Source organism: Spirochaeta thermophila DSM 6578, assembly GCF_000184345.1.
GTDB classification, from domain to species: domain Bacteria; phylum Spirochaetota; class Spirochaetia; order Winmispirales; family Winmispiraceae; genus Winmispira; species Winmispira thermophila.
This window is the reverse complement of sequence record NC_017583.1, coordinates 576,716-631,334: the sequence shown is the minus strand read 5'-3', so window position 1 is coordinate 631,334 and position 54,619 is coordinate 576,716. Positions and strand designations below refer to the sequence as shown.

Here is a 54,619-nt window from a genome sequence, read left to right as displayed (position 1 = left end):
GAAGAAGGCGCACCTCCACCTCCCGGACCCCCCCCAGGGTACCGGCAAACACGACGAGGGCCACCGTGACCACCGAGACGAACAGACTCACTCCCAGTTTCTGCACACTCCTCATACCACCACCTGGGCTCCCCCTTCAACATCGGCAGGAACACACCGGATACTTACCCCTTCAAAACATAGCCCTCCCCCACAGCCATGTCAAAGCCGGGACGAAAAAAAGGGGCCCTCCGGCCCCCGAATACACCCTTGATCAGCCACACTATTCCTGAACAGCAGATTCCTCTTCCTTGGAGCCCGACTCGGCCTTCTTTTCCTCACGCTTTTTCTTCTCGGGCTTCGCTTCCACCTTCCGCTCCACCAGCTCGAGGATCACCACGCTGGCGGCATCTCCCCTCCGCTCCCCGAGCTTCAAGACCCGGGTATACCCTCCCGGACGGGAGACGAAGCGCGGGGCGATATCCGTGAACAACTTGGCGAGCACCGCCTTGTCCTGTACGAAACGCGCCACCATACGCCTGTTGTGCACCGAGTCCACCTTGGCTCTGGTGATGAGCCGTTCGGCATACCGCCTCACCTCCTTGGCCTTCACCTCGGTGGTCCTGATCCGCTCGTGGCGGAAGAGGGAAGTCACCATATTCCGTATAAGGGCCTTCCTGTGAGACGACTTACGACCAAGCCTGTTGAAGCTAATCCTGTGTTTCATCGTTCTCCTCTTCCTCTGTAGTCGACTCGCTCTCCTGGCTCTCGGGCAGCCGCACACGCTCCAGGGCCGCCTTATATGCAGAGGGGTCCCTCATACCAAGGGAGAGGTTCCACTCCTTGAGCTTCTCCTTTATCTCGAGAAGAGACTTCTTCCCGAAGTTGCGCGTCTTGGAGAGCTCCTCCTCACTCTTTGACACCAGATCTCCGATCGTCCGGATATTCGCATTCTTGAGGCAATTGCTCGACCTCACCGAGAGCTCGAGCTCCTCGATCGGGGTCTCGAGGAGCCTCCGGATCTGTTCCTCTTCGTGATCGAGCTGACGGACGTGGGAGATCGCATCCTCATCGAAGTTGATGAAGACCGTGAAGTGCTCCTTCGCCAGCTTCGCCGCTTCGCCCAGCGCATCCTCCGGCGAGATGGACCCGTCGGTCCAGACCTCCAGAATGAGCTTGTCGTAATCCGACCTGTGGCCCACACGCGTGTTCTCCACATTGAAACGCACACGCTGCACCGGCGAGTAGAGCGCATCGAGCGGGATCGTACCCACGACCTCGATATAGTTCTTCTGGACCTCGGCCGGTACGTATCCGCGTCCGAGATCCACCTGCATCTCCATCTCGAAGTGTGCATCCTCCATGAGGGTCATCACCCTGAAGTCCTTGTTCATCACCTCGAGCTGATCCACCTCGAAGTCCGCCCCGGTGACCTCCTTCGGGCCCTTGAACTCCACCATCACCGTCTTCTGCTCCATCTCGTCAGGCAACTGGACCCTCAGGAGCTTGAGGTTGGCGAGCAACTCCAGGGTATCCTCCACCACACCCGGAATCTGCTCGTACTCGCTCGAGAGCACGTGGGCCGCGCCCTGGTCGTCGTACCACGTGATACGCACCGCGGAGATCGCATATCCCTGTATCGATGAGAGGAGTATCCGCCGGAGTGTGTTCCCGATGGTCACCCCGTACCCCCTCTCGAAAGGATACGCGGCGAACTTGCCGTAATGGGTGTTCGTATCGAGATGCTCCACCGTGATACTCGTGGGCAGCACAAATCCCTTAAGGAGGTTCTTACGTGCCATTCACACTCCTTACTTAGAATACAACTCGACGATGAGGTTCTCCTTGATATCGGCGAGGTCGGTGATATCGCTTCTCATCGGGATCATCTTCACGGTACCCACAAGATTGTCGGGATCCACCTCCAACCAGGCCATCACTCCCGACCGCGTGTATTCCTTGAGGCTCTCCTTGAAAACGAGGAGCTTCTTGCTCTTCTCTCGAATCTCCACCCTGTCACCCTCGCGGACGATATACGAGGGGATGTTCACCTTTCTCCCGTTCACCAGCACATGCCCGTGGTCCACGATCTGTCGGGCCTGTTTCCTCGAGGAGGCGAAGTGCATCCGGTACACGATGTTGTCGAGCCTCCGCTCCAGGAGGATGATGAGGTTGTCACCGGTCCTCCCCGGCATCTTCTCCGCCATGTGGAAGAACCGCCGGAACTGGGCCTCACTCATGTTGTAGAGTCTCTTGAGCTTCTGCTTCTCCCGGAGCTGAATCGCATAGTTGGAAGGTTTCCTCATGCGGGCATACTGAGCCTTCCCTGGTTTGGGCCGGTTCTTCGTCATCGCACACTTCGGTGTATAGCATCGCTCTCCCTTGAGGAAGAGCTTACGTCCTTCCGCCCTGCACAATCTGCACTGTGGTCCGATGTAGCGTCCCATACACGTTCTCCCTTATACCCTTCGTGCCTTCCGAGGTCTGCACCCGTTGTGTGGAATGGGTGTGATGTCGTGGAGCGACCTTACTCTCACGCCGAGCGCATCGATGGCCCGGATCGCAGCCTCCCGCCCCACACCGGGCCCCTTGACGTAGACATGCGCTTCCTGGAGTCCGTGATCCATGGCCTTTTTCACCGCGGTCTCGGCGGTCACCTGAGCCGCGTAAGGCGTGGACTTCTTGGCACCCCTGAACCCGAGGGCCCCAGCGCTCGCCCACGAGACACAGTTCCCGTTCATATCGGTCACCGTGATGATCGTATTATTGAACGTCGCCTGGATGTACACCTTTCCTTCGTGAACGGTCCGCTTTTCCTTTTTCTTGGCCAAAGCTCACCCCCATCACTTCTTCTTGTTGGCCACGGTCTTCCGCTTTCCTTTGCGGGTCCGTGCATTGGTACGGGTACGCTGCCCCCGTACGGGCAGACCTCTTCTGTGCCGCAAGCCGCGGTAACAGCCTATGTCCATGAGGCGCTTGATGTTGAGCGCCACTTGCGTCCTGAGTCGTCCCTCGACGGTGTACTCGTTCTCGATCACCTGCCTGAGCTTCTGCACCTGATCCGACGTGAGTTCGCTCACCTTGGTCTCATAGGGGATGCCGGTTCTCTCGCAGATCTTCCTTGCAGACGATCGACCGATCCCATAGATATAGGTGAGGGCTATCTGGATCTGTTTGTTCGGCAGATCGACTCCCGCTATACGAGCCATTGGGCCTCCTTACCTCTGCCTCTGCTTGTGTTTGGGGTTTTCACAGATCACGCGGACCACCCCTCGCCGCTTTATGATCTTGCACTTCTCACACATCTTCTTTACGCTCACTCGCACTTTCATGACACACTCTCCTACAGGTTTCTCGCGCGGAGCTTACCGCGCCGCACGAGCCCATCCTGATGATGCATCTTGAGGTGTCCCTCTATCTGGGACATCGTATCCAGGTCCACTCCCACCATGATGAGGAGCGACGTGCCGCCCATCAGGTAGGCAAGCCTCGACGGAAAATGAAACACCTGCTGCACGAGCGTGGGGATGATGGCGATGAACGCCAGAAACAGTGCACCCGGAAGGATAATCCTATTGAGGATGTTTGTAAAGTACTCCTCGAGCTTCTCCGCCCGCACGCCCGGCACCGACCCTCCGTGCTCACGGATATTCTTCGCCAGTTCCATGGGATTGAGGGTCACCTGGGTGTAGAAATAGGCGAAGAAGATGATGAGGAGGGTGTAGAACACGAGGTACCATACGCCTCCCGGCCTGAGCCAGTAGGCCACATCGGCCAACCATCCCACCCTCGTCCCAAGCATCTGGGCGATCTGGAGAGGAAAGAGGAGCACCGAGGAAGCGAAGATCACGGGGATCACCCCCGAGGGATTGAGCTTCATGGGGATATAGGTGTTCTGGACACCATACACCCTCCTGCCCACCACCCGCTTTGCGTAGTGCACGGGAATCTTCCGCTGGCCCTGCTGCTCGTAGATCACCAGTATGATCACCGCGACGAACAGCACCAGCACGAGGAGGGCCACCACGGGATTCAATTCACCCAACTGTATCTGTTCGACGAGCTGGATGAAGGCCTGCGGAAGCCTCGCCACGATCCCCGCAAAGATGATGAGGGAGATACCGTTCCCGATCCCCCGCTGGTTCACCTGCTCACCGAGCCACATGAGGAACAGACTCCCCGTCGTCACGGTGAGCATGCCGAGCAACACGAACGAAAGCTTGGGAAGCACCACTGCATCGGGGATGGCGTCCGCATACTGGGCCACGATGAACGACTGGATGAGACTCACCAGCACCGTCCCGTACCGGGTGTACCGCTGGATCTTCTTCCTTCCACCCTCCTCCTCCGCGATGGCCTTGAGTGAGGGAAACATCACGAGAAGGAGCTGCATGATGATGCTCGCCGTGATGTAGGGCATCACGCCGAGCATGAAGATGGAAAAGTTCTTGAACGCTCCACCGGCGAAGAAGTCGATGTAGTCGGTTATCGAAGTGAGACCTTCGGTCTGCTGCTGGAGATAATACTGCTTGAGTGCGGTGATGTTGATCCCGGGGATGGGAAGCGCGGCCCCTATCCTGAACACAATGAGGACTGTCAGCGTGAAGAGGACACGCTTCCTGAGCTCGGGTATCCTGAACACCTGCGAAATCGGATTACTGGCCATTGTTCTCCACCTGCGAGGGGGTTACGAGTACGACCTTTCCGCCCGCGCTCTCGATCTGGAGCTTGGCGCTCGCGGAGATCGCCGGCACTTCCACCGTGAGCTTCTTCGTGATACGGCCGTTCCCCAGTATCTTCACGCTCTCCACCGACCGTCTGATGATCCTCTTCTGCTTCAAGGTTTCCAGGTTCACGACCTCGTTGTCGTTGAACTTCTCGTTGAGGATCTCCAGATTCAAGACCACGTATTCCTTCCGGAACGCCCCGTTGTTGAACCCACGTCGAGGAAGGCGCCTGTAGAGGGGCATCTGTCCACCTTCAAACCCGGGTCTCACGCCTCCCCCGGAGCGGGCGTTCTGCCCCTTGTGCCCCTTGCCGGAGGTCTTGCCCTTCCCGGATCCGGGACCCCGCCCCACTCGCCTGGATGGCTTCGCTGCTCCGGTCGGTACGATAATCTCCTTTGCGCTCATCCCTCTATCTCCTCAATCTGAACAAGGTGTGCGACCTTTCTGATCATGCCTTCGATGGAAGGAGTAAGCTCCTTCTCCACCACCGCGTTGAGCTTGCGCAGGCCCAGCGCAGCCACGGTCTTGCGCTGATCCGGCTTCTTACCGATCGTACTCCGGACCAGTTTGATCCTCACCTTCTTTGCCTTCTTCGCCATGACTAGCTCCAGATCTCCGAAAGACTCTTACCCCGGTTCCTCGCCACCTGACCGGGGACGAGCAGGCTCTGAAGTCCCCTGAAGACCGCCTGCACCACGTTCGTACTGTTCCTCGATCCCATCACCTTGGTGAGCACATCACTGTATCCCGCCGCCTCCAGCACGGCACGCACAGGCCCACCCGCGATCACTCCGGTACCTGGAGCAGCGGGCTTGAGGAGCACCCTCGTGCTCTTGAACTTCACCTGTATCTCATGGGGAAGCGTACCGTGCTGCATGGGCACGGTCACCATGCTCTGTTTCGCCTTCTGGATGCTCTTCCTGATCGCCTCGGTCACATCGTTCGCCTTCCCGTAGCCGTACCCCACCGACCCCTTTCCGTCCCCCACGACGCTCAGCGCGGTGAACGAGAAGCGCCGTCCACCCTTCACCACCTTCGACACACGGTTGAGACTGACCAACGTTTCGATAAACTCTCTATCCTGATCCATGATTCCTCCTAGAACTCCAGACCGGCTTTCCGGGCACCGTCCGCTATCGCCTTCACGATACCGTGATAGGGATACCCGTTTCTATCGAAGGCGATCGTCTTGATCCCTTTCTCGAGTGCACGTTTCCCGATCACCTCACCCAGTTTCTCCGCGTCGGCCACACACTTCCTGAGCGACGAGAGATCCTTCTCGAGGGTGGAAGCCGCGACGAGGGTGTGCCCCTTCGAGTCGTCGATTACCTGCACGTAGAGGTGTCTGTTGCTCTTGAAGACCGTCATACGGGGTCGCTCAGGAGTACCGTAGACGTTCTTCCGCACCCTCAGCTTTCTCTTGAGTCGCTTTCTCCGTTTCTCCTTGATGAGCTTTTCCGTTTTCATACGCCTACCACCTACTTCACTCCAGCTTTCCCGACCTTGCGGCGGACCATCTCGTTCTCGTATCTGATTCCCTTGCCCTTGTAGGGCTCCACCGGCCGGAGGGAACGGATTTCTGCGGCCACCTTACCCACCAGGGCCTTGTCGATCCCGGAGACCCTGATACGAGTATTCTCCTCGACGGTGACCGTGACCCCCTCAGGGACGAGATACTCGATCGGCATGGAAAAGCCGAGGGAGAGGACCACGACATTCCCCCTCACCTCGGCACGGTAACCGATCCCGTTGATGAGGAGGACCTTCTCGAATCCCTCGGAGACGCCCTTCACCATATTGTGGATGAGCTGTCTATAGAGCCCATGAAAGGAACGGGCCTTCTTGGTATCGTTCTTCCGCTCCACCCTGCATACACCATCTTCCACTTTCACCTCTACCTCGGGGCGATACTCCATCGAGAGCGCGCCCTTCGGGCCTTTCACCTCGACCCGCCTCTCCTCGGAGTCCACCTGCACCTGTACACCCTGAGGGATGACCACAGGCAATCGACCCAGCCTGGACATACCTAGCCTCCTACCAGATTGAACATATCAGCTCGCCACCGACCCTGCGCTCCCGCGCCTTCTTATCGGTGATGACACCCTCGGAGGTGGACACGATGAGCGTTCCATACCCGTTCTTTATACGAGGCATCTCCTTGTAGCCGGAATAGATGCGTCGTCCCGGCTTGGAGATCCTGGAGAGCTCATGGATCACGGGCCTCTGCTGCTCATCGTACTTCAAGAAGATCCTGATGAAGGGCTTCTCACTCACCACGACCTTTTTGAAGTTCTTGATGTACCCCTCGTTCTTGAGGATCTTGATGATCTCGAGCTTGAGCTTCGAGGGCACGATATCCACCTTCTCATGCCGCGCCAGCGAGGCATTTCTGATCTTCGTCAGCATATCTGCAATGGGATCCGATACGCTCATACCCCTCTCCTACCAGCTTGATTTCGTCACACCAGGGATAAGTCCCTCGCTCGCGAGCTTCCTGAAGCACACCCTGCACATCTCAAAATCCCTCATATACCCGCGAGGTCGGCCGCAGATCTTGCATCTGTTATGCTTTCTCACCCTGTACTTGGGTTCGCGCTGCGACTTGATAATCAATGCTTTACGAGCCATATCTCTCCCCTCAGGACGCCTTTCTGAACGGCATTCCAAGTTTTTGAAGGAGGCTGAAGGCCTCTCTATCGGTCTTCGCGGTGGTCACGATGGTCACATTGAACCCCGTGACGCGTTCCACCGAATCATAGTCGATCTCCGGGAATATGATCTGTTCCGTGATACCCAGAGAGTAATTCCCATGCCCGTCGAAGGAGTTGGGATTGAGGCCTCTGAAGTCCTTGATCCGGGGAATCGCCACATGGATGAGACGATAAAGGAACTCATACATGTGGAGCCCACGAAGCGTCACCATGGCCCCCACCTCCATCCCTTTCCGCACCTTGAAGCCCGCGATGGACTTCCGAGCCTTTCTCTTGATCGCCCGTTGTCCGGCGATGAGCGTGAGCTCCTCCACCGCCAGGTCGAGCAGGCGCTTGTTCTGGATCGCCTCCCCCACACCCATGCTGAGCACGATCTTCTCCAGTCGGGGGACCTGCATGACATTCCCGTATCCCATCTCTTCCATGAGCTCCTGCTTCACCCGTTCCTCATACAGCGTCTTCAGAATGGGAACCTTTACCTCTGCCATCACACCACTTCTCCAGTTCGTTTTGCGTATCTTACCTTCTTCCCGTCGACGAACTTATAGCCGAGACGGGTGGGTTTTCCATCCTTCGCGAGATACATCACGTTGGAAATATGGATGGGGGCTTCCACCTCGACGAACCCACCGGGCTCGTTCGCACTCCGCCTGCGCACGGCCTTCTTCACCAGATTCACCCCCTCCACCACGACTCGTCCCCGCTCCCGATCCACACTCAATATGCGGCCGGTCTTCCCCTTGTCCTTCCCGGCGATCACCATCACGGGATCGTTCTTCTTCAGCTTGTACTTCACGGCAGTCTTCTTCCTCTGTATCGCCATGCGACGACCTCCTACACCACTTCAGGGGCGAGCGAGAGGATCTTCATGAACTCGGCGTTCTCCCTGAGCTCTCGCGCCACAGGACCGAACACCCGTCGGCCCCTCGGATTGTTGTGGTTGTCCACGATGACACAGGCGTTGTCATCGAAACGGATATATGTCCCGTCCGGACGACGCACTTCCTTCTTCGTGCGCACCACCACCGCCCGCTGGACAGTACCCTTCTTCACCGGAGCATCGGGGAGCGCCTCCTTCACGGAGACCACGATGAGGTCTCCCAGGGTGGCATACTTCTTCCTCGTACCGCCGAGCACCTTGATACACTGCACCTTCTTGGCACCACTGTTGTCTGCCACGTTGAGATACGTTTGCACCTGGATCATACCTCACCCCCGTCTCTCTACTGAGCTCTTTCCACGATCTCAAGGAGCCGCCACCGTTTCTCCTTGCTGATGGGGCGGGACTCGACCACCCGGACGATATCACCCACTCGGGCCTCGTTGAGCTCATCGTGGGCTTTGACCTTCTTGGTCCGGGTCACGTATTTCTTGTACAGAGGATGGAGCTTCCTCCTTCGCACCGCCACAACGATCGTCTTGTCCATCTTATCGGAGACCACCTCACCGACAAGAATCCGCTTCCCCTCTGTTCTTATTGGCTTCTTCACGTTACCTTCCACAGCAGTCTCCTTCGGCGTCATACCTTCCTACGCCTCTCTGTGATTATGAATGAGGAAATTGAGTCTCGCTATGTTCCGACGTATCGTACGCACCTCGAGCGGATTGTCAAGGTGTCCCACCACCTTCTGGAAGCGAAGCTCCTGGTAACGCTTCACGAGTTCCTCCCGCTTCGCGAGAAGCTCCCTGTAGCTCAGATCCTTAAAGCTATTCCTCATGGCCCTCACTCCGCATGCAATCGTTCTACGATCTTGGTCTTGATGGGAAGCTTCGTCCCCGCAAGGCGGAGAGCCTCCATGGCGAGGTCCCTGTCAACCCCTGCGACCTCGAAAAGGACTCTTCCTTTCTGCACCACGGCGACCCAGGCCTCAGGACTCCCCTTCCCCTTACCCATACGGGTTTCGGCGGGCTTCTTCGTGTAAGGCTTGTCGGGGAAGATCCGGATCCACACCTTTCCTCCACGGCGGATCTTCCTCGTGAGCGCCACACGGGCGGCCTCGATCTGACGGCTCGTGACCCACTCGGGCTCAAGAGCCATGAGACCGAACTCACCGAAGGCCACGGTATTCCCCCGGGAGGCCTTCCGCCTGAGCGTCCTCACCTGACGCTGCTGCTTCCTATATTTGACCCTCTTGGGACTCAGCATAGCTAACTCCTTCTCCTGGAGCGATTTTCACGACGGGGCGTCACGATGGTCCCCGCATCCTGTTTCACCGCCTTACCGAAGGTCTCGCCATGGAAGATCCACACCTTGACCCCTATCACGCCGTAGGTGGTTCGTGCCTCGGCAAATCCGTAGTCGATGTCGGCCCGCAGGGTATGAAGCGGGACCCTCCCCGCCATCTGCACCTCCGAGCGCGCGATCTCGGCTCCTCCCAGACGCCCCGACACCCGCACCTTGATGCCCTGTACCCCGGCCTTCATGGCATTGGCCACGGCGAGCTTCATCACCCGCCTGAAAGAGGCTCGATGTTCGAGTTGGCCGGCGATGTTCTGAGCCACCACCTGCGCATGGGCCTCCGGGCGCTTTATCTCCTTTATCTTAATCTGGAGCTTCTTCGAGACCATCTTCTGCAACTCGGCCCCGATGCGCTCTATCGTCGCCCCCTTCGCACCTATGAGGACACCGGGCCTCGGCGTGTGGACCACCAGCATGACACGCTGCGGATGTCGTATGATCTCCACATCGCCCACGTTCGCCGCCTTCGCCTCGGGGAGAGCGAGAAGACGCTTCCTGAGGAGAAGGTCCTCATGGAGGACTTTGGCATAATCCTTGAGATCCACGAACCACTTCGATTTCCACGTCTTGTTGATACCCAGTCTCAGTCCGTAAGGATTGACTTTCTGGCCCACGGTCTGCCCCCATTATCCTTTTTGTGGTAGCTCATCCACCACGACGGTGATGTGACTCATCCGCTTGAGGAGGATGTCGGCCCTCCCATGGCTCCGCGGCCACAGCCGCTTGAGACGAGGTCCGTCGTCCACCCTGAGCTCCTTCACGTAGAGCATGTCTTCGTCGAGGTTCTTGTTGAGATAGAGCGCGTTCGCCGCCGCCGAGTCGATCACCTTCTTGATCAACCTGGCCCCTTTCTGGGGCATGTGCTCCAGGATGGCAACCGCCTCGGGATAACGCTTCCCCCGTACGAGGTCAGCCACGGGTCTCACCTTCTTGGGAGACACGAGCAGGTATCGCGCCCGAGCCCTGTATCCTGACATCTCTTTCATACCTTCCACCCGTTACTTCGAAGCCTTTTTATCGGAACCCGCATGCCCCCGAAAGATCCGCGTAGGGGCAAACTCTCCCAGCTTGTGACCGACGAGATCCTCGGTGATGTACACCGGAACCCAGGTCTTCCCGTTGTACACGGAGATCGTCAAACCCACCATCTCAGGAATGATGGTAGACGCCCGCGAGAAGGTCTTGATCATCCGCTTCTCGCCGCCCTTTGCCATGGCGAGCACCTTCTTGTAGAGGCTCTTTTCGACGTAGGGTCCCTTCTTTACTGATCGTGCCACAGCCCGCTCCTATTTCCTTCGTTTTACAATGAACTTGTCGGAAGGCTTCCGCCTCCTGCGGGTCTTGTACCCCTTGGTCGGGACACCGGTGGGGGACACGGGATGTCGCCCACCCTTGCTCCGCCCCTCACCTCCACCATGGGGGTGATCAACGGGGTTCATGGCGGTGCCCCTCACCTTCGGCCTGCGCCCGAGCCACCTCGCCCGGCCGGCCTTCCCCAGCACCACGTTCATGTGGTCCTCGTTCCCGACCTCCCCCACCGTGGCATAGCACTTCTTGAAGACCATCCGCATCTCACCGGAGGGGAGCTTGAGGGTCACGTAATCCCCCTCCTTCGCCATCACCACGGCCCCTGTCCCGGCGGAACGGACCATCTGTCCGCCCTTGCCCGGATAGAGCTCCACGTTGTGGACCGCGGTACCCAACGGAATCCTCTCGAGAGGGAGGGCATTTCCCACCGCTATCGGCGCATCCTCGCCGCTCTGGACCACCGCCCCCCGCTCGATACCCTTTGGAGCGAGGATGTACCGCTTCTCTCCGTCGGCATACGCCACCAGACAGATGACAGCACTCCGGTTGGGGTCATACTCGATGGTCTTCACCACACCCGGAACACCATGCTTGTCCCTTTTGAAGTCGATGATCCGATAGAGCCTCTTGTGCCGTCCACCCCTCCGCCTGACAGACACCCTCCCCCCGGCGCCACGTCCCGCCTTGAACGGGAGCCCTTCGACCAGCGACTTCTCGGGCTCGACCTTGTCGAGGGCACTGAAATCGAGGCTCGTCTTGAATCTCAATCCCGGCGTTATCGGTTTGTACTGCTTGAGTGCCACACCGCCCTCCTGTCTCACGCGGACTCAAAGATATCGATGCTCTGCCCGGGAGGAAGCGTGATGACCGCCTTCTTCCAGGAGGAGGTCCTCCCCGGCTGTCTGCGCATCCTCTTCGGCTTGCCCTTCACCCTGACCACATTGCACGCGACAGGCTCCACCGAAAAGAGCTCCCTGATGGCCTGCTTTATCTCGAGCTTATTGGCCCGCGCATCCACCCTGAACACGTACTTGTTCTCCTTCTCCCTGAGGAGATTGGCCTTCTCGGTGAGCACGGGCGCAATAATCACCTCATGCGGATCCATACCTCGTCTCCTATCGATCCAAAAAGGTATTGAGTTTCACGGCTGCGGATTCCTGGACCAGCACCTGATCCGCATAGAACACATCGTGAACCCTGAGCTTGTCGTACGTATGGACGAGAAGCCACGGGATGTTCCTGCCGGCGCGTTTCGTGAGCGCACTCTCTTCCCCGATGACGAGCAACACCCGCCGCCCCTCCGGATTGAGGGCCTGAAGGGCCTTCACCATGTCCTTCGTCTTCCCGGATTCCACGACGAAATCCTCGACGACCCTGAACGCATTCTCCCTCAGCTTGAGACTGAGAACAGACCTATAGGCGAGCCGCTTCACCTTCCTCGGGAGCTTGTACCCGTACTCCCGCGGCTTGGGCCCGAAGACCACGCCACCCCCGACCCAAAGGGGGGAACGCCGCTCTCCCGCCCTCGCCCGCCCCGTCCCTTTCTGGCGCCAGGGCTTCCGACCGCTGCCGGACACCTCGGCCCTCGTCTTGGTGGAGGCGGTCCCCACGCGCATATTCGCCAGCTCGTTCCTGATCGCGTGATAGATGCTCCCGTGGCTCACCTCACAAGCGAACACCCTGTCGTTGAGTTCTATCGTCTTTATGGGCTCGCCCTTGAGCGAATACACCTGCGTTTCCATCGACAAACCTCGCTATCGCTTCTTTTTCGCCCGGGTGACGATCACCACCCCTTTCCTCGGACCGGGCACCGCCCCCTCGACAAGGAGACACCCACGCTCCTTGTCGACCTCCACGATCCGCAGGTTCTGCACACAGACCTGCACACCGCCCATCCTTCCGGCCATCTTCGTACCCTTGAGCACCTTGGCGGGATAGGTGGCTTGACCCGTGGAACCATGGGCCCTATGAAACTTGGAACCGTGCGACGCCGGACCGCCGCTGAACCCGTGCCTCTTCATCACCCCCTGATAGCCCTTACCCTTCGAGAGCCCGCGGACATCCACGAAGCGCACCCCCTCGAAGATCTCCACCCCTATCTCGTCGCCCGGCTTGTAGTCACCCTCGAAATCCCTGATCTCGCGGAGCACCTTCTTGGGCTCGAGCCCCCGCTTCTGGAACTGACCGAGATAGGGCTTCACAGCCCTCGATGCCTTGAGGGGGAAGGCCCCAAGGACGAGCGCCCGGTAACCGTGTCGCTCGGGTGTGCGCACATCGACCACGGTATTCTTCTCCACCTTGATCACCGTCACCGGGACCACGTATCCATTGGCGTCAAACACCTGGGTCATCCCCAGCTTCCTACCGATTACTCCCACCATGGCTCCACTCTCACTGCTTGATCTCGACATCCACCCCTGCCGGCAACTCAAGCTTCATGAGCGCATCCATGACCGCCGGGGTGGGATTGAGGATATCGACGAGCCGCTTATGGATCCTCATCTCGAACTGCTCCCGCGACTCCTTGTTCACATGAGGCGAACGAAGAACCGTATACTTACGAATGTGCGTAGGAAGGGGCACCGGACCGGAAACCTTCGCCCCCGCCTTCTGAGCCGCCTGCACGATCGCCTGGGCACTCTGATCCACGAGTTCCGTATCGAACCCTTTCAACCTGACTCGAATCTTCTCGCCTGCCATCGTTCCTCCAAAATGCGAGCCTTACCGCCTTCCGGCAGTAAGGCCCGCTGCCTCTTCGTCTCGTTACTCAAGGACCTCGATCACCTGCCCGCTCGCAACGGTGCGCCCTCCCTCACGAATGGCGAACCTGAGCCCCTTGTCCATGGCAACGGGGGTGATGAGCTCGACGGTGATCTCGGCATTGTCACCGGGCATCACCATCTGCTTGTCGTCCGGGAGGTAGACCGAACCGGTCACATCGGTGGTCCTGAAATAGAACTGTGGCCTGTACCCGGAGAAGAAGGGAGTATGACGCCCACCCTCCTCCTTGGTGAGACAGTAGATCGCAGCCTTGAACTTCTTGTGCGGGGTGATGGAACCGGGCTTCGCGAGCACCTGGCCACGCTCCACCTCGTCCTTGTCGATACCCCTGAGGAGACACCCGACGTTGTCGCCGGCCTGCCCCTCATCGAGGATCTTGTTGAACATCTCCACACTGGTGACGACGGTCTTCCTGGTCTCGCCGAAGCCCACGATCTCGACCTCGTCACCGGGCCGGATCACACCCTGATCGATACGGCCGGTGACCACAGTACCACGACCCTGGATGGAGAAGACATCCTCGATCGACATGAGGAAGGGCTTGTCCACCGCCCTCTGCGGGAGCGGAATGTACTCGTCCATCGTCTCGAGGAGCTCCTTGATGCAGGCAGTGGCCTCCGGATCGTCTGGGTTGGTCATCGCCTTGTAGGCGGAACCCTTGATGATCGGCGTATCGTCACCGGGGAACTCGTACTTGTTGAGGAGCTCCCTGATGTCCATCTCCACGAGCTCGATGAGCTCGGGATCGTCGACGAGGTCGGTCTTGTTGAGGAACACCACGATCGCAGGCACGCCCACCTGCCGGGCGAGGAGCACGTGCTCCCTGGTCTGCGCCATCACGCCGTCGTCGGCCGCCACCACGAGGATCGCACCGTCCATCTGGGCTGCACCGGTGATCATGTTCTTGATATAGTCGGCGTGCCCCGGACAGTCCACGTGCGCATAGTGGCGCTTGTCGGTCTGATACTCGATGTGCCGGGCATTGATGGTGATACCTCGAGCCTTCTCCTCCGGCGCGTTGTCGATGTCGTCATAACTGAAGGCCTTGGTACCGTAGTTACGCGCACAGTACTGAGAGATGGCCGCAGTGAGCGTGGTCTTACCATGGTCGACGTGGCCGATGGTTCCGACGTTTATATGCGGCTTCGTCCTTTCAAACTTCTCCTTCGCCATTCCGTTCCTCCTGAAAAAATCTGATTACATACACACTATCTCATCTGCACCTGCAGATGGCGCATGCTACGAGGGGTGTATTGTAGTGAGGGGTTTCCCCTTTGTCAAGCGGGATAGACAAAGAACCAAGAGAAAACCACCTCACCGCCCCTCATTCGCCTTCCTCGAAGGCCGACGGCCGCGAAGGCAGGCGGTCGGTTTGGCCATCTCCGATAAACCTACCAGAGAAGAGCCGTCACCCTACCATCTATAGTGAGCAAAGGCCTTGTTGGCCTCCGCCATCCTGTGCGTATCCTCTCGCTTCTTGAAAGCGACACCGGTGGAATTGTACGCATCCAGGAGTTCGTCGGCAAGCCGGTATTCCATCGGCTTGCCCTCTCTTCCCCTGGCGGCATCGATGATCCAGCGCATCGCGAGGGCTTCGCGTCGGGTCTCGCGGACCTCCACGGGAACCTGGTAGGTCGCACCACCCACACGGCGGGAACGAACCTCGACCACCGGCTTCACGTTGTCCACCGCCCTGAGAAACACCTCGAGCCCCGGCTTTCCAGTACGCTCCTCCAGGATCCCAATCGCCTTGTACACGACACTCATGGCGATGGACTTCTTCCCATCCCACATGAGGCGATTGATGAACTTCATCACCTCGCGACTGTTATACTTGGGATCCGGCATGATGTGCCGGGCGATCGCCTTCTTTCTCCTGGACATCGCGCTCTCCTTACGCCTTGGGCCGCTTGGCCCCGTACTTCGACCGACCCCGTCGCCGATCCTCAACCCCCAGGGCATCCTTGGCACCACGGATGATGTGATAACGGACACCGGGGAGGTCCTTCACACGTCCACCCCTCACGAGCACCACCGAGTGCTCCTGAAGGTTGTGCCCTATCCCCGGGATGTACGCGGTCACCTCGATCCCGTTCGAGAGACGGACACGAGCGACCTTACGGAGGGCCGAGTTCGGCTTCTTCGGCGTCACCGTCATCACACGGGTGCATACCCCCCGCTTCTGCGGGCACGACTGAAGCGCCGGAGACTTGCTCTTGTTCTTCGCCTTCTTCCTTCCGAACCGGATAAGCTGATTTATCGTAGGCATATCCGCTCTCTCTCCTTACTCATACTCCCTGAGGGTAGCAGGACTCTACCAGCTCAGGGGCAAAATGTCAAGTCTAGATCTCGAGGGTCTCCTCCTCCTGGGATCGTGCCTCGAGCAACTCCCTCACCTTGAGGTCGAGATCCTGTTTGTGTTCGTCGTAGAGCTTGATCTCTCGATACCGCTGGACCCCCGTACCTGCGGGAATGAGGTGCCCGATGATCACGTTCTCCTTGAGCCCTCGCAGATAGTCCACCGATCCTGCGATCGCGGCATTGGTGAGCACCCTGGTGGTCTCCTGGAAGGAGGCCGCAGCGATGAAGGAATCGATGCTGAGGGAAGCCTTGGTGATACCGAGGAGCAGAGGCCGCGCCACGGCGGGTTGTCCGCCCTGCCGTCGCACACGCTCGTTCTCCTCGAAGAACTCCCGCCTGTCGACCTGTTGGCCGTAGATGAACTTGGTGTCTCCCACCTCGACGATCTCCACCTTCTTCATCATCTGCCTGATGATGATGGCGATGTGCTTGTCGTTGATCTCCACCCCCTGAAGTCGGTACACCTCCTGTATCTCGTTGAGGAGGAAGGCCTGAAGTGCGTTCTCCCCCAGAATCCGGAGGACCTCGTGGGGGCTCACGGGGCCCTCACAGAGTTTCTCGCCCGCCTCCACGTGGTCGCCTTCCCGGACGAGGAGGTGGCGTCCCATAGGGATGAGGTGCTTGTATTCCCGACCGAACTCGTCCTCCACCACGATCACCCGCTTGCCCTTCACGATACCATGGAAGTGCACCGTGCCGCTCACCTGAGCGAGGACCGCGGCGTTCTTGGGTTTGCGGGCCTCGAAGAGCTCACCCACCCGGGGCAGACCACCGGTGATGTCCATGGTTCGGACGCTCTCCCTGAGCATCCGCGCGAGGGTACGACCAGCGGTGATGCGCTCCCCGTCTTCCACGTTCACATAGGCACCGCCCGGGAGATAGTACACGCCGAGTTCGTTGCCCTCGTCGTCCTCTATCACGATCCTGGGCTGGAGACGTTCGAGCTGGTGCTCGGTGATCTTCTTCTCTATCTTCCCGGTATCCTCGTTCACCTCCTCCCGGAGGGTCGTGCCCAGTACCATGTCGTGGTACTTCACCACACCGCTCTGTTCCGCGATGATGGGCTCACTGAAGGGGTCGAAGACCGCGATGGTCTCTCCCACATCGAGCACGTCGCCCGGATGGACGAAGATCTCCGATCCGTTTCTGATCTCCACCGACTGTTCCTGGGCCACGAGGAGGAGCTTGTCCCCCTTCAGGCGGACGATGGCGTTGTGGCCGGAGGAGATCTCCTCACCCGATGCACGCCTGAGGAGGGGCTGCCCCGTCATCACCTTCTGATCATTCTCTACGAGCACCTCGTCCTTCTCGTCGAGGGCGTGCGTCTCGAGGATCCTCCGGGCCTTCACTTTCCCGCGACGGGTGAAGAGGCGTATACCCGTCTCCAGCTCCACGACATTGCCCTCCAGTGATTCCACGAGCACCGGGTACTTGAGATACACGCGGTTCTCCTCCACCACCCTGGTGGCAGTACCCCCGATGTGGAAGGTACGCATGGTGAGCTGGGTACCCGGCTGGCCGATCGACTGCGCAGCGACGATACCCACCGCTTCCCCGATCTCCACGAGGCGGTTGGTCGCCAGGTTACGGCCGTAACACTTCTGGCACACACCGTGCCGTGCCTCACAGGTGAGCACGCTCCGCACCCGCACCGCCTCTATACCGGCCTCCTCGATCTCACGCGCCTTCTCGTCGGTGATCTCCTGGTCCACGTCCACGATGATCTCGCCGGTGATGGGATGCTTCACCCGTTCGATGGTGAACCGTCCCTTGATCCTGTCGGCCAGGTTCTCCACGATCTCCTCACCGTCCTTGAGGGCGCGCATCTCGATCCCGTTGATGGTACCGCAGTCCTCTTCGTTCACCACCACGTCCTGGGCGATATCCACGAGCCGTCTCGTGAGATAGCCGGCGTCCGCGGTCTTGAGGGCCGTGTCGGCGAGTCCCTTACGCGCACCGTTCGTGGAGATGAAGTACTCGATCACCGAGAGCCCTTCCTTGAAGTTCGCCCTGATGGGCAGCTCGATGATCTCTCCCGACGGCTTCGCCATGAGACCGCGCATCGCCGCAAGCTGCCTGATCTGGCTCCGGCTTCCACGGGCCCCCGAGTGGGCCATCATGTAGAGCGGGTTGAACCCATCGCGATCCTCCCTGAGGACCTTCATCATCACGTTGGTGAGGTCTTCGTTCGTCTTGCTCCACACCTCGATCACGCGGTTGTATCGTTCCTCGTTCGTGATGTGCCCTGAGAGGTACTGCTCCTGGATGGCGGCGACCTTCTGGTTCGCCTCCTCTATCATCGCCTTCTTGTCCTCGGGAACCACCACATCGGCCAGCGAGAAGGTGGTACCGGAGAGGGTCGCATACTTGAAGCCCACCTCCTTCATCGCGTCGAGGAGGCGGACGGCAACCCCCCGTCCCTTCTCCTGGTACACGCGCCCCACGAACTGCCTGAGCTCCTTGTCGGTGAACACCTGGTTCACGAACTCCAACTCGGGCGGGAGGGCCTGGTTGAAGATCACCCGGCCCGCGCTGGTCTCCACGAACGCCCCGTTGTGGGGGGCCTTGGAGACGCGCACCTTCACCAGGGCGTGGTAGTCCACCGCCCCGCACTCGGCCGCGTACACGAGCTCGTCCTCCGAGGCGAAGTAGCGCCCCTCACCCTTGGCCCCCTTCTTCACCTGGGTGAGATAGTAGATACCGAGAACCATGTCTTGTGAGGGGAATACGATGGGTTTGCCGTTCGCGGGATTGAGGAGGTTCCGCGAGGAGAGCATGAGGGTCCAGCACTCGGTCTGGGCGGCCTGGGTGAGCGGCACGTGCACCGCCATCTGGTCCCCGTCGAAGTCCGCGTTGTAGGCGTGGCACACGAGGGGATGGAGCTTGATCGCCTTCCCCTCCACGAGCACCGGCTCGAAGGCCTGAATCCCCAGTCGATGGAGTGTGGGTGCACGGTTGAGGAGCACGGGGTGCTCCTGGATCACCTCGTCGAGCACGGCCCAGACCTCGTCGGCCTCCTGCTCCACGAGGGTCTTGGCCCGTTTGATGTTGTAGACCACTTCGCGTTCCACGAGCTTGCGCATGATGAAGGGCTTGAAGAGCTCAAGGGCCATCTTCACAGGCAGTCCGCACTGGTGCATCTTGAGCTCGGGCCCCACCACGATGACCGAACGACCGGAGTAGTCGACCCGCTTTCCGAGGAGGTTCTGGCGGAATCGGCCCTGCTTGCCCCGAAGGATGTCCGAGAGCGACTTGAGGGGCCGATTGGAAGCGCCTTTCACCGCCCTCCGCTTCTTCGAGTTGTCGAACAGGGCATCCACCGCCTCCTGGAGCATGCGCTTCTCGTTCCGGATGATGATATCCGGAGCATTGAGGGCCATGAGGCGTTTGAGTCTGTTGTTGCGGTTGATGACCCTTCGGTAGAGGTCGTTGAGATCCGACGTGGCGAACCTTCCGCCGTCGAGCTGCACCATGGGTCTGAGCTCGGGTGGGATCACCGGGATCACGTCGAGGATCATCCATTCCGGGCGGTTGCCGGAGTCCCTGAATTGCTCCACGAGCTCGAGACGCTTGAGGAGGCGCTTGTCCGCCTTGGGTCCCTTCTCCAGCATCTTGGCCCGCAGCTCGCCGGCGAGGGCATCCAGGTCCAGGTTCTTGAGCAGGGTACGGATCGCCTCGGCCCCTATCCCCGCGGTGAACGACATGCCGTACCGCTCGCGGGCCTCCAGGTACTCCTCCTCGGTGAGGAGCTCCATCTTCTTGAGATCGGTGTCACCCGGATCGATCACGATGTACTGCTCGTAGTAGAGCACCGACCGGAGGGCCGAGACACTCAGGTCGAGCAGGAGGCCCATGCGGGAGGGCACGGAGCGGTAGAACCAGATATGGGAGACAGGGGCGGCGAGCTCGATGTGCCCCATCCGCTCCCTCCTCACCTTGAAGTGGGTCACCTCGACGCCGCATCGGTCACAGACCACCCCCTTGTATCGGATGGACTTGAATTTCCCACAGTAACACTCCCACTCCTTGGTGGTACCGAAGATCCGCTCACAGAAAAGGCCATCGCGCTCCGGCCTGAGGGTGCGGTAGTTGATGGTCTCCGGCTTCTTCACCTCCCCGTAACTGCGAGCCCTGATGAGCTCGGGGGAAGCGAGCATTATCCTGATTGCAGCAAACTCCTGCATGTTCTTCATGCCCGGGCCTCCTAGAATTTTTCACCCTGACGGGTGAGGAGTTCTTCGTCCCGCTCGGTGAGCGGAACGGGCTTGCCCTTCGTGTCCTGCACCGTGATATCGAGGGCAAGGCCTCTCAGCTCCTGGACGAGCACATTGAAGGACTCCGGGATCCCCGGAGAGGTCGAGGGCTCGCCCTTGACGATGCTCTCGTAGATCTTGGTGCGTCCTTCCATGTCGTCGGACTTTATGGTGAGCAGCTCCTGGAGGGTATTCGCCGCGCCGTAGGCCTCCAGAGCCCATACCTCCATCTCCCCGAGACGCTGGCCGCCGAACTGGGCCTTTCCTCCGAGCGGCTGCTGCGTCACGAGGGAGTAAGGACCGGTGGAACGGGCGTGCATCTTGTCGTCCACCAGGTGGTTGAGCTTGAGCATGTACATGTAGCCCACCATCACCGGCTGATGGAAGGCCTCCCCCGTTCTTCCGTCGTACAGGGTGGTCTTGGAGGTCTCGGGGAGACCCGCCTCCCTCAGCTTCTCCTCGATCATCTCGGGACTCGCCGATTCGAAGACCGGCGTGGCGTACCACTCGTCGAGGGCCACGGCAGCCCATCCCAACTCGGTCTCGAGTATCTGGCCCAGGTTCATTCGGGAGGGCACGCCCAGGGGATTGAGGCAGATGTCCACCGGGGTGCCGTCCGCGAGGAAGGGCATGTCCTCCTCCGGGAGGACCCGGGAGATGACCCCCTTGTTCCCGTGACGTCCCGCCATCTTGTCGCCTTCCTGGAGCTTCCTCTTGGAGGCCACGAGGACCTTCACCACCTCCTCCACTCCCGGAGGAAGTTCGTCACCCTCGGACCTGCGGAGGCGCTGCACGTCGATCACGGTCCCCTCGGCGCCGTGCGGCACCCTGAGTGAGGTGTCCCGCACATCCTTGGCCTTTTCTCCGAAAATCGAATTGAGGAGCTTGAATTCGGGCGTGAGCTCGGCGTCTGACTTCGGAGTGATCTTTCCCACCAGGATCGAACCCGACTTCACCTTGGCCCCGATCCTCACGATTCCCTCTTCATCGAGGTGCTCGAGGTGTTTCTCGCTCACGTTCGGGATGTCACGGGTGATCTTCTCCGGCCCCAGCTTCGTCTCCCGCACCTCTATCGAGAACTCCTTGATATGTATGGAGGTGAACACATCCTGCTTGAGGAGTCGCTCCGAGATGAGAATGGCGTCCTCGAAGTTGTACCCGTACCAGGGGACGAAGGCCACGAGCACGTTCCGTCCCAGGGCGAGCTCGCCCTTGAACGTGGAGGGTCCGTCCGCGAGCACGTCCCCCTTCTCCACCCGCTGCCCCTTGTTCACGATGGGCCGTTGGTTGAAGCACGTATCCTGGTTGGTCCGCTGGTACTTCTGGAGGAAGTAGATGTCCCGCTCCCTCTCGTCGGTGACCCCGTCCGGCTTGATCACCACCTTGGTGGAGGAGACGTATTCCACCACCCCGGCACGCCTGGCCTTCACCACCACACCGGAGTCGTAGGCGCACCGTCGCTCCATGCCGGTCCCCACCCTGGGGGGCTCCGGAAAGATGAGGGGCACGGCCTGGCGCTGCATGTTCGACCCCATGAGGGCCCGGTTCGCGTCGTCATGCTCGAGGAAGGGGATGAGCGAGGCCGATGCGGACACGGTCTGCCGCGGCGAGACATCCATGTACTGGATCGTCTCGGGCGGCCGGGTGGTATAGTCGCCCCCCTTCCTCACCGAGACCTGATCTGTGAGGAACCGGCCCTCCTCGTCGATGGGCGCATTCGCCTGGGCGATGAAATACTTCTCCTCGTCCATGGCCGTGAGGTACTCGATCTCGTTCGTGACGCGGCCGTCCTTCACCTTCCGGTAGGGGGCCTCGAGGAATCCGTACTCGTTCACCCGCGCGTAGAGTGCGAGCGAGAGGATGAGCCCGATGTTCGGCCCTTCCGGTGTCTCGATGGGACACATCCTCCCGTAGTGGGTGTAGTGTACGTCCCGCACCTCGAATCCCGCCCGCTCACGGGAAAGCCCTCCGGGCCCGAGGGCATTGAGCCGCCGCTTGTGGGTGAGCTCGGAGAGCGGGTTCACCTGATCCATGAACTGAGAGAGCTGGCTCGAGCCGAAGAACTCCTTGATGGCCGCCACGATGGGCTTTATGGAGATGAGGTCCTGAGGCTTTATCGTATCGCTCTCCTTGAGCGACATGCGTTCCTTTGCGATACGCTCCATCCGGGAGAAGGCAGTCTTGAGCTCGGCGGTGAGGAGCTCTCCCACCGATCTCACGCGCCGGTTTCCGAGGTGGTCGATATCGTCCACCGGTTCCTCGCCGATATACACCTTGATGAGGTGGCGCATGGTGTTCACGATGTCGTCGAGCGTGAGCACCGTGCTCGAGAGGGGAGGATCGTAGTCGAACTTCTTGTTCAACTTGTAGCGCCCCACGTCGCCGAGGTCGTAGCGGCGCTCGGAGAAGAACATGGCCTGGAGGTCCTTCTCCGCGTTCTCTATGGTGATGGGATCCCCGGGCATGATGGCCGAATACACGGCGATGATGGCATCCTCCTTGGTGGGCTCGTCGGTCCCCTCCTCCTCCCGGGTGTACTTGGCCTCCTCGCGGTCGAAACAGTTGAGGATCACCTCGGAGTGGAGGGAATCCGGATGTTCGTCGTCGATGACCCACACGCGCTCCACGCCGGCATGGAGGAGCTCGTCCATCTCGTGGGGGTGGATCTTCGCTCCTGCACGGAGGAGCTTCTTCTGATCGGAGCCTTCGCCCGTGTACACGTCCCGGGCGAGCACCCTTCCCACCACCTCATCCTTCGTCTCCGAGGAAACCGTCACCTCCTTCGTCTCGTAGAAGGCCGAGATGATCTTCTCCCTCGTATCGAACCCGAGAGCACGGAGGAAGAGGGTCCCGAGTATCCGTTTCTTTCTATCTATTTTCGCATAGATGAGGTCCTTCTTGGCGTCGACTTCGAACTCCAGCCACGAGCCTCTGTAGGGGATGATACGGGCTCCATAGACACCTTTCTCGTGGGAGAAGATGACGCCCGGCGATCGATGGATCTGGCTCACCACCACGCGCTCAGCCCCGTTGATGATGAACGTCCCCCTGTCGGTCATGAGGGGGATATCACCGAGATAGATCATCTTCTGACGAATCTCGCCGGTTTCGAGAAAGATGAGGTTGATCTGCGCCTTGAGCGGCACCGCGTAGGTCAACCCCTTCCTTTTGCACTCCTCTTCGGAGTACTTGATGGCCTCGAAATCCAGGGTGTAGAAGTCATACTCGAGACGCATGTCGCCGTTGGGACTCTCTATGGGGAAGGAGGACCGGAAGACCTCCTCCAGGCCCTGAACCGCGAGAGGTTCCCCTTTCCTTATCTTTTCGGCTTGCAGAAACTTCTCGTATGAACTAAACTGGACTTCGAGAAGATTCGGCAGATCCATCACCTCCGGCCTTCCGGTGGTGAGGAGCTGGCGTGTTACCTCGGTGTCTCTGCTAAACATCAGGTTTCCCCCTACAGAGTAATGGGTTTACACAAGAAGCAGACCTGGATGATCATGAGAAAATACACCACCAGACCCGGGTCTGGTGGTGTGAGAATCGCACTGCAGGTTGTATCGTGCATCCTTATTTAATCTCGACAACGGCACCTGCTTCTTCGAGTTTTTTCTTGAGCTCTTCGGCTTCCTGTTTGGAGACCCCTTCCTTGACGGCCTTACCCGGAGCCTCCACGAAGTCCTTGGCCTCCTTGAGACCGAGGCCCATGACCTCCCGGACCACTTTGATGACCGGGATCTTCTTCCCGTCGGCCACTCCCTTGAGGATCACGTCGAACTCGCTCTTCTCCTCCTCCTGGGGAGCTGCTGCACCGGCAGCGGGAGCCGCCGCCACCGCCACGGGGGCCGCCGCGGTCACACCGAACTTCTCCTCCATGGCCTTGACGAGCTCGGCCACTTCGAGCACGGTCATCTGCGAAATCGCGTCCAGGATCTCTTCGGTACTGAGCTTTGCCATATTATCTTCTCCTCTCAATGTAGTATTGTTTGATTCATCAGCGATAGCATGGCAAGTCATGAAGACTAACGCTGATGGATATCACCCCTGTTCCATCTTGTCGGCGAGCGCCTTGAGGGTCCTCACCAGCTTGGTGGTCACCCCGTTGAGCGCGTACACCAGGTTCTGGAGCGGCGCATTCATGGTCCCCATGAGCGTGGCCAGGAGCTCGGCCCTCGACGGCAGCTTGGAGATGGCCTCCACCTGCTGCGCACCGTAGAGCTGGCCGTCGATGTATCCCGCCTTCACCTTGATGGGCGTCTCGTTCACGTACTTGAAGATGGTCTTCGCCACCACCGCGGGATCTTCCTTGGCCACCGCCACGACCGTGGGCCCCAGCAGGACCTCGTCCAGACCCGTTATCTCGAGCTCGGAGAAGGCGAGCTTCGCAAAGCGATTCTTCACCACCTTGAGGATGGCCTGCTGCTGGCGCAGCTCGTTCCTGAGCCTGGTGATCTGCTCCACCGTAAGGCCCCGGTAGTCCGCAAAGATATACCCCTTCCCTTCCTCGAGGATCTTCTTTATCTCTTCCACGCGCGCGCGCTTCTTCTCGGTCACTCGTGTGGTATACATGGCCGTCTCCTTATCGCTCGTCCCACTTGACTTTGACCCCCGGCCCCATGGTGGACGAGAGGGTCACGGACTTGATGAACGCCCCCTTCGTATCGGCCGGGCGCCGGTGCCGCATCTCATCGAGGGCCACGTTCACATTCTCCACGATCTTCTCGGGCTCCATGGAGACCTTCCCCACCGCGAGGTGGACGACCCCCGTCTTGTCGGCCCGAAACTCCACCTGGCCCTGCTTGAGGTTCTCCACCGCTCCCTTTATGTCCATGGTCACGGTTCCCACCTTGGGATTGGGCATGAGCCCGCGGCGCCCGAGGATGGGCCCGAGCTTCCCCACTTCCTTCATCATGTCGGGAGTGGCCACCGCCACATCGAAGTCGAGCCACCCCTGCTGTATCTTCTCGACGAGATCGGTATCACCCACATAGGTCGCACCCGCCTCACGGGCCTCTTCGGCCTTGTCGCCCCTCGCGAAGACGAGGATGCGCTTCTCCTGACCGAATTTGTGCGGCAGGGTCACGGTGCCGCGCACCGTCTGTCCCTTCTTGAGGTTCACCTTGACCGAGAGCTCCACGGTCTCGTCGAAGTTCGCATAGGAGAGCTCCTTCACGAGCTCCACCGCCCGCTCGAGCGGATACCGCTCCTGCCGGGCATACTTCTTCACCGCCTCCAGGTACTTCTTTCCGTGTCGCGCCATACTAGCCCTCCACTTCCACACCCATGCTGCGGGCGGTCCCCTTGATGATCCTCATGGCCGCCTCGATATCGTTGGCGTTGAGATCCGGCATCTTCTGCTCCGCAATCGCGCGCAGCTGCTCCTTGGTGAGCTTGCCCACCTTCACCTTGTGAGGTTCTGCCGACCCCTTCTCGATACCGAGGGCCTTCTTGATGAGCACCGCGGCAGGTGGAGTCTTGAGCTCGAACGTGAAGGTGCGATCCTTGTAGATGGTGATCACCACCGGAACGATGAGCCCCGGCTCGACGTTCTTGGTGGCGTCGTTGAACTGCTGCACGAACTGCGGCGCACTCACCCCGTGAGGACCGAGGGCCGGCCCGACGGGAGGCGCGGGAGTGGCCTGCTGCGCCGGCAGCTGCAACTTGAGGACTGCGGTCACCTCTTTCTTCGCCATCAGTCTGCTCCTTCTGGTACGATCGCCCCGGCGAGGGGCTCCCAGTAGTCCGGAGAGAGACTCTCTCCCTATATCTTCTCCACCTGGAGGAAATCCACCTCGATGGGCGTCGCCCGCCCGAAGATTCCCACCAGGACACGGAGCTTTCTCCGCTCCTCGTTCACTTCCTCGATGGTTCCGGTGAAGGACTCGAAAGGCCCTTCCACGATGCGGACCGTTTCACCCACGGAGAAGGTCTCACCGAAACGGAGATGCCGTTCACCCTTGAGTTCCCCGGTCTTCTGGAGGATCTGTCTGAGCTCCTCTTGGGAGATGGGGTGCGGCTTGCTCTGCCCCGTGGTCCCCACGAACCCCGTCACCCCGTTGATACGACGGATCTGTGCACACACATCCCGCCAGCCGATATCCGGAAGGTCCAGCTCGACGAGGACATAACCCGGGAGAAACTTCCGGGTGGTCACCTTCCGTTTACCGTCCTTCACCTCGACGACCTCTTCCTCCGGCACCTTCACGTCGAGGATGTACCGGGAATATGGCTCTTCCTCCATGAACTTCCGCAGCGTCTTCTCGACCCTGTTCTCATACCCAGTGTACGTATGGAGGACATACCATCCCCGTGCCATCGAACCCGCCTTTTCCTAGAATATCACGTCGAGCAGAAACAGGAGCAAGAGGTCCACCGCCCCGAGCACCAGGGCGAAGATCGCCACCGAGACGATGACCACCTGAGTGGAACCCTGCACATCCTCCCACGAGGGCCAGGTGACCCGCTTCATCTCCGCCCACACATCTTTGAAGAACTGTATGATCTTTCGCATCCCGGCACTCCTAAAAAAATATGCAGGCCAGGCAGGACTCGAACCTGCAACATCCGGTTTTGGAGACCGGCGCTCTACCAATTGGAGCTACTGGCCTATCTACACGACAGCTATTTGACCCTTGTCTCCACATGAAGGGTGTGCTTCCTGTCGAACGGGCAGTACTTTCTCAGCTGGAGCTTGCCCTGGAGCTTCCGGTTCTTCTTCGTGGTGTAGTTGCGTCTGTTGCACTCGGAACATGCGAGGGCGATGATCTCGACTGCCTTTCCCTTCTTTGCCATCTATACGCGCTCCTTTCACCAATAACGAAAGAGCCTCCGACCGGACTTGAACCGGTGACCCCATCCTTACCATGGATGTGCTCTACCGACTGAGCTACAGAGGCATCCAGTGTGGAACATAAGATAGCAAAACTGCGCGTCTTTGTCAACGCATCCTATTCACTGGCACTGTCAAGGGGGAGTGTTGAAATTGAGCTGGAGTTGATAAGGGGTGCATCTCCCCACCTCTTGTATCACCTGCATGCCCACCACGTAGAGGCCTACCACCTCATCTGCATGGGCACGGCTCATATACCCAGGATACCTCCGTAGAAAGCTTCTCATGTGCCGAAACATGTTCTCCGCAAGGTTGCTCGTCCTCACCTTCTCCTTCCACTCATAGGGTAACTCCAGATAGGAGAAGAGCCGCTCCTTCCGCCACAGGAGAGCAGCCGTCATCCGGGGGGCCTTCGTCGCCCACTTCTTCACGAATGCCTCGAACGCTTCCTCTGCCTCCTCCTTCCCTCCTGCCTCAAAGAGCCTCCAGTACTCAGTCCGAAAGGCTCGCCTCTCCTCCTGGAGGTGAGCCTTCTTCCCCTTCTGGTCCCCCATATCCTGCAGAAGCTTCTGCTCAAGGGTGCATTGCAGGTGCCAGAGGCATACCTGCTTCTTCGCCTCAGGATACACGGTCTCCACCGCCTGCCAGATCCCCTCTGCCTCATCGGCCACCACCAGCTCCACCTCCTCAAGCCCTCGCTCATAGAGTTTGGTAAGGAGTCGCTCGTAGCTCGCCCGGTCCTCCTGCTCCGCAACCACCCAGTCGAGGAGCTCATGAGATCCGTCCTCCTTCACCCCCACGGCACTCAGGACAACCAGCTTCTTCTGACCCCTCCCACGCCTCTTTGCCCACACTCCATCCAGCACAAGGGCCTTCACTCCTCTAAGGGACCTCCTCCGCCACTGCTCCTTCTCCTCACGAAGACGCTTTATGAGCCGCAGGAGTGTCTGCGGGTGAGCCTCTCCTATCCCCAGCTCCCGTAACAGAATGGCCCACGTCCGCGCGCTCATCCCTCTCACATACCCAAGGAGGAGCTGCTCAGCGAGGGCCACGAGCCTCTGCTCATAGGCGACCAGCTTTACCTCCTTCCCCCCGCCGGTGCGAATGCGGGGCACGCGTACCTCCTCGATCGGCCCCCAGGGGGTCTGCACGCTCTTCCACTTTCTGTAGCCGTACCGGTAGTACGGTGCCTTCTCAGCCTCCCCTCGTGCATATCGTGGTCGTCCCACTGCCTCCTCTCTCAGCGTCTCAAGGAGGTGCTCCAGGTACGTCTTGTAGGTGTGGCGCACCTCCTCCCGGAGTTGGGCCTCCACTTGCTTCATCAGATCAGAGAGGGTATACTGTGTATCAATCAGTGTGCGTGTGTTACCACGCTTCATGGGGTATCTCCTCCTTCTTTCAGAGGTTTGGTGGTGGGAGATACCCCTTATCTTTTTTCCCCGCCTTTTTCAACACTCGATGTTACAGTCCCTATTCACTTTTCGAGGCCGTCGGCATATACTGTGCTCCATGGAACGTCTCGACCTTCGCACAGGGGTGGCGCGGGCGGCGGAGTGGATAGCCGAGGTGCTCGCCCTTTACAGGCCGGAACCGCACCTCGTGGTGGGGCTTCCCGGCGGGCGGTCGGTGGTACCCGTGCTCGAGGCCTTGAGGCAGAGGGAAGACCTCCCGTGGGAGCGGTGCGTCTTCTTCCTGGTGGACGAGCGGTGCGTGCCCTCGGGAAGTCCGGAGAGGAACTACACCCTCCTCGAGCAGGTCTTCTTCGGGCCACTCATGGAGAAGGGGTGGATCACCGAAGACCAGGTGCACCCCTACGAGTACCACGAGGAGGAGGCGGACTGGGGGCTCGAGGCCTACGAGCGCGTCCTCAGAGGCTACAGGGAGGGCTTCCACCTGGTGGTGCTGGGAGCAGGTGAGGACGGACACGTGGCATCACTCTTTCCGCGGCATCCCTCGATCTGGGACGACAGCCCCTTCTACATACAGGTGGAAGAGGCCCCCAAGCCCCCACCCCGGAGGGTGAGTGCGAGCAAGACCCTCCTCGAGAGCTCGGAGGCCTGCCTCCTCCTCTTCATGGGCGAGGGGAAGCGCGAGGCCTACCGGCGGTTTCTCGACCCGGAGCTCCCCCTCGCCGACTGCCCTGCGAAGCTCGCCTTCGAGGTGGACAGGCTCGCAGTGGGAACAGATCTGGGATAGAAAGGGACGCCCTTTCGGGCGCCCCTGTAGCCATTTCCTAAGAAACCCCGCTAGAAGGTAAGCCCGAGCGTGATCCCTGCGTTGAACCCGGACCCTTTGTTGATATAGTAGGTGAAGGGTATCTCGAGGGACACGGGCCCCAGGAGCAGACCGATGCTCGCGAAGACCTTGGGGTTGACGAAAGAGGGCCCGCCGTCCGTCCCCGCGTCCAAGGTCGCGGACCCGGGAGTGACGGACGAGGAATCAATAGAGAGATTTGCCCCTGTCTCACCATGAGTGATAGACCCCGAGGCCTCTATGTCTGCATTCGCATTGAAAATGAGATTGCTCGAGCCGAAGGCCAGATCCGCCCCAAGCCCTCCGCTCACGTTGAGCACGAGCACCCGCATACCAGTGGAGACTTCAAGAGGGATGGTCACCGTTCCAGTCTTCACACCAACTTCAATCTCGGGCACAACGGTGAGGGTCACAGTACCCGTCTCGTCCTTTCCACCGCCATCAATGTCCTCGGCTACCGTCTGTTCAGCCGAAACAGGCCCCACGTCGGGCTGGTACTTCACCTCGAGGCCCTGGTAAATGAGACCCGATCCCACCATCACCCCTCGCCAGCGCACCACCATGAGATCTATGGGCTTCACCAGCTGATAGTTGGCGAGAAGCCCTATCACCGACAGAGAACCCGAAAGCCCTTCGGGGAGGGCGTCCCCCATACCCTCGGCGAGCAAAGTGAGGTCCATGCGGCCGAAGCGAAGCCCCAGGAAGAGGCCTTCCTTGAGGAACGAGGCATTGAGGCCCACCTGTCCGCCCGCTTGAATCCCTACACCTGCGAACACATCGCCGCCTGCACCCATGGCCTGGCCTATCCCCTCGACATCGAACGGATTGGCGGAGGGCGACTGGAACCCTATCGCGATCCCCGCCCCCACCTGGAGCAGGCCGTACTCGGGCCTGGAACGCATCACCCCCACGTGCGAGGCGAAGATCCCTGCATTCGCCATACCCTCAACAAAGGCGGGCTGTTCGAATGCCCCGATCCGTTCATTGAGATCCGACTCCACCTTCTGAGCAAGGGTCTTGAGCACATTGTTCACAAAGGTATCGATCTCATCATATGGCGTGTCCGAGCCGAAATCCACGGTTGGAGCTGTCACCTTCACCTCTGCTGCCGCGGCCATGCCCGCCACGAGGAGCACTGTCACAAGGACTACCAGTATCCTTCGCATGCATGCCTCCATAATAAAATTTAAAAGATTTGGTGTCTCACCTTTCACAATATAGTGCATGCACACGAGTTTTTCCATCGTTGGAGCACATATATGCGAAACACCTTTGAGGAAACACTAGTTCCGGGGAGGTCAACACCTCACCATACCCATCCTACCGAGAGCGTTCCAGAGAAGCCGCTTCCTCCGTTGAAATAGAGTACCAATCCGGTATCGATCACCACCGGTCCCAAAAACCATCCCGCGCCCATGATGAGCTTGGGGTTCACAGCGAGAGGACTCGTTTCCACCTCTCCATTCACTTCCGCGCTAGAGGAAGAAGCGTACGAGGAGATCGATTTTACCTCCTCCACCTGGCTGGGGCCCCACACCTCTATTGTGCCATCCATTTTCACCGAAGAACCGCAACTCACCTCCAGCCGAGAACTTCCAAAGGCGAGATCCACACCACCTCCTCCTATCATCCGAAAAAGAGGCGTCGAAAACCCTGTGAGTATCTCCAAAGGCACCACTACCTGAGAACTGGTCATCTTAAGATCTACCCATGGGATAAGCTCCAGGGTCGGACCTGCTGGTATCTCCAGATGGTAATTCCCGCTGTACACAGGAGAATAGGACTGTGAGCTCGCTTCATAGAACGAGGAAAAACTTCTGGAATACACGGTGCTGAGCCCTTCGTAGAGGACTCCTGTGCCTGCATGAATCCCTGACCATCCTATTCCCCCTGCTCCCACCCCATTGATAAGAGGATACGACGCACTGAGTCCCACCAGGGTGAGGTCATAGGAGAGAAACACCTCTTTCGTGAGAGCAAGGTCATCGAGCATGAATTTACCGAACCTCACCCCCACATGGAGGCCGGGCACCAGAAAAGAAAGGTTGAATCCTACTTCTGCACCCAGCTGGATACTCCCTCCCGCGAGCACATTGAAGGTCTCCTCCGCCGCCTCGTAGAGACTCCCTACGTTGAAAGGAAACGATGAAGGATTCTGGAATCCGAAGGCACCCCCCACACTTACCTGGATGAACGAGTAATCCGGAGAAGAACGCATACCCCCTGCATGAGAGGCGAATACCGCTGCAGTGGAAAATCCCTTGAGGAGCAACTCTGCTTCCACATCCGCCTCCACTAACCGATCTCGGAGATCTGCCTCAAGTGCAGCAGCAAGCGAGGCGAGATCGGCGTTCATCTGGGTTTCAAGGCTTGAGAGATCAAAGATTTCCCCATACGCCGCATTTAGCTCCTGTTCAAGACGGGAAAAATCAACCTGAGGCGCCTCTACCTGCACCTCCAGCCCGGAGAGAATGGGAGCAAGAAGGATCATGGCAGAGAGCATATGAGCTTTTTTCATAGTGCACCCCCTTAAGAATTCTCTATAGGAATTATATCACACAACGAGATCGGTTCAAAACAAAAAGTGCCTCCGGCCTTCCGGAGGCACTTCCCTCATGATGAGGCAAGTAAGATCCGAGCTCACCGCTTCACCGGCACGATGCCGGGGTCGTAGTCGTCAGGTGGAATGAACCCGAGGAGCTCTATACACGTGGTGCCGATGGAGCTTATGCCCAGGCCTTCCCTCAGGGTGGTCTCATAGTCTCCCCTGTACTCAGGGTCATAGATGATGAAGGGCACCGGGTTGAGGGTGTGGGCCGTCTTGGCCTTGGGGGTGCCGTCGGGGTTCCGCACCACGTTGCCGTTCTTGTCGTGCTCGTACATCTCCTCGCAGTTGCCGTGGTCCGCGGTGACCAGCAGGATGCCGCCCGCCTCCTCCACGGCCTTGCGGATGCGGCCGAGCTGGATGTCCACCGCCTCCATGGCGCACACCGCTGCCTGGAAGACCCCCGTGTGCCCCACCATGTCACCGTTGGGGAAGTTGGCCCGGATGAACCGGAACCGGTTCTCCTTCACCGCCTTGATCACCTCCTCGGCGATCTCGGCCCCCTTCATCCAGGGCCGCCACTCGAAGGGCACGATGTCGGAGGGGATCTCTATGTACTCCTCGAGCTCCTCGCTGAACTTGCCGGTGCGGTTCCCGTTGAAGAAATAGGTGACGTGGCCGAACTTCTGGGTCTCGGAGACCGCCATCTGGGTGACGCCGCTCGCTGCGAGGTACTCCCCCACCGTGCGGTCGATGGAGGGCGGGGCCACGAGGTACTGTCTGGGGATGTGCTTGTCGCCGTCGTACTCCATCATGCCCGCGTACTCCACCTTGGGCCGACGCTTCCTGTCGAAGTAGGGGAAGTCGTCCATCTCGAAGGCCATGCTCATCTCTATGGCCCTGTCCCCCCTGAAGTTGAAGAAGATGACCGAATCGCCGTCCTGGATGGGTCCTACAGGTTTCCCGTCTTCGGCAATGACAAAGGGAGGAAGGTCCTGGTCGATGGCCCCCGTCTCCTTGCGAAGGGTCTCGATTGCCTCATGGGCAGAGGAGAACTGCCTTCCTTCTCCAAGGACGTGGGTCTCCCACCCCTTGCGCACCATGTCCCAGTTGGCGCCATACCGGTCCATGGTGATCACCATGCGGCCGCCTCCAGAGGCGATACGGTAGTCCACCCCGTCCTCGTTGAGCCGGGCGAGGAACTCCTCGAAGGGGTCCACGTACTCGAGGGCGCTCGTCTCGCCCACGTCGCGGCCGTCGAGCAGGATGTGGATGCGGGCCCGCTTCACCCCCTCCCTCTTGGCCTGTTCGAGCATGGCCTTGAGGTGTGCGATGTTGCTGTGCACGTTGCCGTCGGAGAAGAGGCCGATGAAGTGGAGGGTGGACTCGTTCTTCTTCGCATTGTCGACGAGTCTGCGCCACACAGGTCCCTCGAAGAGCCTGCCCGAGGCGATGGCCTCGTCCACGAGCTTCGCCCCCTGCGAGTAGACCCTGCCGCACCCTATGGCGTTGTGGCCCACCTCACTGTTTCCCATGTCACCGTCACTGGGAAGTCCCACCGCCGTCCCGTGCGCCTTGAGTGTGGTGTGCGGACAGTGCTCCCAGAGCCAGTCGAAGTGGGGGGTGAGGGCCCGCCGGAAGGCATCGCCCTCCTCGTATCGGCTGAAACCCACCCCGTCGAGGATGAGCAGCACCAGCGGTCCCCGTCTCGGGGTGAACGCCGGATTCTTCTTGAGCGGATCGACCTTGATCTCCATACCGTGTGTACTCCTCTCTCATGATCTATCCAACATACGTATCGTCATCGCAGGCGGCGCGCAGGGCGCCCCTGGTTCACTCCACGTACCACTCCGCCGGGGGAAGCGCCCCACCCACCGAGCCTGGCGCGTACTCCAGGAGCACCCCCAGGTAGGCCTCCACGGCCTGGCGGGCCTCCCGTGCCGGCACATAGCTCAGCCTGCACCGCGGGATCGCGGCCCTCGCAAGGTCGGCCGTGAGTCCGAGCTTCTCCACCACCGGCGAGGAGGCCGTCGCGTCCGGATCGGCCACCACCTGGTGGATCGACTCCTCGATGGCGCGCCGCACCTCCTTCCAGAAGGCCGGGTGGTGCTCGAGGAACTCGCCCTTCACCACGATGCACGTCTGGGTGAGGGGGGTTCCCACCTCGCGCTCCCACTCGGCCTGGAGGTCGAGCGCCACCACGAGGTCCTCCCGCAGGGCGAGCACCCTGCTCACGAACGGCTCGGGCAGGAGGGCGTAGTCCACCTTGCCGGCCGCCACCGCCTGGGCGAGCCCTGCAGGCGGGAGGCTGTAGTCCAGCTCCACCCCCTCTATGCCCCGCTTCTCGAGCAGAAACCGGAAGACGAGATCGGGCGTGGCCCCTTTGCCCGGCACGTAGACCCGCCTGCCGGCGAGCCCCTCGAGGGTGACCGGCTCAGGCGCCACCAGGTAGAGGAGCCCCCACAGGTACATCGCCGCCATGCGGTAGTCGGCTCCCCCGTTGTAGAGGCGCGCCGCGAGGTTCACCGGGAGCGCCGCCACGTCCGTCTCGCCTGCGAGTATGCGGGAGACCGCCACATCCGGCTGGGGCACGAGCTCGTACGAGAGCGGCACCCCGCCTACCTCCCCCGCCTCGAGGAGGGGGATGAATCCGAGGGCGGTCGGTCCCAGGAAAAGGGTGAGGCGCACCTCATCGGGTACCGCCTCATCTTCGGAGACCCCACCCGCAGGAAGCAGACCTGCAGCGAGGACACCTACGAGTACGACCAGGGCACCTCGTCTCCACATCACACACCTCCCCTGAAAACGTACCCGTAACGCACGGAAACGTCAATCGATACAAAAGGAATTATGAGAAAAAAGCTCATCAAAGGACACCCTCATCCCCCCCTCCCCTTCCCGGCCCGTTTGTGGTATCACTCACCCATGGACATCATACGACAGAGGATACAGGACTTCTTCTCTACCCCTCCCGAAGGCCAGAAGGTGGAAGTACTCGGCTGGGTGCGATCGGTGCGCGAATCGAAGCAGGTGGCCTTCCTCCACCTCTCGGACGGATCCACCACCGCCCCCCTCCAGGTGGTGGTGGACAAGACCCGGGAGGAGCTCGCCTCCTGTCTGGAGACGCTCCGCACAGGTGCCTCGGTGAGGGTCGTGGGCACGCTCCGGCCCTCGCCCGGGACCAAGCAGCCGGTCGAGATACACGCAGAGGCCCTCACCGTGCTCGGCCCTGCGCCCGAGGACTACCCCCTCCAGAAGAAGCGCCACAGCTTCGAGTTCCTCAGGGAGATCGCCCACCTGCGCCCCCGCACCAACACCATAGGGGCGGTGATGCGCGTACGCAACACCCTCGCGTGGGAGATCCACCGCTTCTTCCAGGAACGTGGGTTCCTCTACGTCCACACCCCCATCATCACCACCGGCGACGCCGAGGGAGCGGGCGCCCTCTTCCGGGTGACCACCCTCCCCCCGGATGCGCCTTACGACCCGACCGAGGACTTCTTCGGCGCCCCGGCCTTCCTCACGGTGAGCGGCCAGCTCGAGGCAGAGGCCTACGCCCTCGCCTTCGTGAACGTCTACACCTTCGGCCCCACCTTCAGGGCGGAGAACTCCCACACCCCCCGCCACCTCGCCGAGTTCTGGATGGTGGAACCCGAGATGGCCTTCTGCGACCTCGAGGGAGACATGCACCTCGCAGAGGAGTTCATCACCCACCTCCTCGAGGCCGTACTGGAACGCCACCCCGAAGAGATGGCCTTCTTCGAACAGTGGATCGCACCGGGTCTCACGGACCAGCTCGAGGCCGTGGTGAACACCCCCTTCACCCACATGACCTATACTGAAGTCATAGAGCACCTGAAGAAGGCCCCGGCCTCCTTCACCTTCCCGCCGGAATGGGGCATGGACCTGCAGACCGAACACGAGCGCTATCTCACCGAGGAGCTGGTGAAGGGGCCTGTGATCGTCACCGACTATCCGAAGGAGATCAAGGCCTTCTACATGAAACAGAACCCCGACGGCAGGACGGTGCGGGCCATGGACGTGCTCGTGCCCAGGCTGGGCGAGATCATCGGCGGAAGCCAGAGGGAGGACGACTACGAGCGGCTCCTCGCGCGCATGCAGGAGCTCGGGATGCGCATCGAGGCCTACCAGTGGTACCTCGATCTCAGGCGGTACGGCGGAGCCCCCCACGCGGGCTTCGGGCTCGGATTCGACCGGCTGGTACAGTACGTGACCGGTATGCAGAACATCCGCGACGTCATCCCCTTCCCCCGCACGCCGGGAAACGCGGCCTTCTGAGCCTCGATCCCCCGCCGCACCCCCTTCTTCGGGCCTCTTCCGGTAAAAAAGCGGCGGCCTCCACGGCCGCCGCATCATCCCTTCTCTAGGCCGACGTGCGCGCCCGCTCGCGCACCTTCTCCACGAAGGCGGTCACCTCGCGCTTGAGGCGGGAGAGGTCCTCGGCGGTGGGGTTGCCCCGGAAGTCGGCCTTGCCCACCACCTCCCAGCCGAGCTTGTGCCGCTCTGTGAGCTCGTTGAACTCGCGCTCGGCCCCGCCCGACCATCCGAACGACCCGTACCAGAAGACCGTCCTGCCCCGCACGTGCTTCCTGCCGAGGATGTCGATGGTGTGGGCCATGGGCGGGAACATGTGGTACTCGTAGGTGGGCATCCCCAGGATGAACCCCTGGGACTTCCACGCGTGGGCGAGGATGTGGGAGAAGTCCTGCTCAGGCACCCGGTACTCGTGGAAGGTGATCCCGCTCTCGAGGAGGGCCTCACGCACCACATCCGTGGCCGTCGCGGTGTTGTCGTACATGGAGCCCCAAATGAGCGTCACCTCGGGCTCGGCGGGACCCTTGTAGTACGAGGCGTAGCGGGCATACCGCTCCACGATCCGCTCCGGGTGACGCCGCCAGATGATCCCGTGCGAGGGACAGATCGCCGAGATCTCGAGGCCTTCCAGGGCCTTGATCGCCCGCTCCACGAAGGGTGAGAAGCTCGCCACGATATTGGCGTAGTACCTGAGGCTCTCGAACTCGTAGAAGGCGTGTTCCTCCTCGGAGAGCTGATCGTCGAAGATCCGATCGCCTATCTTCCCGAACGAGCCGAAGGCATCGCAGGGGAAGAGGGCCTTGCTCGAAACCTCATAGGTGGCCATGGTCTCGGGCCAGTGGACGTTGGGGATCTCGTAGAACCGGAGGACCTTGCCGCCTCCGAGGTCGATCGAGTCGCCGGTCTTCACCACCCGCACGTTGTCGGTGATATGGTAGAAGGTATCGACGAGTTCCGCCCCCTTCTTGGTGGTCACGATCTCCACACCCGGGTTCCGTTGCTTGAACCCGGGCACCCATCCGGTGTGATCGGGCTCGAGGTGGTTGAGCACCAGGTACCTGATCCTCTGGATATCCACCCCCAGCTGGCCAAGCTGCTTCTCTATCTCACCGGGGGCATCCTCCCAGTCCCTCACCAGATCGATGAGCGCGATGTCCTTGCCCTCCACGAGGTAGGAGTTGAGGGAGACCCCATGGGGTATGGGCCACATACCCTCGAAGAGGTTGTCCTTGGATATGTTGGCACCGAGGTGCCAGATTCCCGGGAAGAGTTCGGTGGCATTCATGACAGGCTCCTTATTCTTTATCTTTTTGATAAAGATAGTACGATTCACCACACCTGTCAACGTCTTGAGCCTTTTGCGCTGTTTTCACGCAACGATAGGTAAAGAAATTACAAGCGGGTGGGGATTTATTTTACCCCAAAAAAGCGGTCCACAGGTGCGATAGAAGGGGAAAACGCGGTCGGAGTTGAAAAATTGACCCCAAAAAAGAGGGCCCCCGGGTTTTTCCATGATAGAATCATGGTAGCAGAAAACCGACGGAGGGGCCCATGGCAAGTATAGCACAGAAATCACTTTTTTGCTGGCACGATGTAGAAGCATTGGGGGATTTACATCGGCTTCGGCTGGTGTTGGAGAACCTGCCGGATGAGGAACTGATGCAGCAGCTGGAACAGAGGCGGGGGAGAGGCCGGAATGAATATCCGGTACGGGCGATGTGGAACTCGCTCGTTGCGGGGATAGTGTTTCAGCACCCGAGCATCGAGCAGCTACGCCGGGAGCTCTTGCGGAACGGGCAACTGAGGGACCTGTGTGGATGTGATCCTACCCGGGGAAGCGATGCGGTACCCAGTGCCAGCGCGTACAGCCGGTTTCTTTCCACCTTGAGGAAGCGGAGTATCCGGGAAGCACTGGTAAGGGTGTTTACCAGCCTGGTGGATCAGTGCTACCGGGAGCTGCCTGGATTTGGGCGGCGGCTGGGAGCCGATGGGAAGGGGATAGCAAGCGTTGCCCGTCGAAGGGGGAAGGGTGCCGGAGACCGGCGAGGGGAGCACGATGCGGACTGGGGGTGTCATGAGTATGTGTATCAGAATGAACGGGGGGAGGTGCAGAAGTCGGTAAAGAAATGGTTCGGGTTTACGGTGCACCTCCTTGCGGATACAGCGTATGAACTGCCGGTGGCCTTTACGGTGAGTCGGGCCTCAAAGCACGAGGTGCCGGTGATGCGAAAGCTGATTCGGTCCCTGGATCGCCATAGGCCGCATATACTCAAGGCGGCGGAAGTGTTCACGGCCGACCGGGGCTATGATGATGGCACGTTGATAGATCTGTTGTGGCACGAGCACCGGATCAAACCGGTCATCGATATTCGCAACCTGTGGAAAGATGGAGAACAGACCAGGCTGGTCCCGGGGACAAGAAATGTGGTGTATGACTACCAAGGGACGGTGAGTTGTGTCTGTATGGCCACGGGGACGCAGCGGGAGATGGCCTACCGGGGATTTGAAGAGAAGCGGGGCACGTTGAAGTACGGCTGTCCTGCGGTGCACTATGGGTATGAGTGTGCAGGCAAAGCCTCCTGTCCCTTGGCCTCCTGTATTCGGATCCCCCTCTCCACGGACCGCAGAGTCTTCACGCCTCTCGCCCGGTCTTCGTATCGGTGGAAGCGGGAGTATGCCAAGCGAACGGCCTTGGAGCGGATCCACAGCCGGCTGGATCGAAGCTTTAGCCTGGAACTCCACACGATCCGGGGGCAGGAGAAACTGTCGGTTCACCTTACGCTGGTGTTTTCTGTCATGAGTGCCCTTGCCCTGGGACGAGTGCGAGAGAACCAGCCGAACCAGATGCGCTCCCTGGTCAGGCCTGCGGCCTAACGAGCGGTCTTACCGAAACCGATCCCCCGTATCCACGTTCCCTTGAGGAATCCTGAGGGAAGGTGTGTCCAGTTCGGATACAGAACCGCCGTGGTGGAGTGAACGCGAGCAAACCATCGTGCATAGTGTACCGTTCTGAGTACTATTCCGGATGAGAATACGGTAACGTTGACACCCTAAGCAGGCATTACAGCGCGTTGTTGCCCAGGATTCCCGTTGGGTTACTAAAAAAAGCAGTACAGCGCAAAAGGCTCCTACTATATAGCACTTTTCTTTCCGGTCTGATCGTCGTATAATGAACGATTGTCGGCACGGGGCCTCGATGGGGCCACCGGGATGACCATACAGCACACATCTCTCTTAAGGAGGAGAACATGAACGTAGGCTACCTCCAGTTCGCCCCCCTCTTCGGCGAGTCGGAGAAGAACCTGGAAGCCATCCGTGAACATATACTCGCCCATCTCCAGGGCGGCGGAACGAAACCCGACCTCCTCGTCCTCCCCGAGCTCGCCCTCTCCGGCTACCTCTTCCTCTCACAGGAGGAAGTGGCACGGATGGCCGAACCCGTGGACACCGGCCCCTGCATCGAGGCCCTCTCCCGGCTCGCACAGGAGACGGGCATCCATCTTGTCACGGGCTTCGCCGAAGAGGAGATGGGAAGGTACTACAACAGCGCGGTCCTCCTCACCCCCGAAGGCAGACGTTTCCTCTACCGTAAGATGCACCTCTTCGCCGAGGAGAAATACTTCTTCTCTCCCGGGGACCTCGGTTTTCCGGTCTTCACCATACAGGGGGTACGCGTGGCCCTCCTCGTGTGCTTCGACCACATGTTCCCCGAGGCAGCCCGCACCGTGGCCCTTCAAGGAGCACACGTGGTGTGCCATCCCTCCAACCTCGTGCTCCCCGAGTACGGCCAGCTCACCACACGGGTCCGCGCCATCGAGAACCGCATCTTCTGGATACTCGCCAACCGGATCGGCGTGGAGGAGCGAGGCGGGAAACGCCTCAGGTATACCGGAAGGAGCCACGTCATCTCCCCCAAAGGGACCATCCTCGCCCAGGCGCCCGAAGAGGAAGCAGCCCTCCACGTGGTGGAGATAGACCCCAAGGAGGCCGAGGACAAGCACGTGACCCCCCACAACCACCTCTTCCACGAGAGACGGCTCGACTACTACATCCTCTTCTCGGCCTGAGTCCTCCGCCCCCCTCTCGAAGACTCCATCCGCTCCACGATGAACCGCACGAGCCGGGGCTCGAGCTGGGTGCTCGCCTCGAGGAAGCGGGCGACCACCTCGTCGGTCCGGAACTCGCCGTCGGGCATGAGCACAGGACTCTGCTTTATGCTGAACGGCACGTCCCCTCCATCGACGCGCATGTGGCTCCAGCCCCCCGAGGCCTGCCACGTGAAGGCCCGCTCATCGCCCTGCCTGTCGTAACAGAGCTGGAAGCCCACGACCCTGTCCACCGTGGGCGGTCCGTCATCGCGGTACCACACGATGAGATCGAAGTACTCGTCCTGGAACCAGCGCCTGAAGACCCCCGGCTCCTGGCGCACGTGTCGTATCTCCCTCAGCATACCTCTACCAGCATACCGCACATCATCCTCCCCCGCAACGGTTTCCTTGCCTTTTCCCCCCATCGTGACTACACTATGTATGTACGCACGACACACTATTCAGGGGGTTGTTTTGAGGAAATTTGTTCTCCTGTTTCTCTCCGTATTTCTTATCTTTTCACTCGTCATCTCCTGCACAAAAAAGCAGGAGGAGACCGGAGGTCCGATCACCGTGGCATCCAAGATAGACACCGAAGGGGCCCTCCTGGGCACCATGATCGTCATCCTCCTCGAAGAACACGGCTTCGCGGTGGAAGACAAGGTTCAGCTCGGCCCCACGGACATCGTACGCAAGGCCATCATAAACGGCCAGATCGACATCTATCCCGAGTACACGGGCAACGGCGGGTTCTTCTATCCCGAAGCCCCGCGGGACGTGTGGAAGGACAGGGTGGAGGCCTACCGGACCGTGCGGGATCTGGACTACGAGACCCACCACCTCGTCTGGCTCGAGCCCGCGCCTGCCAACAACACCTGGGCGATCGCGGTGCGGAAGGACCTCGCAGGGGGTTCCCTCTCCACCCTGGAGGATCTCGCCCGCTACATCGAGCAGGGTGGCGAGTTCAAGATCGCGGTCTCGGAGGAGTTCGTCTCCCGCCCGGACGCCCTTCCTGCCTTCGAAGAGGCCTACGGATTCATCCTCGAGAAATCGCAGATGCTCGTGCTCTCGGGAGGCAATACCGCCACCACCGAACGTGCAGCCGCAGAGGGGACCGATGGGGTGAACGCAGCCATGGCCTACGGAACCGATGGGCAGCTCGCCGCGCTCGGGCTCGTGGTCCTCGAGGACAACCTCGGGGTGCAACCGGTCTACGAACCGGCCCCGGTGGTGAGGGAAGAGGTGCTCAAGACATATCCCGAGATCGAGGAGATCCTCGAACCTGTGTTCAAGAGCCTCACCCTCACCACGCTCCAGTCGCTCAACGCACGGATCGCCGTGGAGGGAGAGGATCCGGCCGTGGTGGCACGGGAGCACCTCATTCGGAAGGGATTCATCTCCGACTGAGTATGGAAAGGGAACGCATACTCCTTGCGGGAGGAGGGGCTGCGGCATGTCTCGGTCTCCTCCTCCCCTTTGCGTGGGCCGTCCCGAACAGGGTGGCCCCCGGTGTGCCGGTACGACTCGACATCCTTTCCACCCTCGTGATCCTCGGGTCGCTCGGTGTGGTACTCCTTCTGGAATGGAAGGAGCGGGCTCCCCGCCTCCGCCCTTTACTCGCAGGTCTCTCCATCCTCGTCCCCTGGATCATCCTCGCCGTCCTTGCCCGCCTCCACGCCCCTTCCCCACCCGCCCGCATCAACCCCGGTACGGGCTTCCTCGCCTATGAGACAGCCGGCATCGCCCTCCTTGCGAGGGCCCGGTACAGCGGTACCCTCCAGGCCCGGAAGTGGGGAAAGAGCCTCGCCATCGTCGGCACGGTGGTCCTCCTCCTCTCACGGACCCTCGACGGCCTGGGAGTGATGCGTGAGCTCGCCACCAGGCGGGGTGTGTTCCTGCAGGAGACCGCTGCACACCTCAGCCTCTCGGGCGCGGGCATCCTCATCGCCACCCTTGCAGGCATCCCTCTCGGGATCCTCGCGCACAGGAACAAGAAGGCGGGTGGAGTCGTGTTCTCCCTCACCGGGGGGATCCAGACCATCCCCAGCCTCGCCCTCTTCGGGCTCCTCATCGCCCCACTTGCGGCCCTCTCCGAGACCGTCCCGGTCCTGAAGGACGTGGGGATCAGCGCTCTGGGGAACACCCCTGCACTCATCGCCCTCTCCCTCTACGCCCTCCTCCCCATCGTGCGTACCACCGCGGCCGGGCTCTCGCTCCTCGAGAAAGGCTTGCTCGAGGCGGCCCGAGGCATGGGACTTTCCCCCCTCCAGCGTCTCTTCTGGGTGGAGATCCCCGTCTCCCTCCCCGTGATCCTCACCGGCCTCCGTACCGCCTCGGTACAGGTGGTAGGAACCACCACGGTGGCCGCACTCATAGGGGCCGGGGGGTTCGGACGATTCATCTTCCAGGGGCTGGGGCAGTCGGCCTACGACCTCATCGCCCTAGGGGTGCTCCCCACCGTCCTCCTCTCCCTGGGGGTCGACCGTGCGTGGGCCTTGCTCATCACATGTGTAAAGGAAAGGACGAGCCGTGTTTGAGTGTCGGAACCTCGTGAAACGATTCGGAGAAACGGTGGCCCTCGATGGCACTTCCTTCAGCATACCGGAAGGCCGGCTCACCGTGCTCATAGGCCCCTCGGGGTGCGGCAAGTCCACCACGCTCCGCATCCTCAACCGCCTCATAGAGCCGGACGGAGGAGAAGTCCTCTACCGGGGACGCCCCCTCTCCTCATACGATCCGGTGGAGCTCAGACGTTCCATGGGATACGTGATCCAGCACATCGGCCTCTTCCCGCACTGGACCGTGGAACGGAACATCTGCACGGTACCCCGGCTCCTGGGGTGGCCCCCCGAGCGGCAGAGGGCCCGGGCCCTCGAGCTCCTCGAGCTGGTCGGACTCCCTCCCGACGAGTACGCCCGGAAGATGCCACACCAGCTCTCAGGGGGAGAGGCCCAGCGGGTGGGGGTGGCCCGGGCTCTTGCGGCCGATCCACCGGTGATCCTCATGGACGAACCCTTCGGTGCGGCCGATCCCCTCACCCGCTCCCGACTCCAGGAGGAGTTCCTCGCGATCCAACGGCGCCTCAGGAAGACCGTGGTCTTCGTGACCCACGACATGGGAGAGGCCATCCGTCTGGGAGACAGGATCATCCTCATGCGGGAAGGCCGCGTGGTGAGGGAAGCGGCCACCGAGGATCTCGTGCGCTCGGGCGACGGGTTCGTGAAGACCTTCCTGGGCTCGGAGAGCGTGCTCCTCCTCCTCGAGTGCCATACGATGGAGGAAATCGCACGCCCTGCACCCCCCACGATCCCGGAAGAACTGCCCCGTGTTCCCGGTGCTGCCACGGTGAGGGATGGGCTTTCCCTTCTCCTGGAGAGCGGGGCTCCGATGCTCGCGGTGGAGGAGCAAGGCGGGATCCTGGGTATCGCAGGACTCAAGGAGATCCAGGCGCTCGTCCGGAGGGGCAGATGAGGGGACGTCTCGCGAGGACGATAAGGACAGGAGTGATCCTCATGCTCCTCGTCCTGCTCACCCGGGAGGACATCCTCGAAGGGGTCTTGCGTCTGCTGGGATTCCAAGGGGAAATCCTCGTCTACGAACGCGAGTCCATGGGGGTGCTCCTCCTTCAGCACGTGGTGATGGTGCTCGTCTCGAGCGCGGTCGCGGCGGCCTTCGGCCTGGGGGTGGGGATCCTCGTGACGAGACCCCGGTTCTCCTACCTGCTCGAGGGGGTGCAGTCGGTGGTGGCGGGGATACAGACCATCCCTCCGGTGGCGGTCATCACCTTTGCGGTACCTGCCCTTGGGTTTGGATTCGCCCCCGCAGTGGCGGCCCTCTTCCTCTACGGGATGCTCCCTCCGCTCAACAACACCATCGCAGGCATGCGTGCGGTGGACCCCTCGGTAAAGGAAGCGGCGCGGGGCATGGGCATGGAGCCCGGAGGCATCCTCAGGGAGGTGGAGCTGCCGCTCGCCTGGCCGGTGATCCTCGCAGGGCTCCGCACGAGTGTGGTGATCAACGTGGGAACAGCCACGCTGGGAGCCGTGGTGGGGGCAGGCGGGCTGGGCGTGGTGATCATCGCAGGACTGGTCAGGGACAACCCGGCCCTCATCCTCTCGGGGGCCCTCCTCTCGGCCCTCCTCGCCTTTGCAGCGGATGGGATCTTCAGCCTGTGGGAAGAGGCATAGGCCCGGGACCGGATCGCACCCTCGTGCACCGGTCACCACGGGAGGGCGCCCCACTCCGTCTTCTTTTCCGGGCCCGATCCGGAAGAGGGACTCGGACGGCGGCGTGAGGATCCCTTCTAGATCCTCGTTTCCACCCCGCCTCCCACCTCGGTGCAGTAGAGCTCGTACTCGTAGGGGAAGGGCTCGAGTGCCCGGGGGAGGAGGCCGTGGGCCCAGGCGAGGAAGAGCCCGTAGTTGGTCACCGGCACCCCGGCCTCGGCGAGGCGGTCGAGCCGGGCGAGCACGGCGCGGCGGGTGACCATGCATCCCCCACAGTGGATCACGAGGCCGTAGGGCGAGAGGTCCTCGGGGAGCTCGCGGGCGTGGTCGAAGGGTACGGCGGGGTCCACGAGCTGGTGGAAGAGGCGGGGTATCTTCACGGTGGCGATGTCGTCAGGTTGCCGGTGGTGGGAGCAGGCCTCCACCACCAGGACGCGCTTCCCCTCGGGGAAGGCGGTGAGGGCGGCAAGGCCTCTCACGTACCGGGCGAGGTCCCCCTTCTTTCGCGCAAAGAGGATGGAGAACGAGGTGAGGGGCTGGTCGGCTGGGATGTCGGCGGCCACCTTGTGGAAGGCCTGGCTGTCGGTGACGACGAAGCGGGGGCGGCGGGGGAGCCGGGGGAAGAAGAGCGAGAGTTCCCGCTCCTTCACCACCAGGGCGGCGCAGTCCCGATCGAGGGCGTCGCGGAGGGTCTCCACCTGGGGGAGGATGAGGCGGCCCTTGGGTGCTGCGAGGTCGATGGGCACCACCAGGACGAGGAGGTCGCCCTCCCGGACGAGGCCCTCGAGCGGGGTGGGCTCGGGGGCGAGGGAGGCCACCAGGTGCACGAGCCTGGAGGTGAGGGTGCGGATGCCCTCACGGGAGGGGCTCGCCACCCGCACGTGGGGAAGGGAGGCGAGCCAGGCCTCCTTGCGGGGATCGGGGGCCTGGTCCGCAAAGCTCGCCGCCACCAGGTAGGGGATCCCCCGCCGTCGCACCTCCTCCAGGAGCCGGTCCTCGAGCGGGTGCGGGGGGCGGGTGAGGGGGGTCACCAGGAGGGCGATGTCCGCCTGGGCGAGGGCCTTCTTCGCCCTCTCTATACGAAGCGAACCGAGGGGCCCTTCGTCATCGAGGCCTGCGGTGTCGGTGAAGGCCACAGGGCCTGCACCGATGAGCTCATAGGCCCGGGTGACAGGGTCAGTGGTGGTACCGGGCTGATCCGAGACGATGGCCACCTCCTTCTCGAAGATGGCGTTCATGAGGCTCGACTTGCCCGCATTCCTCAAACCAAATAGTACGATTCGTGTGCGCTCGGCAAGGGGGGTGGTGATCACAAGTCCCTCCTTAAGGGAAGTTCGTGCGAGGTGGATCCCCGTCCCCTCACCGCACCCTCCTCACGAACGAGGTGGCCCGGCCGGGATCGAGGGCCGCCCGCACCTCGGCCTCCTGGAGACCGGTGTGGCGCACCACACACGCCACGAGCTCATCCACGCTCGAGAACGGCTCGGGGTGGAGACGATAGAGCTCTTTCACCCCATGGTACCCGAGGAGGGGGAGAAGGGCGTTGAGCAGGGTGTGCGAGGCGAGGAGGTGGGCATGGATCCGCTCCTCCCGCACCTCGAGGGCAGGGAGGAGCTTCTCGGTGAGGGTCTCAAGCGCCGTCCCCACCATGCTGAAGGCCTGGAGGAGGTGGTGGAGGATGAAGGGGAGGTAGGGGTTGAGCTGGAGCTGTCCGGCCTGACAGAGGGTGCTCACCGCATCGCAGGCGTGCTGGGCGCTGAAGGCGAGGCCCCGGGAATACTCCAGGAACACGGGATTGGTCTTGGCCGCCATGATGGTACTCCCTGCCTGGACCTCGGGATGCCCGAGCTCCCCCAGGAACGAGGAGGTGTAGAGGAGGAGGTCGCCGGTGAGCTTTGAGAGGTTCTCCGCCACCTGGCGTATCCCGTGGGCGAGCTCCGACCACTTGTCCTGGTGGGCCACCTCGTCCGGCAGGTTCTGGCTCCGGGCCAGGGGAAGGCCGGTGATCCGCCTGAGGGCCTCCTCTGCGGCAAACACCACCATGGCCGGGGCGGGGAATCCGGTACCCACCGCCGTGCCGCCGAGAGGGACGGTCCGTATGCGCTCCTTTATCTTGTGGAGCCGCCACCTGTCGCGTTCGAACATCCCAGCCCACGAGCCAAAGACCTGGCCCAGGGTGATGGGGAGGGCGTCCTGGAGCTCGGTCCGCCCCACCATGAGGATCTGGGCGTACCGGCCTTCCCGCTCGGCGAGGGCCGCCTGAAGCCGGATCACCTGCTGCTCCAGGCCGAGGAGCCTCCGGTAGAGCACGATGGTGACCGCAGTGGGGAAGGTGTCGTTGGTGGACTGGTAGCGGTTCACGTCATCCAGAGGGTCAACCCGCTCAGGGCACCTCTCTTCCTCGAGGATCTCATTGGTCAGGTTCGCGATCACCTCGTTCACGTTCATGTTGATGCTCGTACCCGCCCCGCCCTGAAACAGGGGAAGGGGGAACTGGTCGTCGAGGCCTCCGGACTTCACCTCCTCCACCGCACGGGAGAGGGCCTTCCACACCAGAGGGTACCAGCGCCGTTCCACCTCCTGGATGGCAGAGAGGACCGCCTGCTTTACCTCTGCGCAGGCGAGGATGAGCTCCCGGGGGAGGCGTCCCTCTCCGAAGTTCCTCACCGCCTTTTCGGTCTCAGGCCCTGTGTACCGTCTCTTCTGCTCCATGTTGCCTCCAGAGGTACTGACGTGACGTCCCCTTCTCCCAGTCGATTCTCTTCCCCACCGTGGCCACCCGCATGGTGAGGCACCCCACGCAGTGAAATCCATCCTCATCGAGGCAGATCTTCCCCGGATAGAGGAGGTAGTCCTTCTTGTGCTGCACAGGGGTGATGTTGGGCATGAGGACGTTCCCGCCTGAAGCGAGCATCCGCTCCCTCCCATCTGGTTCGAGACTGCCGGCCGCCGTGGTGCCGGGGAGGTTCGCACCTGGAAGGAGGAGGCGCAGGATGGCGACCGCCCTGATGGTGCGATCGAGCGGGATCTGGGGTGCATCTGCGAGCGGGGTCTCCGGATGGGGGATGAAAGGCCCTATGCCCACCATGTCGAGGTCGAGACGCCGGCAGAGTAGGAGGTTCTCCACCATGGTCTCGTCGGTCTCGCCAGGAAGCCCCACCATAAACCCGGAGCCCACCTCGTATCCCAGTTCCCTCAGGTACACGAGTCCCTCGATCCGCCGCTCGAGCGCCACTCCTCTGAGCCTCAGGTGGAGATCAGGGTCTGCGGTCTCGAACCGCATGAGGTACCGGTCGGCCCCGGCCTCACGGAGAAGTCGGTACTCCTCCCTGGTCATGAGCCCGCAGCTCAGGGTCACCGCAGCCTCACCACGCGTCTGTTCTTTTATCCGCTCCACCAGGCGTGCGAGCCTCCCGGCAGGCCAGGCAGGATCCTCACCGCTCTGGAGCACGAAAGTCCGAAACCCGCGGGCAAAGGCCGTCCTCACCACCTGGAGGATCACCTCTTCATCGAGCCGGTACCGGTGGACGTTCCGGTTGCTCCTGCGGATCCCGCAGTAGAGGCAGTCCATACGACAGTAGTTCGAAAACTCGAGCAATCCCCGCAGGTACACACCATCTCCGTACACGGTGCGGCAGACCCGATCGGCCCTGGACACGAGGTCCTCGAGCGGCATGCGCCACCACTCCTCTATCGTGCGGCGACAGTGGGCCTCGTCCTCAGGAGCAAAGAGCCGAGCCTCTGCAACCGCCGGAGCCTCCACCTTCCTCATCTTCCCTCCTCACAGGTACACGTCGCGCTCGCCCTGCGCCACCCTCGCGAGCCCCTCCCAGGTGTGCTCCTTCCGATGCTCAGGGACCTCTTCCCTCACGAGCCGCTCTATGAGGGCGTCCCCCCGCCTTCGCACATCCTCGGAAGCGAAGTCCTCCAGGTACTCCTTGAAGGTAAAGAGGGCGTTCGGCAGACAGAAGGCCTTGATGAGGCCGGGCTTCGCGAGGTCCATGAAATCCACGCCCACACGCCCCTTGCGGTAGCAGCCCGTACAGAACGAAGGGATGTAGCCCTGATCGATGAGACACGAGATCACCTCCTCCAGCGAACGGTGATCGCCCAGGGAGAACTGGGCACCAGAGTCGGGATGATCATGGTCGTCGTACGCACCCGGATTCGTGCGGGAACCGGCGGATATCTGGCTCACCCCGTAGTGGAAGAGTTCGTTGCGCAACTCCTCCCGCTCCCTGGTGGTAAGGATGATGCCCGTATAGGGGAGCGAGAGCCGGATGACCGCCACGAGCTTCTTGAAGTCCTCGTCGCTCACGGGGTGGGGCGGACTGGTGGACAGCGGGGCCCCCTCTGCTGGTTCGATGCGCGGAACGCTCACGGTGTGCGGACCACAGCCGAAGGTCTCCTCCAGGTGCCGGGCGTGCTCGAGCAGGGCGAGCACCTCGAAGCGGTAGTCGGCGAGGCCGAAGAGCGCGCCTATCCCCACGTCGTCGATCCCCGCCTCCATGGCCCTGTCCATCACCAGGAGCCGCCACTCGTAGTCTGACTTTGGTCCCGAAGGGTGGTACTTCCGGTAGAGGACAGGATCGTAAGTCTCCTGGAAACAGGTGTAGGTCCCGATGTGCTCGGCCTTGAGGCGCCTGAACCCTTCCACGTCGAGCGGCGCGATCTCCACGTTGATGCGACGGATGTTGTGTGCCCCCACCCTCACCCGGTAGGCGGCCCTGAGACCCTCGATGAAGTAGTCGAGCGGGCTCTCCTCGGACTCACCGGTGAGCATGAGGAGGCGCTTATGGCCCTGTCTGAGGAGCGCAGTCACCTCGTGTTCCACCTCGGGAATGGAGAGCACCACCCGTTTGAGGCGCGTGTTGGCCTTCCTGAACCCGCAGTAGACGCAGTTGTTGTCGCACGCATTGGCGATGTAGAGCGGGGCGAAGAGCACGAGCCTCCTGCCGTAGATCTCCTGTTTCACGATACGGGCGGCCTCCATCATCATCCGTATGCCCTCGTGGTCCTCCACCAGGAGGAGCTCCGCCGCCTCCCTCTGTGAGAGCCCTTTGAGGAGCAAGGCCTTGTTGAGGATCTCCTGGAGCCGCGATCTGGTGGGCGGCTTTTCCTGAAGCATGGAGTAGAGCTTGTCCCTGTCTATAAAGACCTTTTCCACCAGGGATGGGGATTTAACCGGGTTCATACGCACCTCCGGGACGCTCCTATTCCCGGAAGTCTGTGAGGTGGGACTTCACCTTGAGACCTGGAATCCTCCCGAGCTTTCCGGTGAACGCCCCCAGCTCATCGGTGCTTCCCTCCACGATGAGGGCGATGACGTGCACCCCCTTCTCGCGCAACGGGAGCCCCATCCGCCCGAGAATGAGGGAGGCGTACTCCGAGAGGAGGGTGTTCACCCGTTGGATGTGGGAGCGATCGTGGATGAGCAAGGACACGACACCGAGACGCCTCTCCATCAGGAACCCCTCTGGATCAGTACCTCACAGACTCCTCGAGAAGACGCCGCACCGTACCGGCCGGGGCCTTCTCCCAGAGAACAGGTATACACGACTCTAACAAATGAATAACAAAATGTCAATATTTTTTTACCAAATGAAATCACGATATGCCCTCATCCCACCTTCGGACAGGATGAGGGCGGCTCTCTTCACTTTCCCACCGACCCCATGCTTATCCCTTCCATGAGATAGCGGTAGAATGCGACGAACAGGACGATCGTGGGCAGGGTAGCCACGAAGGCACCGGCCATGAGCACCCCTATGCCCCGGTAGGGGTCACCCCATCCCGCCGCGAACCGTATCAAGGCGATGGGAAGGGTGAGCTTCTCCGGGGAATTGAGGACCAGGAGGGGCCACAGGAAGCTGTTCCATGAACCGATGAAGGTCATCAAGGAGAGCACGAGGAGCGCAGGCCGGACGAAGGGGACCACCACATAGACCATGAACCTGAGCCTGGAACACCCATCGATCCATGCCGCATCCTCCAGGTCCCTGGAAAGCCCCAGCATGTACTGGCGGAGCATGAAGACCCCGAAGGTACCTCCGAGACCCGGGACTATCAGCGCCGAGAAGGAGTCCATCATACCCAGGATGTGCACCATGAAGTAGTGGGGCACCAGGAAGAGAATACCGGGAAAGGCCAGAACCGCCACATAGGCCCAGAAGATCGTCTTCTTCCCCCGGAACTCGAGGCGGGAGAGCGCATACGCCGCAGGTACGGAGATCACCAGGGTCGCCACGATGGAGAGCACCGCCACGACGATGGAGTTCCTTATCCCCTCGAGCACACTGATGCCACTCGCGGGAGCGAAGAGCATCCGGTAGTTGTTCAGGGTGGCCTGCTCCGGAATCCAGGTCGGGGCCTTCTCGGCCACAGCCGCCAGGGAATCCTTCACCGAGGTCACGAACATCCATATCACCGGAGAGAACCACACGAGACAAAAGATCCATACCAGTATGGACTTGAGCCATATCCACCCCTTCTTCTTGAGACCTCTTCTGTAGCTCTTCACAGGTAGACGCCCCGACTCCTGCACCCCCTCCACAGATCGTATCTCGTATCTCATCATCCCTCCTCCGCACTCTTTATGGATCTCGTGAGAATGTAGAGATGGATCAGTGCGAACGCCAATACCACCGCGAAGATATACCACGATATGGCGGCCGCCCGTCCCAGGGCCTGCACATTGATCGCCGTGGAGTAGAGGTAGTAGACCATCGTCCTGGTGGACCCTGCAGGTCCTCCACCGGTGAAGAAGTACACCTGATCGAAGAGGCCGAAGGCGAGGAGCACCTGTCTCACCACGTCGAAAAAGAGCACGTTTCTCATCCAGGGGAGTGTGACATGAAAGAACCTGAGGAGCGGCCCTGCCCCGTCGAGCTCGGCCGCCTCGTACTGTTCCTTCGGTATCCTGCGGAGGGCACCCAGGTAGAGGAGGACGCTGAATCCCACTATCCACCAGACGGTCACGAAGATGATGATCGCCCACGCCCTCACCGGGTCCTCGAACCAGGAGAGGGGTCTGTCGATGAGTCCAAGCTTCTGCAAGTAGTAGTTCGCGAGCCCCCCGGAATGTGAGGCGAATATCCACCTCCAGGTCGTGAGTATCCCCACGGACCCGAAAAAGGTGGGCGAGACGAGGGCCACCAGGATCCAGAGTTTTCCGTATATCCGTTGATTGAGGAGGCTGGCGAACAGGAGCCCCACGATCATCACCAAGGGAACGCTTATCAGGGCGAATACCACCGTGTTCTTCACCGCGAGCCAGAACTTGTCGTCCTTTATGATCCTCTCGAAGTTCCCCAGGCCGATATAGGCTTTCTTTCCGAGAAGGCTCCAGTTGTAGAAGCTTATCCCTGCATTGATCACCAGAGGAACCAGCATGAAGACCAGAAACAGCACGAGATGAGGAAGCATGAACCCCCACGCGCTCAACTCCCGTTGCAGTGCGTATCGCGTCTTTGTGGTCATGAAACACCTCGCCTACGGTTTTGAAAAGCAGGGGGGAGAGCCCCCCTGCAGCACCTGCCGGGATCACTTGGTTGCCCAGTAGTCGTCTATACGGGTCTGCGCGGCCTCGGCCGCCTCGGCCATGGCCTCTTCAGGCGTGAGCTCCTTGGTGAAGAGCGCGGCCTCCAGATACATGGCGATGTCGTCGAGCATCTCGGACACATAGGGGAACATCTGGAAAGTCCTCACGTATTTCACCTGCTGCGCCACGGTCCAGATGTGGGGGAGACGCTCCTTGAGTTCCTTTCCTTCGGCGATGGAGATCCTCGCCGGTGTCTGACCGGCTGCATACCAGTCGAGGGCATGATCCCAGAGGAATTTCACCCATCGCATGGCGGCATCTTTCTTCTTGGGATCCTGGAGCATCACGTCGACGAGGGCGATGACATGGGACCCTCCGAACACGGCCTTCGTGTTCCCGAGCTGGGGAGCAACTGCATAGCCGAAGTTCTCTCCCAGAAGGTCCTTCCAGGGATTGATGGTCCAGATGCCGGTGATGAGAACCGAAGACTCACCGGACTCGAAGGCCGGACCGGGATCGATGGTCCCCGAGGGGATGAGCCCTTTCGCCTGGAGGTCGAGGAGGAAGTGGAGCACCTCGGCCCCGGCCTTCTGGAACGCGGGGGCCTTGAAATCCGGGGTGAGCAGCTCTCCCCCGAACTGCCAGAGGAGATGGCACCATATCCACGCCCAGTTGAAGTTCTCATAGTACGGAGTCACGCCCTCTGGGGTGACCTTACGCAGGGCCTCAAGCGCCTTCACGAACTCCTCCCTGGTGTAGGGGGGCTTCTCCGGATCCAGGCCTGCCTTCCTGAAATTTTCCTTATTGTAGGCCATGTAGAAGATCCACACATCCAGGGGTATACCGACGATCTTCCCGTCGCGTTCGAGTCCGGAGAGGAGATTCGGATAGATGTCGTCGGGATCTATCCCCGCCGCCTCGAGTTCCTCCCTGGTGAAGCCCGTGAAGTAATCAAGATAGAGAGGCATATCGAATTTCCTGATGAAGAGGACCTCGGGAGCGGTCTTGGTGGCGATGCTGGTGGACAGCTTCTGCTTGTATTCGGAAGAGGCGCCCACCACCAGGTGTGTCACTTCCACATCCGGGTTCTGTTCGTTGAACGCCTGGATGATCTTGTCCATGTACGAGCCGTCCGCTCCGGAAAGCGGCGTCATGAATACGATCTGCGTCTTACCACCAGCCGCCGCTCCGCCTTCGGCCGGCTTCTGTCCCTGGGCGGCGAGTCCCATCGAGACGATGAACACCACGCATGCCGCCAGGACTGTTCTGAGGGAGTTCATACCCTACCTCCTCGAAAAATGTTTTTAAGAACCACACTCGTACAGTGTGGCCGTGTCGCACCATTGATTCGCCCTCCACCATGTATGCCCATACCAACAAATATATCAATATATATCATATTTTTCAGAATTAACGAAATTATAGGGCAGGTTTTCCATCCTGTCAAGTTTTTTGTGGACAGGATGTTCTATCATGACGGCTGTTGTTTTAAATGAATGATATTGAGCAACAGTTGTGATACTCTATGGTTTACGAGGAGGCCGGATCAGCCCTCCAGGAAGACCCACCTGAGGAACCGGGAGAAAGGTTCCCAGGCATGAGGGCCGTATCCTCCTGCCATGAGGAAGGAGGCGGGCACCCCGCGATCCTGTAAAAAGCGCCACACGAGCAGGTCGCGGGCGAACATCTGGTCGAGGGAGAGGGAAAGCTCCGAAGCAGAGGGAAGGGTGTCCTTTTCGTAGGGATCGGCCCCCCAGACCACCACTACCAGGTCGGGCTCCGGGAGGAGGTCGGCAAGCCCGGCAAGGCCCTCTTCGAGCAGGGAGGTGTAGCGATCTTCTTTCCCGGCGTGCACAGGGATATCGACCGTACTGGGGATGTGGGAGGGATGAGGGCTTCCATCGGGGAGGGTCGGGGGAAGCGAGAGCGGCCAGCCACCTGCCATGTGGATGCTCAAGGTGGCGATCGAGGGATCGTCCTGCGTGAGGGCGGCGGTACCGTCCCCCTTGTGTGCATCCACGTCCACCACCCATGCGCGCTCGATACGGCCCTCGGCCACCAGTCGTCTGAGTGCGATCACCACGTCGTTGATCACGCAAAACCCATGGCCAAAGGAAGCATGGGCGTGGTGGTACCCTCCCGCACACGAGAAGGCATACCCTGCCTCGAGGGCCCGGAGACAGGCGAGGTATGTGCAGGAGGCGCCCAGGAGCACCCGGTCGAGGAGCTCAGAAAGGGGCCTTCTCGCACGCGCAGGGTCATACCGGACGTATCCTCCCCTCTCATCGACCAGCTCGTAGGCCTCGAGAAGGCGACGCTCGAGTCCGGAAGAGAAGAGGTCCTCCACGTAGGAGGGCGTGTGTACCCTGAGGAGGTCCTCCCGGCCGATGAGAGGCTCTTCCACCACACGCACGAGCCTCCCCGTATCCACCCCGGCATGAGCG

The 54,619-nt window shown here is 60.8% G+C and carries 65 protein-coding genes and 2 tRNA genes (2 of these 67 cut by a window edge); 8 read left to right on the top strand and 59 right to left on the bottom strand.

Features of this window, described 5'->3' with window-relative positions; all coding sequences use genetic code 11:
• From SPITH_RS02760 to SPITH_RS02550, 44 genes are all read right to left on the bottom strand, one after another.
• Positions 1–115, bottom strand: partial view of a hypothetical protein gene (locus SPITH_RS02760; protein WP_014624209.1) — the start only. It extends 2,297 nt beyond the left edge of the window; the window shows 115 of its 2,412 coding nt (coding positions 1–115); its start codon is at positions 113–115; its stop codon lies off the left edge, out of view.
• Between the two features lie 147 nt (positions 116–262).
• Positions 263–706, bottom strand: coding sequence for a 50S ribosomal protein L17 (gene rplQ / locus SPITH_RS02755; protein WP_014624208.1), 444 nt, complete (start codon positions 704–706; stop codon positions 263–265).
• Positions 690–1,781, bottom strand: coding sequence for a DNA-directed RNA polymerase subunit alpha (locus SPITH_RS02750; RefSeq protein ID WP_014624207.1), 1,092 nt, complete (start codon positions 1,779–1,781; stop codon positions 690–692). The genes rplQ and SPITH_RS02750 overlap by 17 nt, the downstream gene beginning before the upstream one ends.
• A 9-nt stretch (positions 1,782–1,790) precedes the next feature.
• Positions 1,791–2,426: a 30S ribosomal protein S4 gene (gene rpsD, locus SPITH_RS02745; protein ID WP_014624206.1), complete on the bottom strand. Its 636-nt coding sequence runs from the start codon at positions 2,424–2,426 to the stop codon at positions 1,791–1,793.
• Positions 2,427–2,438: 12 nt separating this feature from the next.
• A complete protein-coding gene (gene rpsK / locus SPITH_RS02740; RefSeq protein WP_014624205.1) occupies positions 2,439–2,810 on the bottom strand; it encodes a 30S ribosomal protein S11 in 372 nt (123 codons plus the stop codon).
• 12 nt (positions 2,811–2,822) lie between these two features.
• The gene (gene rpsM / locus SPITH_RS02735; RefSeq protein WP_014624204.1) at positions 2,823–3,188 is read right to left on the bottom strand and encodes a 30S ribosomal protein S13; all 366 of its coding nucleotides are present in this window, start codon (positions 3,186–3,188) and stop codon (positions 2,823–2,825) included.
• Between the two features lie 9 nt (positions 3,189–3,197).
• Complete coding sequence (gene rpmJ, locus SPITH_RS02730; RefSeq protein WP_014624203.1) at positions 3,198–3,311, bottom strand: 50S ribosomal protein L36; 114 nt, start codon at positions 3,309–3,311, stop codon at positions 3,198–3,200.
• A gap of 11 nt (positions 3,312–3,322) precedes the next feature.
• Complete coding sequence (gene secY, locus SPITH_RS02725) at positions 3,323–4,645, bottom strand: preprotein translocase subunit SecY (RefSeq protein WP_014624202.1); 1,323 nt, start codon at positions 4,643–4,645, stop codon at positions 3,323–3,325.
• Positions 4,635–5,111, bottom strand: a complete 477-nt coding sequence (rplO, locus tag SPITH_RS02720) for a 50S ribosomal protein L15 (protein WP_014624201.1) — start codon at positions 5,109–5,111, stop codon at positions 4,635–4,637. Before rplO ends, secY begins: the two co-directional genes overlap by 11 nt.
• Positions 5,108–5,305, bottom strand: a complete 198-nt coding sequence (gene rpmD / locus SPITH_RS02715; RefSeq protein WP_014624200.1) for a 50S ribosomal protein L30 — start codon at positions 5,303–5,305, stop codon at positions 5,108–5,110. The genes rplO and rpmD overlap by 4 nt, the downstream gene beginning before the upstream one ends.
• Before the next feature lie 2 nt (positions 5,306–5,307).
• Positions 5,308–5,796, bottom strand: a complete 489-nt coding sequence (gene rpsE, locus SPITH_RS02710) for a 30S ribosomal protein S5 (RefSeq protein ID WP_014624199.1) — start codon at positions 5,794–5,796, stop codon at positions 5,308–5,310.
• Between the two features lie 8 nt (positions 5,797–5,804).
• The gene (gene rplR, locus SPITH_RS02705; protein WP_014624198.1) at positions 5,805–6,173 is read right to left on the bottom strand and encodes a 50S ribosomal protein L18; all 369 of its coding nucleotides are present in this window, start codon (positions 6,171–6,173) and stop codon (positions 5,805–5,807) included.
• 11 nt (positions 6,174–6,184) lie between these two features.
• Positions 6,185–6,730 (bottom strand): 50S ribosomal protein L6, encoded by a 546-nt coding sequence (gene rplF / locus SPITH_RS02700; RefSeq protein ID WP_014624197.1) that lies wholly within the window; start codon positions 6,728–6,730, stop codon positions 6,185–6,187.
• Positions 6,731–6,740: 10 nt separating this feature from the next.
• A complete protein-coding gene (rpsH, locus tag SPITH_RS02695) occupies positions 6,741–7,139 on the bottom strand; it encodes a 30S ribosomal protein S8 (RefSeq protein ID WP_013313320.1) in 399 nt (132 codons plus the stop codon).
• Between the two features lie 9 nt (positions 7,140–7,148).
• The gene (locus SPITH_RS11895; RefSeq protein WP_013313319.1) at positions 7,149–7,334 is read right to left on the bottom strand and encodes a type Z 30S ribosomal protein S14; all 186 of its coding nucleotides are present in this window, start codon (positions 7,332–7,334) and stop codon (positions 7,149–7,151) included.
• Between the two features lie 10 nt (positions 7,335–7,344).
• Positions 7,345–7,905, bottom strand: coding sequence for a 50S ribosomal protein L5 (rplE, locus tag SPITH_RS02690; protein ID WP_014624196.1), 561 nt, complete (start codon positions 7,903–7,905; stop codon positions 7,345–7,347).
• The gene (gene rplX / locus SPITH_RS02685) at positions 7,905–8,240 is read right to left on the bottom strand and encodes a 50S ribosomal protein L24 (protein WP_013313317.1); all 336 of its coding nucleotides are present in this window, start codon (positions 8,238–8,240) and stop codon (positions 7,905–7,907) included. Before rplX ends, rplE begins: the two co-directional genes overlap by 1 nt.
• Before the next feature lie 11 nt (positions 8,241–8,251).
• Positions 8,252–8,623: a 50S ribosomal protein L14 gene (gene rplN / locus SPITH_RS02680; protein WP_013313316.1), complete on the bottom strand. Its 372-nt coding sequence runs from the start codon at positions 8,621–8,623 to the stop codon at positions 8,252–8,254.
• A gap of 17 nt (positions 8,624–8,640) precedes the next feature.
• The gene (rpsQ, locus tag SPITH_RS02675; RefSeq protein WP_014624195.1) at positions 8,641–8,940 is read right to left on the bottom strand and encodes a 30S ribosomal protein S17; all 300 of its coding nucleotides are present in this window, start codon (positions 8,938–8,940) and stop codon (positions 8,641–8,643) included.
• Between the two features lie 6 nt (positions 8,941–8,946).
• Positions 8,947–9,135, bottom strand: a complete 189-nt coding sequence (gene rpmC / locus SPITH_RS02670) for a 50S ribosomal protein L29 (protein WP_014624194.1) — start codon at positions 9,133–9,135, stop codon at positions 8,947–8,949.
• A 5-nt stretch (positions 9,136–9,140) separates the two neighbouring features.
• Complete coding sequence (gene rplP / locus SPITH_RS02665) at positions 9,141–9,563, bottom strand: 50S ribosomal protein L16 (protein WP_014624193.1); 423 nt, start codon at positions 9,561–9,563, stop codon at positions 9,141–9,143.
• 2 nt (positions 9,564–9,565) lie between these two features.
• On the bottom strand, positions 9,566–10,270 hold the full coding sequence (gene rpsC / locus SPITH_RS02660) for a 30S ribosomal protein S3 (RefSeq protein WP_014624192.1): 705 nt from the start codon (positions 10,268–10,270) through the stop codon (positions 9,566–9,568).
• 12 nt (positions 10,271–10,282) lie between these two features.
• On the bottom strand, positions 10,283–10,642 hold the full coding sequence (gene rplV, locus SPITH_RS02655; protein ID WP_155816499.1) for a 50S ribosomal protein L22: 360 nt from the start codon (positions 10,640–10,642) through the stop codon (positions 10,283–10,285).
• Between the two features lie 12 nt (positions 10,643–10,654).
• On the bottom strand, positions 10,655–10,933 hold the full coding sequence (gene rpsS, locus SPITH_RS02650; protein WP_013313310.1) for a 30S ribosomal protein S19: 279 nt from the start codon (positions 10,931–10,933) through the stop codon (positions 10,655–10,657).
• A gap of 9 nt (positions 10,934–10,942) precedes the next feature.
• A complete protein-coding gene (gene rplB, locus SPITH_RS02645) occupies positions 10,943–11,767 on the bottom strand; it encodes a 50S ribosomal protein L2 (RefSeq protein ID WP_014624190.1) in 825 nt (274 codons plus the stop codon).
• Positions 11,768–11,781: 14 nt separating this feature from the next.
• On the bottom strand, positions 11,782–12,069 hold the full coding sequence (gene rplW / locus SPITH_RS02640; protein ID WP_014624189.1) for a 50S ribosomal protein L23: 288 nt from the start codon (positions 12,067–12,069) through the stop codon (positions 11,782–11,784).
• A gap of 10 nt (positions 12,070–12,079) precedes the next feature.
• Positions 12,080–12,706 carry a 50S ribosomal protein L4 gene (gene rplD, locus SPITH_RS02635; protein WP_013313307.1) on the bottom strand — a complete coding sequence of 209 codons (627 nt, stop codon included), beginning with the start codon at positions 12,704–12,706 and terminating at the stop codon, positions 12,080–12,082.
• A gap of 12 nt (positions 12,707–12,718) precedes the next feature.
• Complete coding sequence (gene rplC / locus SPITH_RS02630; RefSeq protein ID WP_014624188.1) at positions 12,719–13,345, bottom strand: 50S ribosomal protein L3; 627 nt, start codon at positions 13,343–13,345, stop codon at positions 12,719–12,721.
• A 10-nt stretch (positions 13,346–13,355) separates the two neighbouring features.
• Entirely contained in the window at positions 13,356–13,664 is a 309-nt protein-coding gene (gene rpsJ, locus SPITH_RS02625; RefSeq protein WP_013313305.1) for a 30S ribosomal protein S10, read from the bottom strand.
• Positions 13,665–13,727: 63 nt separating this feature from the next.
• On the bottom strand, positions 13,728–14,918 hold the full coding sequence (gene tuf / locus SPITH_RS02620) for an elongation factor Tu (protein ID WP_014624187.1): 1,191 nt from the start codon (positions 14,916–14,918) through the stop codon (positions 13,728–13,730).
• A 240-nt stretch (positions 14,919–15,158) separates the two neighbouring features.
• Entirely contained in the window at positions 15,159–15,629 is a 471-nt protein-coding gene (gene rpsG / locus SPITH_RS02615) for a 30S ribosomal protein S7 (RefSeq protein WP_013313303.1), read from the bottom strand.
• 10 nt (positions 15,630–15,639) lie between these two features.
• Positions 15,640–16,014, bottom strand: coding sequence for a 30S ribosomal protein S12 (rpsL, locus tag SPITH_RS02610; RefSeq protein ID WP_013313302.1), 375 nt, complete (start codon positions 16,012–16,014; stop codon positions 15,640–15,642).
• 73 nt (positions 16,015–16,087) lie between these two features.
• Complete coding sequence (rpoC, locus tag SPITH_RS02605) at positions 16,088–20,299, bottom strand: DNA-directed RNA polymerase subunit beta' (protein ID WP_014624186.1); 4,212 nt, start codon at positions 20,297–20,299, stop codon at positions 16,088–16,090.
• A gap of 11 nt (positions 20,300–20,310) precedes the next feature.
• Positions 20,311–23,805: a DNA-directed RNA polymerase subunit beta gene (gene rpoB / locus SPITH_RS02600; protein WP_014624185.1), complete on the bottom strand. Its 3,495-nt coding sequence runs from the start codon at positions 23,803–23,805 to the stop codon at positions 20,311–20,313.
• Positions 23,806–23,929: 124 nt separating this feature from the next.
• Positions 23,930–24,316, bottom strand: coding sequence for a 50S ribosomal protein L7/L12 (rplL, locus tag SPITH_RS02595; RefSeq protein ID WP_013313299.1), 387 nt, complete (start codon positions 24,314–24,316; stop codon positions 23,930–23,932).
• A gap of 81 nt (positions 24,317–24,397) precedes the next feature.
• The gene (rplJ, locus tag SPITH_RS02590) at positions 24,398–24,928 is read right to left on the bottom strand and encodes a 50S ribosomal protein L10 (RefSeq protein ID WP_013313298.1); all 531 of its coding nucleotides are present in this window, start codon (positions 24,926–24,928) and stop codon (positions 24,398–24,400) included.
• A gap of 10 nt (positions 24,929–24,938) precedes the next feature.
• The gene (rplA, locus tag SPITH_RS02585; RefSeq protein ID WP_014624184.1) at positions 24,939–25,619 is read right to left on the bottom strand and encodes a 50S ribosomal protein L1; all 681 of its coding nucleotides are present in this window, start codon (positions 25,617–25,619) and stop codon (positions 24,939–24,941) included.
• A 1-nt stretch (position 25,620) separates the two neighbouring features.
• Complete coding sequence (gene rplK, locus SPITH_RS02580) at positions 25,621–26,052, bottom strand: 50S ribosomal protein L11 (protein WP_013313296.1); 432 nt, start codon at positions 26,050–26,052, stop codon at positions 25,621–25,623.
• A 68-nt stretch (positions 26,053–26,120) separates the two neighbouring features.
• Positions 26,121–26,675 carry a transcription termination/antitermination protein NusG gene (gene nusG / locus SPITH_RS02575; protein ID WP_014624183.1) on the bottom strand — a complete coding sequence of 185 codons (555 nt, stop codon included), beginning with the start codon at positions 26,673–26,675 and terminating at the stop codon, positions 26,121–26,123.
• A gap of 15 nt (positions 26,676–26,690) precedes the next feature.
• Positions 26,691–26,870, bottom strand: a complete 180-nt coding sequence (secE, locus tag SPITH_RS02570) for a preprotein translocase subunit SecE (RefSeq protein WP_013313294.1) — start codon at positions 26,868–26,870, stop codon at positions 26,691–26,693.
• Between the two features lie 23 nt (positions 26,871–26,893).
• Positions 26,894–26,967, bottom strand: a tRNA-Trp gene (locus SPITH_RS02565).
• A 13-nt stretch (positions 26,968–26,980) separates the two neighbouring features.
• Positions 26,981–27,151 carry a 50S ribosomal protein L33 gene (gene rpmG, locus SPITH_RS02560; RefSeq protein ID WP_014624182.1) on the bottom strand — a complete coding sequence of 57 codons (171 nt, stop codon included), beginning with the start codon at positions 27,149–27,151 and terminating at the stop codon, positions 26,981–26,983.
• A gap of 31 nt (positions 27,152–27,182) precedes the next feature.
• Positions 27,183–27,255: transfer RNA gene (locus tag SPITH_RS02555), tRNA-Thr, on the bottom strand.
• 67 nt (positions 27,256–27,322) lie between these two features.
• Positions 27,323–28,567, bottom strand: a complete 1,245-nt coding sequence (locus tag SPITH_RS02550) for an IS256 family transposase (RefSeq protein ID WP_014624181.1) — start codon at positions 28,565–28,567, stop codon at positions 27,323–27,325.
• Positions 28,568–28,697: 130 nt separating this feature from the next.
• Between SPITH_RS02550 and pgl the strand changes: the two genes are divergently transcribed.
• On the top strand, positions 28,698–29,384 hold the full coding sequence (gene pgl, locus SPITH_RS02545) for a 6-phosphogluconolactonase (RefSeq protein WP_014624180.1): 687 nt from the start codon (positions 28,698–28,700) through the stop codon (positions 29,382–29,384).
• A 50-nt stretch (positions 29,385–29,434) separates the two neighbouring features.
• Here pgl and SPITH_RS02540 read toward each other — a convergent pair whose 3' ends face one another.
• From SPITH_RS02540 to SPITH_RS02525, 4 genes are all read right to left on the bottom strand, one after another.
• A complete protein-coding gene (locus SPITH_RS02540; RefSeq protein ID WP_014624179.1) occupies positions 29,435–30,607 on the bottom strand; it encodes an Lsa36 family surface (lipo)protein in 1,173 nt (390 codons plus the stop codon).
• Positions 30,608–30,747: 140 nt separating this feature from the next.
• The gene (locus SPITH_RS02535; protein WP_155816498.1) at positions 30,748–31,932 is read right to left on the bottom strand and encodes an Lsa36 family surface (lipo)protein; all 1,185 of its coding nucleotides are present in this window, start codon (positions 31,930–31,932) and stop codon (positions 30,748–30,750) included.
• Between the two features lie 149 nt (positions 31,933–32,081).
• A complete protein-coding gene (gpmI, locus tag SPITH_RS02530; RefSeq protein WP_014624177.1) occupies positions 32,082–33,743 on the bottom strand; it encodes a 2,3-bisphosphoglycerate-independent phosphoglycerate mutase in 1,662 nt (553 codons plus the stop codon).
• A gap of 76 nt (positions 33,744–33,819) precedes the next feature.
• Positions 33,820–34,773 carry an ABC transporter substrate-binding protein gene (locus tag SPITH_RS02525; protein WP_014624176.1) on the bottom strand — a complete coding sequence of 318 codons (954 nt, stop codon included), beginning with the start codon at positions 34,771–34,773 and terminating at the stop codon, positions 33,820–33,822.
• A gap of 138 nt (positions 34,774–34,911) precedes the next feature.
• Between SPITH_RS02525 and asnS the strand changes: the two genes are divergently transcribed.
• Positions 34,912–36,285, top strand: a complete 1,374-nt coding sequence (asnS, locus tag SPITH_RS02520) for an asparagine--tRNA ligase (protein ID WP_014624175.1) — start codon at positions 34,912–34,914, stop codon at positions 36,283–36,285.
• Positions 36,286–36,370: 85 nt separating this feature from the next.
• On the opposite strand, the gene SPITH_RS02515 is transcribed toward asnS, so the two are convergent.
• Positions 36,371–37,606: an FprA family A-type flavoprotein gene (locus SPITH_RS02515; protein WP_014624174.1), complete on the bottom strand. Its 1,236-nt coding sequence runs from the start codon at positions 37,604–37,606 to the stop codon at positions 36,371–36,373.
• A gap of 266 nt (positions 37,607–37,872) precedes the next feature.
• Here SPITH_RS02515 and SPITH_RS02510 point away from each other — a divergent pair, with 266 nt between their 5' ends.
• Entirely contained in the window at positions 37,873–39,195 is a 1,323-nt protein-coding gene (locus SPITH_RS02510) for a transposase (RefSeq protein ID WP_014623941.1), read from the top strand.
• A 374-nt stretch (positions 39,196–39,569) separates the two neighbouring features.
• Positions 39,570–40,388, top strand: a complete 819-nt coding sequence (locus tag SPITH_RS02505) for a nitrilase-related carbon-nitrogen hydrolase (protein WP_014624173.1) — start codon at positions 39,570–39,572, stop codon at positions 40,386–40,388.
• Here the strand turns inward: SPITH_RS02505 and SPITH_RS02500 are convergent.
• The gene (locus tag SPITH_RS02500) at positions 40,367–40,771 is read right to left on the bottom strand and encodes a hypothetical protein (protein ID WP_245523434.1); all 405 of its coding nucleotides are present in this window, start codon (positions 40,769–40,771) and stop codon (positions 40,367–40,369) included. The genes SPITH_RS02505 and SPITH_RS02500 overlap by 22 nt on opposite strands.
• 79 nt (positions 40,772–40,850) lie before the next feature.
• Here SPITH_RS02500 and osmF point away from each other — a divergent pair, with 79 nt between their 5' ends.
• Genes osmF through SPITH_RS02480 form a run of 4 tightly spaced genes read left to right on the top strand, consistent with a single transcriptional unit; the run spans position 40,851 to position 44,596 of the window.
• On the top strand, positions 40,851–41,816 hold the full coding sequence (gene osmF, locus SPITH_RS02495) for a glycine betaine ABC transporter substrate-binding protein OsmF (RefSeq protein WP_169311807.1): 966 nt from the start codon (positions 40,851–40,853) through the stop codon (positions 41,814–41,816).
• Positions 41,817–41,818: 2 nt separating this feature from the next.
• Positions 41,819–42,946, top strand: coding sequence for an ABC transporter permease (locus SPITH_RS02490; RefSeq protein WP_014624170.1), 1,128 nt, complete (start codon positions 41,819–41,821; stop codon positions 42,944–42,946).
• 13 nt (positions 42,947–42,959) lie between these two features.
• Positions 42,960–43,880: an ABC transporter ATP-binding protein gene (locus SPITH_RS02485; protein ID WP_245523432.1), complete on the top strand. Its 921-nt coding sequence runs from the start codon at positions 42,960–42,962 to the stop codon at positions 43,878–43,880.
• On the top strand, positions 43,877–44,596 hold the full coding sequence (locus SPITH_RS02480; protein ID WP_014624168.1) for an ABC transporter permease: 720 nt from the start codon (positions 43,877–43,879) through the stop codon (positions 44,594–44,596). The genes SPITH_RS02485 and SPITH_RS02480 overlap by 4 nt, the downstream gene beginning before the upstream one ends.
• Before the next feature lie 116 nt (positions 44,597–44,712).
• On the opposite strand, the gene hydF is transcribed toward SPITH_RS02480, so the two are convergent.
• The 9 genes from hydF to SPITH_RS02435 all read right to left on the bottom strand — a co-directional run.
• Positions 44,713–45,948 carry a [FeFe] hydrogenase H-cluster maturation GTPase HydF gene (hydF, locus tag SPITH_RS02475; RefSeq protein WP_014624167.1) on the bottom strand — a complete coding sequence of 412 codons (1,236 nt, stop codon included), beginning with the start codon at positions 45,946–45,948 and terminating at the stop codon, positions 44,713–44,715.
• A 46-nt stretch (positions 45,949–45,994) separates the two neighbouring features.
• Positions 45,995–47,347 (bottom strand): lyase family protein, encoded by a 1,353-nt coding sequence (locus SPITH_RS02470; protein ID WP_014624166.1) that lies wholly within the window; start codon positions 47,345–47,347, stop codon positions 45,995–45,997.
• Positions 47,316–48,407, bottom strand: coding sequence for a [FeFe] hydrogenase H-cluster radical SAM maturase HydE (gene hydE / locus SPITH_RS02465; protein ID WP_014624165.1), 1,092 nt, complete (start codon positions 48,405–48,407; stop codon positions 47,316–47,318). Before hydE ends, SPITH_RS02470 begins: the two co-directional genes overlap by 32 nt.
• Before the next feature lie 9 nt (positions 48,408–48,416).
• Positions 48,417–49,829 carry a [FeFe] hydrogenase H-cluster radical SAM maturase HydG gene (hydG, locus tag SPITH_RS02460; protein ID WP_014624164.1) on the bottom strand — a complete coding sequence of 471 codons (1,413 nt, stop codon included), beginning with the start codon at positions 49,827–49,829 and terminating at the stop codon, positions 48,417–48,419.
• A 19-nt stretch (positions 49,830–49,848) separates the two neighbouring features.
• Complete coding sequence (locus SPITH_RS02455; RefSeq protein WP_014624163.1) at positions 49,849–50,100, bottom strand: TM1266 family iron-only hydrogenase system putative regulator; 252 nt, start codon at positions 50,098–50,100, stop codon at positions 49,849–49,851.
• Between the two features lie 191 nt (positions 50,101–50,291).
• The gene (locus SPITH_RS02450; protein WP_014624162.1) at positions 50,292–51,209 is read right to left on the bottom strand and encodes a carbohydrate ABC transporter permease; all 918 of its coding nucleotides are present in this window, start codon (positions 51,207–51,209) and stop codon (positions 50,292–50,294) included.
• A complete protein-coding gene (locus SPITH_RS02445; protein ID WP_014624161.1) occupies positions 51,209–52,114 on the bottom strand; it encodes a carbohydrate ABC transporter permease in 906 nt (301 codons plus the stop codon). Before SPITH_RS02445 ends, SPITH_RS02450 begins: the two co-directional genes overlap by 1 nt.
• 63 nt (positions 52,115–52,177) lie before the next feature.
• Positions 52,178–53,455 (bottom strand): extracellular solute-binding protein, encoded by a 1,278-nt coding sequence (locus SPITH_RS02440; RefSeq protein ID WP_014624160.1) that lies wholly within the window; start codon positions 53,453–53,455, stop codon positions 52,178–52,180.
• Positions 53,456–53,721: 266 nt separating this feature from the next.
• Positions 53,722–54,619, bottom strand: partial view of a histone deacetylase family protein gene (locus SPITH_RS02435; RefSeq protein WP_014624159.1) — the 3' portion only. The gene runs 113 nt beyond the window's last position; only the last 898 of its 1,011 coding nucleotides appear in the window; its start codon lies off the right edge, out of view; it ends in the stop codon at positions 53,722–53,724.

Bases quoted from the DNA above. Each gene is read 5' to 3' on its own strand.
- rplQ (WP_014624208.1), bottom strand. From the start codon at position 706: ATGAAACACAGGATTAGCTTCAACAGGCTTGGTCGTAAGTCGTCTCAC.
- SPITH_RS02750 (WP_014624207.1), bottom strand. From the start codon at position 1,781: ATGGCACGTAAGAACCTCCTTAAGGGATTTGTGCTGCCCACGAGTATC.
- rpsD (WP_014624206.1), bottom strand. From the start codon at position 2,426: ATGGGACGCTACATCGGACCACAGTGCAGATTGTGCAGGGCGGAAGGA.
- rpsM (WP_014624204.1), bottom strand. From the start codon at position 3,188: ATGGCTCGTATAGCGGGAGTCGATCTGCCGAACAAACAGATCCAGATA.
- rpmJ (WP_014624203.1), bottom strand. From the start codon at position 3,311: ATGAAAGTGCGAGTGAGCGTAAAGAAGATGTGTGAGAAGTGCAAGATC.
- secY (WP_014624202.1), bottom strand. From the start codon at position 4,645: ATGGCCAGTAATCCGATTTCGCAGGTGTTCAGGATACCCGAGCTCAGG.
- rplO (WP_014624201.1), bottom strand. From the start codon at position 5,111: ATGAGCGCAAAGGAGATTATCGTACCGACCGGAGCAGCGAAGCCATCC.
- rpmD (WP_014624200.1), bottom strand. From the start codon at position 5,305: ATGGCGAAGAAGGCAAAGAAGGTGAGGATCAAACTGGTCCGGAGTACG.
- rpsE (WP_014624199.1), bottom strand. From the start codon at position 5,796: ATGGATCAGGATAGAGAGTTTATCGAAACGTTGGTCAGTCTCAACCGT.
- rplR (WP_014624198.1), bottom strand. From the start codon at position 6,173: ATGAAAACGGAAAAGCTCATCAAGGAGAAACGGAGAAAGCGACTCAAG.
- rplF (WP_014624197.1), bottom strand. From the start codon at position 6,730: ATGTCCAGGCTGGGTCGATTGCCTGTGGTCATCCCTCAGGGTGTACAG.
- rpsH (WP_013313320.1), bottom strand. From the start codon at position 7,139: ATGAGCGTATCGGATCCCATTGCAGATATGCTGACGAAGATCAGAAAT.
- SPITH_RS11895 (WP_013313319.1), bottom strand. From the start codon at position 7,334: ATGGCTCGTAAAGCATTGATTATCAAGTCGCAGCGCGAACCCAAGTAC.
- rplE (WP_014624196.1), bottom strand. From the start codon at position 7,905: ATGGCAGAGGTAAAGGTTCCCATTCTGAAGACGCTGTATGAGGAACGG.
- rplX (WP_013313317.1), bottom strand. From the start codon at position 8,240: ATGGCGATACAGAGGAAGAAGACTGCCGTGAAGTACAAGCTGAAGAAG.
- rplN (WP_013313316.1), bottom strand. From the start codon at position 8,623: ATGATCCAGGTGCAAACGTATCTCAACGTGGCAGACAACAGTGGTGCC.
- rpsQ (WP_014624195.1), bottom strand. From the start codon at position 8,940: ATGACGCCGAAGGAGACTGCTGTGGAAGGTAACGTGAAGAAGCCAATA.
- rpmC (WP_014624194.1), bottom strand. From the start codon at position 9,135: ATGAGGAATAGCTTTAAGGATCTGAGCTACAGGGAGCTTCTCGCGAAG.
- rplP (WP_014624193.1), bottom strand. From the start codon at position 9,563: ATGCTGAGTCCCAAGAGGGTCAAATATAGGAAGCAGCAGCGTCAGGTG.
- rplV (WP_155816499.1), bottom strand. From the start codon at position 10,642: ATGAAAGAGATGTCAGGATACAGGGCTCGGGCGCGATACCTGCTCGTG.
- rplW (WP_014624189.1), bottom strand. From the start codon at position 12,069: ATGGATCCGCATGAGGTGATTATTGCGCCCGTGCTCACCGAGAAGGCC.
- rplD (WP_013313307.1), bottom strand. From the start codon at position 12,706: ATGGAAACGCAGGTGTATTCGCTCAAGGGCGAGCCCATAAAGACGATA.
- rplC (WP_014624188.1), bottom strand. From the start codon at position 13,345: ATGGTGGGAGTAATCGGTAGGAAGCTGGGGATGACCCAGGTGTTTGAC.
- rpsJ (WP_013313305.1), bottom strand. From the start codon at position 13,664: ATGGCAGGCGAGAAGATTCGAGTCAGGTTGAAAGGGTTCGATACGGAA.
- tuf (WP_014624187.1), bottom strand. From the start codon at position 14,918: ATGGCGAAGGAGAAGTTTGAAAGGACGAAGCCGCATATAAACGTCGGA.
- rpsG (WP_013313303.1), bottom strand. From the start codon at position 15,629: ATGTCCAGGAGAAAGAAGGCGATCGCCCGGCACATCATGCCGGATCCC.
- rpsL (WP_013313302.1), bottom strand. From the start codon at position 16,014: ATGCCTACGATAAATCAGCTTATCCGGTTCGGAAGGAAGAAGGCGAAG.
- rpoC (WP_014624186.1), bottom strand. From the start codon at position 20,299: ATGAAGAACATGCAGGAGTTTGCTGCAATCAGGATAATGCTCGCTTCC.
- rpoB (WP_014624185.1), bottom strand. From the start codon at position 23,805: ATGTTTAGCAGAGACACCGAGGTAACACGCCAGCTCCTCACCACCGGA.
- rplL (WP_013313299.1), bottom strand. From the start codon at position 24,316: ATGGCAAAGCTCAGTACCGAAGAGATCCTGGACGCGATTTCGCAGATG.
- rplJ (WP_013313298.1), bottom strand. From the start codon at position 24,928: ATGTATACCACACGAGTGACCGAGAAGAAGCGCGCGCGCGTGGAAGAG.
- rplA (WP_014624184.1), bottom strand. From the start codon at position 25,619: ATGGCGCGACACGGAAAGAAGTACCTGGAGGCGGTGAAGAAGTATGCC.
- rplK (WP_013313296.1), bottom strand. From the start codon at position 26,052: ATGGCGAAGAAAGAGGTGACCGCAGTCCTCAAGTTGCAGCTGCCGGCG.
- nusG (WP_014624183.1), bottom strand. From the start codon at position 26,675: ATGGCACGGGGATGGTATGTCCTCCATACGTACACTGGGTATGAGAAC.
- secE (WP_013313294.1), bottom strand. From the start codon at position 26,870: ATGCGAAAGATCATACAGTTCTTCAAAGATGTGTGGGCGGAGATGAAG.
- rpmG (WP_014624182.1), bottom strand. From the start codon at position 27,151: ATGGCAAAGAAGGGAAAGGCAGTCGAGATCATCGCCCTCGCATGTTCC.
- SPITH_RS02550 (WP_014624181.1), bottom strand. From the start codon at position 28,567: ATGAAGCGTGGTAACACACGCACACTGATTGATACACAGTATACCCTC.
- pgl (WP_014624180.1), top strand. From the start codon at position 28,698: ATGGAACGTCTCGACCTTCGCACAGGGGTGGCGCGGGCGGCGGAGTGG.
- SPITH_RS02540 (WP_014624179.1), bottom strand. From the start codon at position 30,607: ATGCGAAGGATACTGGTAGTCCTTGTGACAGTGCTCCTCGTGGCGGGC.
- SPITH_RS02535 (WP_155816498.1), bottom strand. From the start codon at position 31,932: ATGATCCTTCTTGCTCCCATTCTCTCCGGGCTGGAGGTGCAGGTAGAG.
- gpmI (WP_014624177.1), bottom strand. From the start codon at position 33,743: ATGGAGATCAAGGTCGATCCGCTCAAGAAGAATCCGGCGTTCACCCCG.
- SPITH_RS02525 (WP_014624176.1), bottom strand. From the start codon at position 34,773: ATGTGGAGACGAGGTGCCCTGGTCGTACTCGTAGGTGTCCTCGCTGCA.
- asnS (WP_014624175.1), top strand. From the start codon at position 34,912: ATGGACATCATACGACAGAGGATACAGGACTTCTTCTCTACCCCTCCC.
- SPITH_RS02515 (WP_014624174.1), bottom strand. From the start codon at position 37,606: ATGAATGCCACCGAACTCTTCCCGGGAATCTGGCACCTCGGTGCCAAC.
- SPITH_RS02510 (WP_014623941.1), top strand. From the start codon at position 37,873: ATGGCAAGTATAGCACAGAAATCACTTTTTTGCTGGCACGATGTAGAA.
- SPITH_RS02505 (WP_014624173.1), top strand. From the start codon at position 39,570: ATGAACGTAGGCTACCTCCAGTTCGCCCCCCTCTTCGGCGAGTCGGAG.
- SPITH_RS02500 (WP_245523434.1), bottom strand. From the start codon at position 40,771: ATGCTGAGGGAGATACGACACGTGCGCCAGGAGCCGGGGGTCTTCAGG.
- osmF (WP_169311807.1), top strand. From the start codon at position 40,851: ATGTACGCACGACACACTATTCAGGGGGTTGTTTTGAGGAAATTTGTT.
- SPITH_RS02490 (WP_014624170.1), top strand. From the start codon at position 41,819: ATGGAAAGGGAACGCATACTCCTTGCGGGAGGAGGGGCTGCGGCATGT.
- SPITH_RS02480 (WP_014624168.1), top strand. From the start codon at position 43,877: ATGAGGGGACGTCTCGCGAGGACGATAAGGACAGGAGTGATCCTCATG.
- SPITH_RS02470 (WP_014624166.1), bottom strand. From the start codon at position 47,347: ATGGAGCAGAAGAGACGGTACACAGGGCCTGAGACCGAAAAGGCGGTG.
- hydE (WP_014624165.1), bottom strand. From the start codon at position 48,407: ATGAGGAAGGTGGAGGCTCCGGCGGTTGCAGAGGCTCGGCTCTTTGCT.
- hydG (WP_014624164.1), bottom strand. From the start codon at position 49,829: ATGAACCCGGTTAAATCCCCATCCCTGGTGGAAAAGGTCTTTATAGAC.
- SPITH_RS02455 (WP_014624163.1), bottom strand. From the start codon at position 50,100: ATGGAGAGGCGTCTCGGTGTCGTGTCCTTGCTCATCCACGATCGCTCC.
- SPITH_RS02450 (WP_014624162.1), bottom strand. From the start codon at position 51,209: ATGAGATACGAGATACGATCTGTGGAGGGGGTGCAGGAGTCGGGGCGT.
- SPITH_RS02445 (WP_014624161.1), bottom strand. From the start codon at position 52,114: ATGACCACAAAGACGCGATACGCACTGCAACGGGAGTTGAGCGCGTGG.
- SPITH_RS02440 (WP_014624160.1), bottom strand. From the start codon at position 53,455: ATGAACTCCCTCAGAACAGTCCTGGCGGCATGCGTGGTGTTCATCGTC.